Here is a 57,671-nt window from a genome sequence, read left to right as displayed (position 1 = left end):
AATTCTGCGCAGCACGTGGGATCGAAACACAGGCAGGTAAAGTATCCGGTGTTATCACAGAAAAAGGGGTGATCAAAACGCCTCAAGTGGTCATGGCAGGAGGGGCATGGGCGTCCTCTTTTTGCCATCAACTGGGCATTCGCTTCCCACAATCGGCGGTGCGTTCCTCCGCCCTTTCTCTTATGCCGGGTGCCAAAGGCATTCCCAGTGCGTTACATACTTCAGAGATATCGATCACCGGACGTAGTAATGGCGGTTATACCTTAGCCATTTCTGGCTTCGCCAATGTGGATATCACCCCCCAACAATTGCGTTTCGCATCGTATTTCATTCCGATGTTTGCAAAACGTTGGAAAGCACTCTCTCCTGGTGATTTACAAGCTTGGCAAGCCGGCCACGAGACCCGTAAAAAATGGGCACTAGATAAACCCACACCGATGGAAAAAAACCGTATATTAGATCCCTCTCCCTCCAGAAAAATGATCGAACTGACCCTCGCTCGCGCACGCAAAATGCTACCGGAATTGACGAATATTCCCGTGCAAAATGCCTGGGCAGGCTACATAGACAGCACCCCAGATGGGGTGCCAGTGATCGATCAGGCGAGCAACTTATCTGGCTTTTTAATCGCGGCTGGTTTTTCAGGACATGGCTTTGGCATTGGACCTGGTGCCGGGCTGCTCATTGCACAAATGATCACGGGCAAAAACACCTTTGTAGAAAATAAGCAATATCAGCTTAGCCGATTTAATAAAAGTTCGTGGGGCAAAGTCTCTGAGTTTTAGTCTCAGTTATCCACTTAATACCACATCATTTAATCTGCATACAATAAAGCCTCTTCGGTTTTCCCTAAGAGGCTTTATTGTATGCTAAACAACCAAGTTCTTTAGACGGGTTTACAAAATTGCTCGCGATACTGGCTCGGTGTCACGCCACAAAGACGTTTAAAATGTTTCGCCAAATGGCTTTGGTCAAAAAAGCCGACGGCACTGGCAATGTCGGTTGGCCGCTCCCCTTGCTTCATTAAAGACTGGGCATTTTTAATACGCACCAAGCAAACGTATTGATAGGGAGACACGCCTACTTGCTGGCGAAACTGCTTGGCTAAACTATAGCGCGTCAAGCCAACCAAGGCCCCCAAGGTATCCAGATTAATCGACTCCCTGTAATTTTCCTCAATATACCGTTTAACCAGTGTAATTGCCTGAGATATGACATGCCCCACCTGCCATACTGAAGATGAAGACAGTACAGCCGGAACTTGATTCACCCTTACGCTTCCTTCGCCCATAACACTCTCCAGACTCTTTAAAACCATTTCCCATCACACGCTTTGTAACTGTGAGATAGGTTGTTTCTCCACTTCAATCTCTTGAGCTTTGTTTGAAAATGAATGATGGCAAAATATTTGATTGCCTTTTTCCAGTTTTTTTCGAGCTGGAATAACCTGATTGCATTTACCCTCAATACGAACAGAACAACGATCCAAAAACGGACACAGCACCACATCCGCTTTCTCTGGCGCGATCTTGGGCAAGGCTTCGTGATTGGCCCCCGTCGATTCCAGCCAGCCTTGTTTCATTTCAGGGACAGAATCAATCAGCAACTGGGTATAGGGGTGGAACGGTGGCCGTTTAAAGGATTCTCCAGCCCCTTGCTCCACTTTGAAACCAGAATATAAAACCACTACCTCGTCACAAATGGCTTGCACCATACTAATGTCATGACTGATAAATAAATAAGACACGTTAAGCTTTTTCCTTAAGTCCGCCATTAACTCAAGAATGGCCGCCCCAACCACCGTATCCAATGCTGATGTCACTTCATCACATAGTATGATGTCCGGTTCTGCCGCTAAGGCCCGCGCTAAATTGATCCGCTGTTTTTGTCCACCAGACAATTCTGTTGGACGACGTTTTGCAATGCTGTCTGGTAAGTGCACAAGAGACAACAGTTCGGCGACGCGATCACGTCGTTTCTGCCCTTTCATACCGTGATAAAAGCTCAATGGACGAGCCAGAATATCTTCAACCGTATGCAGAGGGTTTAACGCGGTATCAGCATTTTGGAATACATACTGAACACGGCGCAATTGTTCTCGGGTGCGACCCGATGCAGACACATTGAGCTCTTCACCATCCAGATATATGTTACCGAGACTGGGCTCGACAAGACCCACAATACTTCTTGCCAAGGTTGTTTTGCCTGAACCAGACTCGCCAATCACCCCGACGGTCGAACCGCGACGAATCTTCAGGTCGATGTCTTGCAGTACGCGCTTATCTTTTTCAAAACACACTTCGAGATTACGCACTTCTAGTAATGGCGTACTTGTTTCTAAATCCATTATGGTTTGCGTGGCGGTATCCTGACGAGATTCAGGTTTCATTGCCGATAACAAACTTTTCGTATACTCGTGCTTTGGCTCAATTAACAGGTCTTTGGTCAGACTGTTTTCTTGAATTTCACCGTTTTTAAGCACCACAATACGGTCTGCCATCTGCGCCACAACCGCTAAGTCGTGGGAGACATAAACCGCTGTGGTATTACGCTCACGCACCACTTTCTTGAATGCCCTCAACACCTCGATTTGCGTGGTAACATCCAATGCAGTGGTTGGCTCATCCAGAATCACCAAAATAGGATCGGTAATCAGCGCCATTGCCGCCATTAAACGCTGTAACTGCCCCCCAGACACTTGGTGTGGATAACGCTCACCAATATGTTCAGGGTCAGGTAATGCCAATTCACGGAACAAACCAATGGCCTTTTTCTCAGCCTCTCTACGACTACAAGTTTTATGAATCATGGCACTTTCAATAACCTGATTCATGATGGTGATGGCAGGGTTAAAAGCCGCCGCGGCGCTTTGTGCAATATAAGACACCGTACGACCACGTACTTTTGCTAACTTAGAAGGAGACAACGTCAATAGATCGGTCCCATCAACCTGCACTGAACCATCGACAATATGACAGCCACTACGAGCGTACCCCATTAACGATAAGGCAATGGTTGTCTTACCAGAACCTGACTCACCAATTAGCGCCAACACTTCGCCTTTATGCAAACTGAAATCGGCACCATGCACGATAGGAACATCCACGCCAGCTCCCGTTCGCACGGCCACTTGTAAACCACATACTTTTACTAACTCAGTCATAACGACTCCCCTCAATGTTGTACCGATTTACTGCCAATACTGTCGATGAGCAAATTAACGCCAATCGTCAACGTGGCAATGGCAATCGCTGGCATAATGACTGCTGGAGCCCCACTACTTAGACCACCTATGTTTTCTCGCACCAATGACCCCCAATCCGCTTCAGGTGGCTGAATACCCAGACCTAAGAAACTCATGGCGCTTAGCAACAAAACAATGAAAACAAAGCGCAACCCAAAATCGGTCAGCACAGGACGAAACATATTCGGCAACACTTCTTTAAAAATGATATAGGGCATGGACTCTCCGCGAAGGCGCGCCACTTGTACATAATCCAACGTCATCACATTGACCGCTAGAGAACGCGCAATACGAAAGCTGCCTGGCATATAAGCAATGGCGGCGGTTAAAATAAGAATTGGTACAGAAGAGCCAAATGATGCCACCATAATCAAAGCAAACATTTTACTGGGTATGGAAATCAACGCATCTTGGGTTCGGCTAATCGTCATATCAACCCAACTGGTGGCAGCGGCTGCCACCAGTCCTGAAATCACCCCAGCCAAACAGGCCGCGACGGTAGCCGCTAAAGCAACACCTATAGTATAGGGGGTACCCGCTAAAACCCGACTAAACATATCCCGTCCCAAATAATCTGTCCCAAAAAAGTGCTTCATACTCATCGGGCCAAACACCGTATTACTAACAAAATCATTAGGGGGATAAGGCGAAAGCATCGGACCAATAACCGAAATCACTAACCAGAACCCGACTAAGGTTAGGCCGATCAAACCACTGATCGAACGAACATGAAAACGTGAGGAAAAAGAGGCTTTCTGTGTCGGTTCAGCGGCCGTAACAGAAGAAGTATGTGTATTCATTTTCGTAACCTCGGATTGGAGACAATTTCGCTAATATCCGCTATTAGCACCATGACCAGATAACCAAAACAGAACAACATGGCACAGGCTTGAATCAATGGCATATCCCTTGAACTCACAGCATTGAGCATCAGAGTGGCAATACCAGGGTAATTAAAAATGGACTCAACAATGATAACGCCACCTAAAAGATAAGACAGACTCAAAGCGATAGCATTTGCAATGGGCCCAATGGCATTAGGCAAGGCATGCCGTAGTACCATGCGAATGGGACTCGCCCCCTTTAACAATGCCATTTCCACATATGACGAACTTAACTGATCAATCACTGCCGCACGGGTCATACGTGCCATCTGAGCAACCAAGACACTGCACAGAGTCAACACAGGCATGGCAAAGACTTTCAGCATTTCACCAAAGGTATGCGCATTCTCTATATGAGACAAAGCCGATAACCAGCCAAGCTTTACCGCAAAAATAAGCACCGCGATGGTCGCAATTAAAAACTCGGGGACAGAGACAGCACACACCGCAAGAATATTGATATAACGATCAAACCACGAACCGCGATACATGGCAGAAACAATACCAATGAACATGGCGACAGGCACAGAGACCAAGGTTACAAAGGCCGCTAAAAGAAGCGTATTGGGTAAACGAGACCAAATTAACTGCGAGATAGGAATACCGTTGACCATTGATGTCCCCGCATCCCCTACCAGCATCCCACCTAACCAGTGAAAATAACGCACGTAAAGGGGGAGATCTAACCCCAATTTGGCCCTTAAAGCATCCAGAGTCTGTACTGTCGATGCTTGACCTAATAGCTCTTGGGCAGCATCACCGGGTAATAAATTGGTAATAAAAAAGACCACTAATGAGACGATCCATAAGGTTAATATCCCCAATCCAATTCGATTAATGATAAGCCTTAAAACGGTTTTATTCATGGTTCACCTTTTGAGCAGAGCGTTGCGGCCTATTGCCGCAACGCTAGTGTGGTTAAGAAGGAATCGAAACTTACGCTTCCAGCCAAACATGCTCGGCAAACATGTACGCCATCAAGCCACCCAAAGGATGAGGTTTATAACCGCCTATCTTGCGGCTAGCCGCATCATTAATGCTGCTAAAGATTGGGATACCAATACCACTCTGATCATGGATGAGTGTCTCCATCTCACCGTACATTTGCTTACGCTTAGCATCATCAGTTTCACCACGCGCAGCCACCAGCAACTTATCAAAGTGCGCATTTTTCCAACCCGATTCGTTCCAAGCGGCATTCGATTGAAAAAACAAAGTAAACATTAAATCTGCCGTTGGCCGAGGGTTAATATTCCCAAAGCCTAAGGTGTCTTTCATCCAGTGATTTGACCAATAGCCATCTGCGGGCACACGTTTCACTTGCAAATTAAGTCCCACGTCTTGCGCTGTTAATTGGATCAACTGAGCCATCTCAACCGAGTTATCGGCGGCAGAAGAGGCCACCATGGGAATACTGCTTCCCAGCACACCCGCCTTTTTGAAGTGATATTTGGCTTTATCTGGATCGTAAGTCGTCTGTGGCAGCGCGCTATCATAATAACGTTGTCCTTTGGGAATGGGCTGATCGTTGCCTATTCGGCCAAAACCACGACAAGCTACATTGAGAATTTGCTCACGGTTCATGATGTATTTCATGCCCTTCACAAAATCAGGATTTTTCATTGGACCAAGCTGATCGCGCATAATCAAGTCCGTATAACCCCCAGAATCAGCGTGGTAAACCTTCACTAATGGACTGGCATTCAATGTGTCAATGGCACGCGGATTCACCGAATTAATAAGCTGCACATCACCGGCTAACAAGGCATTCACACGAGCGGATTGATCTGGAATCGAAAAGAGTTCCACTGTGTCCAAATACGGAAGACCTTTTTTCCAATAATTTGGATTGCGCGTAGCGATGGAATGAACGCCAGGTTGAAATACGGTACATAGGAAAGGTCCTGTCCCATTCCCTTTATCAAAATTTGTCGTGCCATCACGTACGATAAGAAAATGAACCACCCCCAAAATAGCAGGCAAATCCGCATTTTTCTCGGCTAAGGTAATATGTACTTCATGGGGACCTTTGGCGGTAATCTCGACCATTTGTTTGGCGACAGCCGCCACTTTAGAGCTGGTTTTTGGGTCTTTATGACGATTCAACGTGAACACAACATCAGCAGACGTAAAAGGCTTTCCATCATGAAACAGGACATCTTTACGGAGCTTTATTACCCAATATTTAGCATCTTTTGTCTCAAACGACTCTGCCAGTTCCATTTGCGGAGTAAGCGTTCTATCCAAAACGGTTAGACCGTTATAGAACATATATTGACGGGTATAATCCGACGACCCTGAGCCATGGGCAGGATCTAAGGTATCAGAAGTGGAACCAGATTGAGTGGCCACTTTAATATTGCCACCATATCTAGGCTCATCGGTATTTGCAAATGCCAAAGAAGAGCCTGGTGTCAACAGGCCAGATCCTGCGGCAACGACCCCCGAGGTCACCATACCTCGCAGCACCTGACGCCGTGAAACCCCCTGCGTTAATATATTTGAACTCTGTTGATCCACTAACGAACGCTTTTTTTCATCTTTCATTTTATGGTTCCTTTTGTGAGTTGTTCTGTCTTGGTAGTTTGCTCTTCTTGTTTTATAGGTTTGTATTACTTTTCTTTTATTGTCATTTGAGTGTCTTTTAACAGTATTTAAGACTCTCTTTGCGATACATTCATATCGGCTTTTCTCAATCCTTACGTTTGATAATTCTTTCCATGTTCCTTTGATCCCTAGCTCTTAAAAAGCATCAGTGGATCAAATCTTGAAAACGGTAATAGGCGCCTACGAAGGGTAAAAACCAAGGTTTACCGAAGTGACCCGGCACTGGCGCCCAATCCAGATCACGCCATGGATTGACGATCTCATTACCCATCATCACTTGAGCCATTACCTTCCCCATATGCGTTGACATCTGAACCCCATGTCCACTGTAGCCAAGTGAGTAATACATGCCCTTGTGTTGACCCGCTCTTGGTAAGCGGTCGGCCGTCATGTCCACCAAACCACCCCAGCAGTAGTCGATACGCACCTTGCTAAGCGCCGGAAATACCTGAGCCATTGACGCCTGTAAAATATGGCCACTTTTTTCATCTGAACGTGGATTAGACATTGCAAAACGAGCACGTCCACCAAAGAGCAAGCGATTATCGGGAGTGATTCGAAAGTAGTTACCGATGTTTTTCGAGGTCACATAACCACGTCGCTTGACTAAGAGAGGCGCCAACAGTTCTGGGTCTAATGGTTCTGTCACAACAATAAAACTGCCCACGGAAACCAAGCGTCGACGAAAATAACGAAAAGGCCCTTTAGCTGAACTTCCCGTCGCCAGTAATACTTTATCAGCAATGACTGTGCCACGACTGGAAGTCACTTGATAACGGTCAGCAGAAATGTGCTCAATCCCCGTTACAGCAGCGGATTCATAAAGTTTCGCACCGTATTTCACTGCGGTATCGGCTAACCCTAGACCAAATTTTCCGATGTGCATTTGTGCACTGGTTGTTTGCAACAGACCACCATAAAACCGTTCAGAGCCGACTTCATCACGCACCTGACTTGCACTCAGTAAAACAACATTAGGGTCAACCTCGTTTGCTAATCGTTCATGAGCCCGAACCAGCTTGTCATAATGTGCAGGTTTCGCCGCTAATTTCAGTCGACCATGGCGCGTAAAATCACAGTCAATCTCTTCCTCTTCCACCATCTCCGCAACCGTGTCCACCGCCTCCATATAGGAGAGATAGAAAGCACGCGCTTTCTCCACACCAATACGCTGCGCCAGTGAGCCATAATCATGCGCTAAACCTGCATTACACTGGCCACCGTTACGACCCGATGCTTCACCAACAACACGATCCGCTTCAAGCAACACCACTGAAAGCCCTTGCTTAGAAAGGGCAATGGCCGCCGACAAACCAGTAAAGCCACCGCCAACGATCGCCACATCGTACTGACCTGATGCGCGGCCCTGCTCCCCTTTCGTAAAAGCGGATACAGTGTCTAGCCAATAGGACTCTAGCTTCATGATGATTCCTTCTAGTGAATGAAAAACTAAACGCCTAACAGATCCGCTAAGCCCGCCAAATCCTTGACTTCATGATATTCATAGAAAGGTGTAGAAGGTTCATGTCCACGGTTAATGAACACTTTATTTTTAATGCCCATATCGTGAGCGGACATCAGGTCATAACGCAGACTTGAGGAAACATGCAGAATGTCCTCTGGGCCACACCCCAGCTTATCCAACATATACTCAAAGCCTTTGAGACGAGGCTTATAGGCCTGAATTTCTTCTGCGGTGTAGACCGCATGAAAAGGCGCGCCTAATCTCTCAATGTTATGGGGAATTTGCTCATTCATGGCATTGGTCAACCCCACTAACTTAAATTTTGTTGCCAAACGCGCCAACGCCTCTGGTACATCAGGATGAGGTCCCCAAGTCGGCACCGCGTTATAAAAAATCATGCCTTCATTATCGCGGTACTCAATGCCCCAGCGTTTACACGTACGTTTCACGGCGTTACACAAGACTTGATCATAAGGCTTCCAGTCACCAAGCACTTCATCAAAACGGTAGGCGGAAAAGTCGGCAATAAACTGATCCATGTCTTCTTCTGAGATACGGTCCTTAAATACACGACGCGCAGTTGGCGCCATTTCGAAATAAACTAAAGTGCCGTAGCAATCAAACGTAATGTACTTTGGATTCAGGGTAGTCATATTGGTTTTCTCCATTTAGCGATACGGTGCTTCATTTTTTATTTCAATAAAACAGCGGTTCTTTGTGCAAAAACTATTCAATAGATTTATTACAACACTAAAGCGAAGCCTATTTGGCCCGATTTTGTTTTGCTGTAACGAATTTTCAACGGAATTGCCCCCTCACCTCGGCACGATCTACCGAACGAAAATAGAATGTCGTTAATGGGCAAATTTTTATTCCTCCAGCGCAATTAGGCTCCGTCATTGGAAAAATCGATTAACACGCTTTTCACTTTTTGATTGGCTTCATAGGCATAGCGTCCCAGATCCTTACCGATACCAGAACCTTTGAAGCCTCCTGTGGGTATAGCAAAATCCCAACTACGGCCATAACGATTCACCCACACAGTGCCTGCTTCAAGCTCATTCACCATACGCATGGCACGATTTAAATCTGCGGTATGCACACCGGCGGATAGTCCATAAGAAGGGTGACCGGCTAACTGCAAAGCATCATCGTCTGTTGCAAAGGTTTCCACGCACAGGACAGGACCAAAAATTTCGTCTCGTACTGCTTCCATGTCCATATTGACCTTGGTTAAAATCGTCGGTTGATAGAAAGCGCTCTGATCTCGTTCAGGTAAGCGACAACCGCCCACTAAAATTTCACCGCCTTGCTGAACGGTACGCTGTACCACACCGTCAATGCGTTCCAATTCTCGCGTTGAAATAATCGGGGATAATGTGGTGCTATCTTGCCAGGTTGGCCCCGAAACCATCTCAGAAAAGAGCTCGGAAATGCGCGTCACTAACTGATCCGCAATCCCTTTTTGCACTAAGAGACGAGAACCTGCGACGCAGACCTGACCAGCGTTAGTGGTGATGGCTCCGGCAATGCGGCGAGCCACTTTATCGATGTTTTTTATATCGTCGAATACCAACTGTGGGCTTTTACCCCCTAATTCTAGCGTGACAGGTTTCGTACCGGATTGTGCACAAGCCGTCATAATGAGCGCACCGGTTTTGGTGGAGCCAGTAAAGGTCACTTTCGAAATCCGAGGATGTCGACAAATAGCATCCCCCACACGACCATCCCCTTGAACGATATTAAAAATACCTGGAGGAATACCCGCTTCTATGGCTAATTCAGCCAAACGCACCACACTAAACGGCGTCATTTCCGACGGTTTTAATACCACAGCATTGCCAGCGGCCATTGCTGGCGCAATTTTCCACGACGCCATAACCAACGGGAAATTCCAGGGTGCAATGGCACCAATCACTCCGTATGGCTCAGTAATCGTCATACCTAAACTGCCATTTGCCGTTGGGATCACCTCCCCACCACACTTATCGGCATACTCGGCAAAAAAACGGATACCTTCAGCACAGAAGGGAATATCCCACTGCGCAGCGGCGGCAATCGGACGGGTCGACCCGATGGCTTCTAAGGGCGCTAAGGTATTCACATCGGCTTCGATCAAAGCTGCCCAACGTCTCATCGCCTTGGCTCTATCACGAGGAGACCGAGAGGCCCAATCACTTTGTTTGAACGCTTGCCATGCATTTTCTACAGCCTGATCAACCAAATCAGAATCCGCTATGGAAAGAGAGGCATATGCCTGACCGTCTGATGGCCGCAAAACATCGATTGTCTCGTGACTGTTAATGGCTTTCCCACCAATAAAATGACTATTAGTAATCCTCACATCCTCTGGATTAAACGAGGCCATACATTTATCTCCCAGTGTCTTCGTACCCAATTAAGGAACTGACCTTGCAACAATACAGGTCTTCGTTAGCAGAAAATTGGCTGCTTTTTCTATTCTAAGCGTGAGGAGAAAGCGTTTTATGCTGATAAAAGAGTGGTGACGATATAAAGCGAGCTTTATGGCAAGAGGATTTGGTGATTGATGCCGAATCGACTGTTCACACCTTTTCCTCCATAGCGATTAGGCAAGAACGTCCTAGTATTTAATGGGATGCAATGACAAACTAATACGAGTATTGATAATCTGCATTTTGTAGAAAAATAGAGGTGGCAGACGTGCCGAGCGAAACATCAAAGCGATTAAAAACCTATGAACTAACCATTAGAACCATGACGCTTGATGACATAGACAAGCTTCATGAACTTTCTATTACCGTGCTCTGGCCCCATCGCCCTTCCGATTGGCGCATGTTACTAACATTAGGTAAAGGCGTTGTTGGCTGTGACCCCATTGGTCGAGTGGTTGCTTCTGGTATGTGGTTCCCCATGGGGGAGCATTACGCCACCATCGGCATGGTGATCACCTCGCCTCGACTGCAAGCATTAGGCGGTGGACGCTGGATCATGAAGCATATTATGGCGCAATGTGAAAATCGCGACATTTTGCTCACCTCCACCAGAGCGGGATATCGCCTCTATCAATCATTAGATTTTCAAATGGTTGCCCCAGTTTTTCAACATCAAGGCATTGCCGCTGCCGTTGATCAGTCCAAGCTTTCGGTCACCGAAGGTATTAGAGAGCTCGACGCCAGTGATTGGCAAAGTGTTCTGCAACTGGATAAAAGTGCGTTTGGTATTGATAGACATCCCGTCATCGAAACCGTATTAGAAAAATCCCAAGGTTCGGTATTGGTTCGTGACAATCGCATCGTTGGCTTTGCCCTGTGTAGAAAGTTTGGTCGTGGCCACGTCATTGGCCCAGTCGTTGCCCAAAACCGTGACGATGCCATGGCTCTGATCGCCCCTCATATCAATCAACATACAGGGCATTTCTTACGCATCGATACGGCGGAGCAAGACAGCATCTTTAAAGCCTTTTTAATCGAAGCTGGCATGCCTGAATTTGATACGGTCACCTCCATGAGAAGGCCATCGTTCAAAAAAGAAGACAGCGAGTTTCATAGCTTTGCTTTAGTCAGCCATACCCTTGCTTAGTCCGTCATATTGCTTGGTTAGAGTGATGCAAACACAGTTTTGAATGGAATTATGTTTGCCACTCGCCACGCTTGACGGTTGTCCATTTCGGTCTGCTGTCATCTAATGCCGTCGTATTCGCCCCATTTTTTTGATTTGTGGCTGTTCGCTACATCGCCCCATCACAATATTATGCTGTTATAAAATAGGCTTTCAGCAGATTTATCACCCTGATAAAGCATTATTAGCGCTTGCTGCCGTATTTAGATCAATTCTCATTTAACGGCAAGAATGTCCTAGTAATTACGCCTATCTCTCCCCAAAATATAGCCATTATTTTGAGGAGAACATGATGACTTTAACAAAAGAGACCCTTCAGATTTGTTATCGCCCCATGACGGAAGATGACCTAACAGCCGCTTATTCATTATCTCAATTAGTCAAATGGCCACATCGTATTGACGACTGGAAACTGGTTCACCATCTCGGCACAGGGTTTATTGCCGAATATAACCAAGAATCCATTGGAACGGTTTTATGTTGGAATCATGGTGATCATTACGCCTCTCTTGGCATGGTGATTGTGTCACCAGAAAAACAAGGCAACGGCATTGGTAGAAAGCTAATGGAGCGGGTCTTGGCGAAAATTGGCGATCAGAAAAATGTGCTTTTATACGCCACACCATCGGGTCAACCTTTATATGAAAGCTTCGGCTTTCATGCCGCCAGCAAAGTCTATCAACATCAAGCCATCGTTGAAGCAAGCAACAGTGTTGATGCTAATCTCACAAAAATGCAACGTCAGATAGTCCAAGCGGATCATGCGAAAATTGTTGAGCTCGCAGAAACATCATGCGGTCTAGCAAGGGAAGCCGCCCTCAATGAAATACTGAAATCAGCGACAGGCACCGTAACGGAAAACCAAGGTGAGATCACAGGTTTTGCCATCATACGTAAATTTGGCCGTGGTTACGCCATTGGCCCTGTCATCGCCTCTTCGCAAGAACAAGCGAAAGCCATGATCCAATCCTTGATCAATGAACATGTCAATGAGTTTGTACGGATCGATGTGCCACAAAGCAGTCAGCTCAGCACTTGGCTAGAGGAAATAGGCTTGCCTCAAGTGGATACGGTGGTCGAAATGATACGTGGTGACATGCCACAAAGAGACAATACACTACGTCAATACGCTTTAATCAACCAAGCACTTGGTTAGATAAGCAAAAGAGGTCCATGAATAAGTCTCGAGCAAAGGTCCCTAAGAATAACGATAGAAGAGGAGAAAGGCATGCAAAAAGTCAAAATCGCCGTCATTGCAGGTGATGGTATTGGAACAGAAGTCATTCCCGAAGGCATTCGTGCCTTAGAAGCTGCAGGACGACAGTGCCACCTAGAATACGAATGGACGCATTTTGATTGGTCATGCGAAACCTACCACAAAACAGGACGCATGATGCCAGAAGATGGCCTAGAGCAACTTAAAGCATTCGACGCGATTTATCTCGGTGCCGTTGGCTTTCCTGGGGTACCTGACCACATTTCGTTATGGGGATTATTGTTACCTATACGCCGCGCGTTTGATCAATATGTTAATCTGCGTCCTGTGCGTCTGTTTGATGGCGTCCCTTGCCCACTAGCAAACAAACAACCCGGCGACATTGACTTTTATGTGGTACGTGAAAACGTCGAAGGGGAATATTCCTCCATTGGCGGTATTCAATACGAAGGCACAGAACGAGAGATTGTTTCCCAACAAAGCATCTTCACCCGTCATGGGACGGATCGTATCTTAAAATACGCGTTTGAGCTGGCCCAAAGTCGAGAGAAAAAACACCTTAGTTCCGCAACAAAATCCAACGGTATTTATCACTCTATGCCCTACTGGGACAAGCGTGTCGCCCTAATGGCGCAACAATACCCCGAGATCAAAGTAGATCAATACCATATTGACATTCTCACGGCGAATTTTGTCCAGATGCCAGAGCATTTCGACGTGGTGGTTGGCTCCAACTTGTTTGGTGACATTCTTTCCGACCTTGGCCCAGCCTGTACTGGCACCATTGCCATTGCACCATCGGCCAACATCAACCCTGAAAAAACCTTTCCTTCCATGTTCGAGCCCGTTCATGGTTCAGCCCCCGATATTGCTGGGAAAAATATTGCCAATCCGCTGGGGACCATCTGGGCAGGCGCGATGATGATGCAACACCTTGGCTACCCAGAGATTCATGATACTCTGCTCAATGCAATGGAAAGTATATTACGCAATAAAAACAGTCTAACCCGTGACATGGGAGGGACAGCAAGCACTCAAGAACTGGGATCGGCCATTGTCGAACAAATAAACTCAATGGCACAGTGATAACCTAATAGTGTTCCCTTATTATGCCTTCTTCAGGTCATACTGGTAGAAGGCATTTTTTTATTTCCTCGATTGGGCTTTCTATCCGATAGACGAGCATTTGCTTAATAAGATGATGAGATGAGAGGTTTGCTCACCCATCGAACTAAGCGCCTGGGTGAGTCTTCTAAACAGCGAATAAGTGGTAAGTTAAGAAGTAAGTTAGTCGACTTATTTGTAAATCTCGGCAAGATCACTTAAGTCCCAATTCCCGCCCGTCAGTACCGCACACACCTTTTCATCCGGCTTAACCTTGACTGCGCCAGAGAGCAAGGCACCAATACCAATGGAAGCTGCGGGTTCAGCAATTAATTTGGCATCTTTAGCAAGGCTACGCATCCCAGCGATAATATACTCATCCTCTACCAAAATAATTTCATCAACATATTTTTCAATAATCGGATAGGGATTTTGCCCTGGCACACTGATTCTTAGTCCATCAGCAATGGTATTTTTCAGCGGCAGCGACGTCCGTTGTTTGTTGATTCTACTATGATAGTATTTCGGTGTTAACGCAGGCTCAGCACCGATAACCCGTACCGATGGTTTGATTTCTTTGAGCGCCGTCGCGATCCCTGAAATAAGGCCACCGCCTCCCATAGGGATAATAACAGTGTCCACATCCTCTAAATCCTGCAGTATTTCACAGCCTATGGTTCCCTGACCCGCCATCACCAGAGGGTCTTCAAAGGCATGAACGGGGACATATTGGTTTTCTTCGGCAATTTCATACACTCTTTTCCATCTGGCCGCCGTATCCCCATCAAAAAGAACCACCTCAGCGCCGAGTGCTTTGGTATTCTCGATTTTAATTTTGGGCGTGGTAACAGGAAGCACCAATATTGCTTTTACTCCCAGCATTCTGGCAGCGTATGCCAGCCCTTGAGCATGATTTCCAGAAGAGGTTGCGATGATACCATTAGCAATGTCTTCTTTCGGCAACGAGAGCGTCTTGTTGAGTGCGCCTCGAATTTTAAATGCCCCCGTGATTTGCAAGTTTTCCGGCTTTAAATAAAGCTGGCACCCAAGGCCTAGCTCTATTTTTTCAGCACGTAACAAGGGGGTATGTTTGATATGAGGCTGCAGGCGTTTTTGGGCCTCTCGAATGTCCTCAATCGTTGGGTAATTGCGCATAGTGCTGATCTCCTTTGAACGTCTGACCCTAAATTCTTTAAAACAGTAAAATAAAGCTATACCCATGGTTAATATTTAGGCCAATGTCCTATGCGTGAAGGCATATACATGCTAAAACAAGAGGACTTGTTCACCCCTTTTTTAACCCGCTTTTTTAACTAAGTATCACTTAAAAAAACTCAAAACTTGTGCCAATATTTTGCTCTATTGCATTACGATAAATTTTGCTTGCTGACGTATTGTCTTGTATTGCCATTCCGGTGGAGTCGAAAATAGTAATTTCGTGATCATTTTCTCTTCCTGTTTTGTTACCCAGCAATATCTCGCCTATTTCTGCGTGAATGTCCGCTTTGGTAATAATATTCTGATTCAGCGGATGCCATGTTTCACCTTTTTCGGTGCACTGCTCCATGGAGTCATTCACTATTTTGGCATGCCTAAAGATTTCTGGGTCTAGCTCTTGTTTCCCCTGCTGATCACTGCCAATAGCGATAATATGCGTGCCAGGTTTTACCCAATCCGCTTCTACCAGAGAACCGGTACCCCGAGTGGTCGTAATTAAAATATCGGCTTGTTCAACCGCTTCTTTTTTAGAGTTCGCAATGATAACCGGAATACCGAATTCACGTTCGATATCGGCTTTATATTGACGAAGAGTCTCAGGTGTTCTGCTCCAAGCATGAATTTCTTCAATTTTCATAACTTCATTGATTGCTCGGATTTGCATTCTCGCTTGGTTGCCTGTGCCGATGGAGGTCACCTTTTGGGCATTATTTCTTGCCAGAGCTTTCACCGATACCGCACCAGATGCGCCCGTTCTAAGGCCTGTCAGTAAACTACCGTCCATAACGCATATCAGTGCACACGTTTGTGCATCAAATAAAAGAATACTCCCCATATTCTTAGGAAGTTTATGGTCGGTAGGATTATTCATAAAGCCACCCGAAGAGGCTTTCATCGAGATCATTTCATCAGGCTCAAAATAGCTAAGTTTAAAGTCAATCTCACCACGAGGGGAAGGCAAATGAATTCCTATATAATCCGGTTGAACGACTTGATGACGGTTAAAAGCCTTATATGCCTCTTCCACGCATACTATGACTTCCGGCATCGATATTAACGTGCTTACCTGCTCTTTGTTGAGCAACAGTGTTTTCATTTACCTTCCCTCTCTATTGTTGGCATTCAGGGCAAAACTGTGCTCGCTATCAAGCCGATTGATAGGCGACTTTTGTCTATCTAAAACCACCAAACATTTCCTATTAAGACATACTTTTTAATAAAGGATGCTTCAGGAAACGTTCTGAAGACACTTGAAATCCTCTTGCTAAGCTTGCCGAATTTTGTGCAATGGTTTTAAGTAACAACAAGGTGTACAGCTTCTTTATCATGGTTCAAACAGTAAAAATAAGGGCCAAGGCCATTATGGTAAGCTAACCATTATAAAAGACTCGGCAAGGTACGTTACCTTGAACCCTCACCACGATTTAGCACAAAATGCTGTAATCTCTTAGACAACTTACTTAAAACGCTATGCATTTGATTGAAGCCTATCCAAGTTAACAGGCACTCGCTCAACACTGTTCACCATGGTATAAGACGTGCTCGCGAACTAAATACATTAAGGGAAACTATTGTTGAATACAGGCAATAAGTCAGAGCAACAGGGTACAGGAAAGGGACAAAACGAGGCGATTCCCGCTATGCTATCTGGTAACAAAACGCACTTCGGCGCAGGCTTAAAAACCTTTCTAGCATTTTTACGTCCTTATCGCCTTCAGGTTATTTTTGCGCTTATCGCTTTAGTGATTACCGCTGGCGCCATGTTGAGTCTCGGTAAAGGTATACAGTTTTTAATTGATCGAGGCTTGGCCTCTGGTTCAGAAGCGGATTTGACCAAAGCCCTAGTGGTTTTTCTGAGTTTGGTACTGCTATTAGGCGTTGGCAGTTTCTGCCGATTCTTCCTTGTGTCATGGATTGGAGAACGCGTGGTTGCGGATATACGTAAAGCCGTCTTTGCTCATTTATTGACCCTATCCCCTTCTTTTTTCGAAGATAACTCACCAAGCGAAATTCAATCACGCATTACCTCAGATACCACTCTCTTACAGAGTGTCATTGGCTCTTCTTTATCCATTGCCTTGCGCAGCAGCTTAATGCTGCTCGGCGGTATTATTTTTCTGTTGGTGATGCATTTTAAGTTAACCCTGATTTTACTCGTCTGTGTGCCATTTGTCGTAGCGCCCGTGTTGTATTTTGGTCGTCGAGTACGTCGATTATCTCGCAATAGCCAAGATGAAATCGCCAATGTAGGGCGCTATTTGTCACAGGCGTTACGCCATATCAAAGTGGTTCAAGCATATACTCATGAAAACCACGATGAACAACGCTTTGCTGGGGCAGTAGAACAAGCCTTCCGTGTCAGTGTAAAACGTATTTTACAGCGCTCTTGGCTCGCCTTGATGGCTATTTTACTTTCCATGGGCGGCATTGGTGTCATGCTTTGGTTTGGTGGCAAAGACGTTATTTCTGGCGCAATAAGCGCTGGCGACTTAGCCAGTTTCTTGTTCTACGCCATTATTGTTGCTGGCTCCATTACGGCATTATCTGAAGTCATGGGAGAATTGCAACGGGCCTCAGGAGCCGCCGAGCGCATTATGGAATTACTCAACGAAAAGAGCGATATAATCAGTGGCAAACAACCTATTCCACCATTTGTTGAGCAGAGCACTAGGCTTCAACATACCTCAGACCAACAGCAGGCTGCCATAAACAACACTTTATTAGCCTTAAAAGACATTACTTTTTGCTACCCAACTCGTCCAACAACGCCTGTCCTAAAACATCTTAGTTTTACCATTAAGCAAGGTGAAACCATTGCCCTCGTTGGCCCATCTGGCGCGGGGAAATCGACCATTTTTGAACTCTTACTAAGGTTTTATGACCCTCAACAGGGACAAATATGTTTTGCAGATCACAATATCAAAGACTATGACTTGAGTGCTTGGCGCCACCAACTGGCCTTGGTGCCCCAAGAAACGGCCCTGTTTGATCAAAGCGTCGCGGATAACCTAGGTTATGCCAATCGCAATGCTACTGAACAAGCCATTCAAGAGGCCGCAAAAAAAGCCAATGCCGATGAGTTTATTCAGCACTTAGACAAAGCTTATGAGACTCGACTCGGGGAAGATGGTGTGCGCCTATCCGGCGGTCAACGACAACGAATTGCCATAGCTCGAGCCATTTTAAAAGACGCGCCAATATTACTACTCGACGAAGCTACCAGTGCCCTTGATGCACAAAGTGAAAACAAGGTACAAGCGGCACTCTCATTATTGATGGCAGATAGAACCACCCTTGTCATCGCCCACCGGCTCGCCACTGTATTAAACGCAGACCGCATTATCGTCATGGATCAAGGGGAAATAATCGCCCAAGGCACCCACCCTGAACTACTAAAAAGCTGTACTTTATATAAGCGCTTGGCAGACTTACAATTTGGTGAACAGTAACCTTTCTATCGTGTAATTACTTAATAAAAAGATAGGTTACTTAAGGTTGTTCTGGTCTGTGTTAGAGATTAGTGCATTAGGTCCCAAATGTTCCGTTATTATTTGCCAGCACCCGTTTTCATTGATAAGTACAGTGGTACCTCTGCCACTTCCTGAGCAGTGCTCTCCCTCAATAATTCCTTTCCAGCTGAAACAATACAGACACACGGCTTCTGTTTCAGAAATGTGAGCCCAGTGTGCCTTTGATATTGAATACTGCTCGTCTTTTATAGAGGAAAAGTTTTCTTCAAAAACCGTCCGAACCTCTTCAATGCCTTTAAAAGTCCCGTTTGAAAATGTCACACAAACATTCTTATGCATTAAAGGTTCCACCAAACGCCAATCTTGGCTAGCCAAAGCTAACTCATAGTTCTTCAATACTTGCTGTGGTTTCATTTCATTTACCTGAGAACATTTATAGAAGTAAAACTGACTTTAAATGACTAATATCATCTTATCCATCTGCATGTCACGGTATTATTGGAAGTTAGCCAGATATTTGCGTTAGTTACTTTTGAGTGACTTTGACAAGCGGCGAAGATAGGTAACGATCACACTTAACGCTTTCAAGCATGGCTGTTATCGTTGAAATCAAAGCAAAAATCACAGATTCAGTGTCGTGAAAAAAAACGAACCAAGGATGACTCACCTTCTATTTTAGATTGACCTCCTAATGACATAGTTACACACTAGAGAAAAACAATAAGGAAGCATGAAGCATGATATTGTATTTACAGTTAGGGAGCGTATTGGGGCTTATAGCGATCTGCGTTATTAACTATTTACAAGACATTATGCCTTTACCCTATGCTCTTGTCGGTATACTACTTTGCTGTTTTCTTGTCTTATCAAAATTTTTATCGACACCCCATAAGCATAAGAAAAATCCCAATCAGCCCTCTCTTGTGAAAGAGGACTTAGGCTCCTCTCAAGTCAGTAAAACCGTGACCAGTGCCACATCAAAAATGGCCATGGGTGCTGCGGAAGTATCCCATTTCGTTGACACTCTCAGCAAAGACATCCACATTACCCGTGATGATAGTGAGCAGATTACTCAAGCGGTAGAAAGTCTCTCAGATACGGGCTTAACGCTTTCTAACAACCTGACTCAATTGTCTCACACCATGAGTGATACCGCTGAATCAAGCCGTATCGCTCAGCAGATGCTTACGCAAAGTTCCGAGCAAATAAATGAGTTAACGCAAAAGGTACAAGCGGCCAGTGATCAATTAGCATTGTTAATTAAAAGTGCCGACGACATCGATACCATTACCACTGTCATCAAAGGGGTTTCTGAGCAGACCAATTTATTAGCTTTAAATGCCGCGATAGAAGCCGCACGTGCGGGGGAGCAAGGTCGAGGTTTTGCGGTGGTGGCTGATGAAGTCCGTGCGCTTGCTGCAAAAAGCGCGACGGCATCCGAGCAAATTTCTGGCTTACTGACAGACGTGCGCCGTAACAGTGAGGCAACAAATCGCGAAATGTCCTCGCTAAAAGAGCTATCCGAAACCCTCTCTACTGCGCTCTTGGGGGAAACTCAGCGCTTTGTTTCTTTAACCAAAGAAGTACAAAACGCCTCCGTTGTTCTTTCTCAGGTGGAGAGTGCAGGGGAAGTATTAGGTTCCACCAGCAGTCAAATTAGCGGCTCTATTTCTCGCATTGGCATGTCATTAAACGATATATCCCAACGAAGTGACCGCTTAGCCCAAGAAGCGTCTGGCTTAAGTAATGGTGCTGAAGTGGTTTTTAGGGAGTTAGATAAAGTCGATAAATCCCTGTTTTTCTCAGATTTACTCAACACAGCACACACTTCGGCACAGGCCATTACTAAGGTCTTTGAAGAGGCCATTGAAAAAGGTGAGCTCACCCAAGAAGCGGTTTTTTCTAGAGATTATCGACCCATTCCAGGAAGTAATCCGGAGAAATTTAACACGGCCTACGATTCATTTAGTGATCGGGCTTTTCCGCCTATTCAAGAAGCCGTGTTAGAAAAACATAGCGAAGTCATGTTTGCTGGCGCGGTAGATATCAATGGTTATTTCCCGACCCATAACAAAAAGTTCAGTCAGCCCTTAAGCGGTGACTATGAAAAAGACCTGATCAATAATCGCACCAAACGCATTTTTAACGATCCAACAGGACGTCGCTGTGGCGCACATACCGATACTTTTTTATTGCAAACCTATAAACGAGACACTGGTGAGATCTTACATGATCTCTCCGTGCCGATTTTTGTAAAGGGCAAGCACTGGGGTGGTTTCCGTATGGGCTTCCAATCAAACGCTTAGTTTTAGTTTTTTCGTCATCTCTTTTAAGCCGTCCAGTCACTCGCACTAAACCGTAAGGTTTAGTGCGAGTGACCTTCAAACCTAGCGCTGAGGCACACGCCACCATCCACAAGCAGTATGAATCAAGACAATCAAAGAAGCCTAATAAGTCGAATTCGGCGCAATATCGGCATTCACTTCGCCATCCACTTCATCAGGGTCGATACCGTGAATAAGAAGAGCTTCCCTTACTGTTTCCACATGATTGAGCACCAACTGATATCGCTCACCGTATTCGTACTTGTTCACTTCTATCGCTTTTGGCATATAAGTGAACGCAATTTTTAACGCCTCTAATGCAGTTTGTTTGTCTTCCTCCGTCATAGGAATCCCCTCAATAAAACTAACTTATAAAAATACCACTTGGCTATTGCTACCAAATTGCGAGAAAAACGCTTTAACGATACCAACACCATTATTCACCATCTGTTAAGAGGTTAGCTTAGGCATAAAACGCGCTACAATCTTGGCCATATCAATGCCACTGTCTAAACAACCATATTGGTGAAAACCATGGTCACTGAAGCGTGCGATTACAAAAGCATCCGCGATATCCTTGTCGCCGTAGATCAGTAAGCTGGCGGCCTGCCAAAGCTGTGCTAAGGTCTCGATCACTCGTCTTGCCTGAATCTCTAAATGAGCTTTGTCTTCTAACAAGCGATAGGCTGAATCGAGTTTTTTTGCATACAAAGGGTTTGCCTGACGGGCAAGCTCAAGCTCTTCTAAAAAGACCTTCAATGTGTCAGGTTCTCGGTTGAAGACTCGTAACAAGTCGAGGCATTGCACATTACCAGAACCTTCCCATATTGCATTGACCGGCGCTTCTTTATATAAACGGCTTAAGACATTATCCTGTACATACCCCACACCGCCAACACACTCCATCGCTTCATAAGTATGCTGAACGGCACGTTTACAGATCCAATATTTACCGATCGCCGTGGCGCTGCGCACTAATGCGGCCTGCTTCTCATCGGCCATATTATCCAGGGCATGGGCAATACGCATCGAAATAGCAAGCGCCGCTTCTGCTTCAAGAGCAAGATCAGCAAGCACATTCAGCATCAATGGTTGTTGATGGAGATTTTTACCGAAAACACTCCGTCCTGATGTATGCCAAATGGCTTCTTTAGCCGCTTGCATCATCAACGCCGATGATCCCAACATACAGTCATAACGAGTCAGCGCCACCATTTGAATAATGGTCGCAATGCCTCGGCCAGATTCCCCTAGTAACCAACCTTGAGCCCCCCTAAATTCAATTTCAGAGCTAGCGTTTGATTGATTTCCTAATTTATCTTTTAAACGTTGAAGGTAAATAGCATTTTTTTGGCCATCCTCACACCAACGAGGCACTAAAAAACAAGACAACTGAGTATCATCCGTCTTTGCCAGTACCAGAAAGGCATCGCTCATGGGGGCCGAGCAAAACCATTTATGCCCTACTAACGAATACAGTTCACCTGGCCCACTTGCCTTGAGTGGTGTTGCTGTGGTGGTATTTGCCCGTACATCAGAACCACCCTGCTTTTCTGTCATCGCCATGCCTATGGTCACCCCTTGTTTTTCAAACCAAGGTTTATTATCACCATCGTAATGATTGGCGAAAATTTTCGGCAACCAGAGTTTGGCGACACTTGGTTGAACAGAAATCGCAGGCACACTGGCAAATGTCATAGTAAGTGGGCAACCCGATCCAGGATCAGCATGGGTATGCAACACTGCCAAGGTGGCACGCACTACATGACTCCCAGCCTGCGGTTTTTGCCAAGGCAAAGAACAGTGCCCATGTTCGATAGCATGCTGCATTAATTGATGATAGCTTGGATGGTACTCAACCTGATCAATGCGCTCACCAAAACGATTGTGGGTATGCAGTTCCGGCAAATATTTATTGGCAAGAAAACCCGCTTGTTGCAAGTCACCGCCGACTCTAGCACCAAAATCTGTCAAAAGCTCAGTTCCCCAACCGCCATCAAAGCGCTGCTGCCAGTACTGCAGCACCCTATCAGCAAGGTAAGCGTTATAGTGTTCAAGCGCTTTGGGTTGATTAAAAACCTGATGTGTTTCACCGTTCATGAATGTCATTTTCACACCCTATTCTTGTTTTTTCCCACTATAACAGCTCAAGTCTATTTGTCTAATACCTACCACACTTAGCATTTAGTAAGACTTTCCTCCTATTTGATAGGGTAATCTCTGTACATTGCATCCAAAAAGATATAAACAATTAGTCGAATAACGATTTTCAAGCTTTCACAAAGCAACAGGATAAAAATTATTTTAATATAAGCTAAACACAATCGACATAGTATTCAGCTAACGATTTAACAGGAGTAATCAAATGCAAACGCAAGAAGTCGAAGTTTTTAATTTTAATTTCGGAGAGTCTGTTCATAATCATGTACCAGAAAATGGCAACTACTATAAGATGCCAGAATATATCGATTTTATGAAATCGATTGAAGAAGACAATTCATCAGTGGACACTGACACCAACCTGATGTTAACCAAATTTCGAAAAATTTATTACGACTCATTTGGTTGGAATAAACTCCTCATCCCCGAAACAGCAAACATCACGCCTTTCCCTGCCAGTGATTACACTCAAAAAATGCAACATAGTCATGAGGTTGTGCTGTCTAATAACGATCTATACGATGTCGCACATATCTTTGCCATTTTAGACGCTAACAATCATAATGGCCCACTCACCCCCGTACCAGAAAGCATTATTGAAAAGCCAGAAATCTGGGATAAGATAAAAGATATAGTGCCTGTTGTTGAAGACCGATTGATGGCTTCTGGATGGCTTGGTGATTTATCAGAAATCACTGGGGAGTTTTTACTACAACATAAAATAACGGATCATCTTCTATCAAAAGCCAAACAACATGAGAAAAAACAAGGCATCATTGATCAATTTGGTGCGTATTATAAAAACTTAGCCAATGTCGATGGTATGATCTTGGCAGGTAATGCCAGCAGCAATAAATATAATGGCCAGACTGTCTCTGACATATTTGAAAGTTTTTATGGTAATGGCACTCAACCTGGAGAGCGAGAACAACTAAAATCGTCAATTTATTTACGTTTTGGTGAATCGATTGGCCTAGATGGTTGGGATGGTAGCACATTCAAGAACAGTGAAGATTGGCTGAATAAACAAACAAAGAACCTACAAACCTGTACCGCTTTCTATTTTATAAAAATGAAAGGGTTGAGTTTAGACATTCCTGCCATTACTCAAGAAAAACTGAAATCCGATCTAGAAAATTTTGTGAAAAATTTAGAAGAAGACGATATCAGACAAGATTTCGCCACCTATGGTTTGAATATACTAAAAGACGAAAGTAAGTCTTTAGATCAAGATTTAAAAACGTTAATTACTTGCTTTTTAATCTGGAATGGCTGGTATAAAAACATATTATCCATAGATGCTGCACTTACCTCTTATCTAAATGGACTCTCTCAGGCTATTATTAAAACACAAACAAATTAGCCTAGTAACTTTGAGAAATGTTAATGGGTTTTATAAAGACATATCGTCTTTAGTAAAGCCCAAAATTTCCTTTTAGATAAAAGCATGCTGATAAACCTGCCAAATATCTATCTTTTTGGCAGGAATAGATTGATATAACTGATCGAAATTTGTCTTAGTAGAATCGATTTCAATATCAGCTAATGTGATTTTCTTGAGAAGAGCACATTTTGCAAGGTGCGATAATAAAATAGTTTGCAAACAATCATTCACCTTATCATCTGAATACAACCACCAGATGTTTAATATCGAAGAAGTAACACAGCTGGTAATACAAGACCTAATTGCTTTACCATCGTGGATAACAAAACTAAAGTTCGGATCAAATTGTGATAGTTGTTGTGCCCATAACGCACTATCGTTTGACACAGGTGTCGACCAATAATGATCACGAGTATAAGCGTTAATTAAAAACGCATTGGTATCGAACGATAATTCTAATGCTTTTTCAAAATCACAAAGATAAAAACCATTTTCTTCAAGCACTGAATAATCTGGTTGCTGCATTTGATCACAATCAAACACCATAGAATAACAATCAAGCCGTCTTTTAAAACCAACTGACTCGATAAAAGCTCTTAATCCAGTATTTTGCACATCGGCACCAAATTGAAAACCGAGCACATTGTTAGGCAATGGCTCTACAAGAAGTCGACGATAAAGCATTGAGCCAGCACCTTTTCGACGCTGGGCGTCAGCTACATAAACAAAAGGACGAGCCCAATGGGGATGAAAATTGTTAAAACCAACAAATGCAAGCCCAATAGCAACACCATCACAGCAAGCATAAAAAACCGTTTGCTCAAGTTCGAAAGCCTGCCTTATCTTTTTCTCCACAGACTCACACTGTAACAACCGCTCAACCTGAGCAATATCCTTAGCCACTTCAATTTGGCACATAAGATTCTGCATATGAACACTTTATCCCTCTTGTTCCATCGTTAGACAGTAATCATAAAAGCCAACTGAGCGCCAAAAGCTTAGCCCTTTCAGGTTATTTATTAAAACATCTAAACGTAGTTTTTCTTGGTCCCAATAGCGCTTTTTCGCTAGCTCAAAGGCCTTTTTTCCGTTCCCTTTATCTCGAAATGTTTGTGCAATAAAAAACTGTCTAATATAAATAAAGTCAGTGTCTTTGCGCCACAGTGTATAACCAATGACCTTATCGTTGAGCTCGAAAAGTACTGCTGAATACTCCGATACAAGCCAGCAAGCCATTCGAGCTTTTAACTCTTTGACCGACATTGGATTGCTGTGTCCTTCGTCTTTTATAAGCTGGCAATTTAGTTCTGCCAGAATGTCTAAATCCTCTTCTTTTGATATACGAACCTTCATTTTTTGTCCTATTTACAATGTCTTTTATGAGGGATGTTATAGACTTGATGCTAGCGTGAAAACCAAAATAATTTATAATGAACAAGAGATCAGCAAAATGCTAATCAACGATACCCGCTCCCGACGTCACACCTTATAAACATTAGGCAAATGCCTATCGCTTCATGTTCTGGCCCCCTTTTTGGATTACTTGATAATTGTCAGTAAAAAGCAAGGTTTTCACCATGAAGTTGACTTCGCTAGGTGTTCTGAGTAGCTTGATTTAGTAGAGACTTTTGCACGACTGTGGTGCGTGCAAAAGCCTTTACTCATCTCTATTAGTCCAATAAAAGGAAAGCAAAATGAAAGCTGCTCGTTTTTATGACAGAGGGGATATTCGCATTGAAGATATTCCTGAACCTAGTGTTGAGCCAGGTACAGTGGGCATTGATGTTGCGTGGTGTGGCATCTGCGGTACCGATTTACATGAATTTATGGAAGGGCCGATTTTTATTCCACCTTGCGGCCATCCACACCCTATTTCAGGAGAATCCGCCCCTGTTACCATGGGACATGAGTTTTCGGGTGTGGTTTACGCAGTGGGAGAAGGTGTTGACGATATTCAAGTCGGTCAACACGTCGTCGTTGAGCCTTATATTATTGCCGATGAGGTACCAACTGGGCCAGGTGAAAATTATCACCTATCGAAGAATATGAACTTTATTGGTCTTGGTGGATGCGGTGGAGGGTTATCCGAAAAAATCGCCGTAAAACGCCGTTGGGTTCATCCTATTTCAAATGACATTCCTTTGGATCAAGCCGCCTTAGTTGAACCCTTAGCCGTCGGTTATCATGCATTTGTTCGCAGCGCGGCAAAAGCGGGTGATGTGGCGTTAGTCGGTGGCGGTGGCCCTATCGGCTTGTTATTGTCTGCTGTTTTAAAAGCTAAGGGCATCACGGTTATCCTGACTGAGCTAAGCGCTAAACGTAAAGAAAAGGCTCATGATACTGGCGTCGCAGATTATATCTTAGATCCAACCGAGGTCAACGTCACAGAAGAGGTGATGAAGATTACGGAAGACCGAGGTGTGGATGTAGCTTTCGAGTGCACCAGCAATAACAAGGTATTAGACACTTTAGTTGAAAGCACAAAAGCAAAAGGGGCAATCGTTATTGTCTCCATTTGGAGCCATCCGGCAACTGTGAACGTTCACAGTGTCGTCATGAAGGAATTGGACGTTCGCGGCACCATTGCTTATGTTAACAATCATAAAGAAACCATTAAACTCGTGGAGGAAGGCAAGGTTAATTTAGAACCCTTTATCACCCAGCGAATCGAATTAGTCGTCCCTGAATAATGGCGTTTCAAGCAAGAAACGCCATGCAATTTTTGGGTCTTTCCAGTAGAAAAGTTATTTTCAGCCATAATCGCCTTAAAAATTGCCCAAAATATGGGGCACAATAAAGCCACTTCAGTAGCTTACGTAGGTTCTGACCACAGGCACTTAAGATCACGTTAATCGCATCGCCTAGTACGCCTTTTAAGAAGCATCGTCTGAGTTTTCCATCTGATTTGAGGTGTCCTATGATGGGTTCTACGCTATTTCGTCTTCCCATCCATGGCTTCTCTTTCTTTGGTACACCACGTTTTTGACCTGCAACCAACACCTTAATATCGTCTACGCCCGATCCTTTATACCCTCTATCAACAAAACAGGTTTCCGGTTTTTTTCCTGTTAGGGTTTCAACTTGTTGAAGTTGATCTTTCAAGGTATGGCCATCATAAGGATTACCTGGATAGCTTCTGGCTCCCACAATGAAGGATTCTTTTGCTGTTACGGCTATGCTCGCTTTTACACCAAATTCGTAGCGTTTATGCGCTTTGCCTTTGGATATGCAGTCCACATTAGGTTCATGCAAGCTATACAGTTTGTTTTTGCTCTGGCGAGTTTGTTTTAGTAATCGATAGGCTTGGTTGAGTGTGTCTTCTTGCTTTTGAGTGAGCGTTAATCCTTGTCGTTTTACTTGCCGATCAACATCTCGCAGGACTCGCCCTAAAAAGCCTTTGACTTGCTTAATCGCTTTTCTCATCCGCTTATATTGTTTGGCGTGGCCATAGCGTCCAATTTTTGGCATTAACTCATGACAGGCTTTGTCGTAGGTTTGTCTTAACGTGATGTTTTGTTCTTTGGCGACCTGAGTGAGCTGCTCTCTAGCCTTGTTGTAGAGCTTGGCATCGGTTGGGAAGGTGATGTTTTTTTCTTGTACCGTGGTGTCTACCACGACTCGTTTTAGGCTCGCTGGTTTGATGACTTTTAGTTTCAATCCTGCTTGTATCGTCTGGGTAAGCAGCCATTCACAGCCTTCTTCTCCTAACCGTTTTCGCCATTTAACAAGACTGGTTGGATGGCACGGGAAGTCGTGCTGGAAAAAGGTTTCGCCGCAAAAGTATTGGTAATAAGGCGATTCAAGCCATTGCTCTAGCACCAGCTCATCAGACAAATTATGCAAGTGCTGCAAATACAGCAATCCCGCCATAAGACGCGTTGGCAACGCGGCCGCACCAACGCTTGAAAAATGGGCACTAAGCGTTGAGTCCAATTGCTTCCAATCAATGATCTTAGCCAGTCGAACTAAAGGATGATTGGGGTTAATGATGTCAACGAGCTGAGGTTGGAATAAATCCTTTTGCGGTATGGTCTGTGTCTGACGAGGCTTCATAAAACTCACCTGTTCTGCAACTTTTTGGGCCTTATGGCGTATTTATAGCAAGATTTAGATATTAACTATCTTATAAAAACACATTAGATTCAATAGGTTGAGAGTTTTTCAGGGGCGACGAATTAGATGACCTGATTTCCCAAGGCTTTGATACATTAATTCACAATAATGAATCGGCGGTAAAAATTATTGTTCGTCCATCAAAAGCATAAATAACATCACTATAAAAAAGCCGGCAAGGGTTCAACAAGGTTGATCCTTACTGGCTTTTTTTATCAAAAAAACAACCTAAATAAAGTCTAGAATACAGCGTCTAATTTAAAAAATGCATCTATACATTTGATTAATATGAATTTTCTATAAAGCGTTCTCAAATTTCACTTCACAAAACACAACATCAGAATGTAAACAGTGTGTAATGTTCTGGCTTTTTATGACACGAACATTTTACCTATGCTAAATTTGCTTTACATCTCTCCCAATATCAATGACTAGAGCTCACAATCCTATTCGTTAGGAAAATAAAATGATTGGACAGAGTTTTATTATCTGGCCTTTCAGCTTATGTTTGAGATAAACTTTTATCATAGAGACACTTAATATTTAACAGTACGATCTAATGAATAATAAAACTAGAGTTTTTGCAGCCGTATCTCTCTCTTTTATCATGGTATACATAGATATATCGGGGATATCTGTAGCCTTACCGACATTAGAGAATGTATTTAACACCACGCCCTCCACTATTATGTGGGTAGTTAATATTTATATATTAACTCGATCTGCCCTTATTTTTGCTTCGGGAAAAATTAGTGACATATTTTCACACAAAAGATGCTTTTTATTTGGGTTGGCTTTATTCTGTATTGCTTCACTAATATGTGGTTCATCACCAAATAGCATTACACTTATTACTTTTAGATTATTCCAAGCTATTGGAGCAACATTTCTTTTCACTTCTGGAATGAGTATGGTGACATTAGCCTACTCGAAAGAGCAACGTGGAAAAATGATTGGCTTGTTATTAAGTACCTCCTTGATTAGCATGGCCTTCGCTCCCATTGTAGGCGGCCTATTTATAAAGTACTTAAGCTGGCGCTGGATTTTTTACATTAATCTCATTGTTGGCTTTATTGTTTACTTATTGTTAGCCCGATCGACTAATATAGAAGCATCAGGAATTTCAAAAAAAGGCTTTGATTGGCAAGGATTTTTATCGATTTCGCTATCGACAACCTTATTGAGTTTAGTTTTTATCAATAGTTCAATATGGGGTTGGAAATCATGGAATTTTATTTTCTGTATCGTCCTTTCGACAGTCTTCTTGTTTTTATTTATTTACTATGAAAAACGCTCTCTTCACCCAATCATTGATCTTAGTATTTTTAAACTTACAAATTTTATTTCTGGATCATTAATTTCTACCATTAACCAAATCACTACTTGGCTTATATTTTTCACGACTATTTTTCTACAAAAAGCCTTCCATTACTCCCCATTAACAACAGGACTCTTATTAACTCCATTATTTTTCTTTGGTATCATATCAGCAAACTTAGGTGGTTTTTTAGTTGATAGATTTAATGTTAAGCTCCCATTAACCCTTGGTACTGGGGCAAGCCTTTTGGGTGTTATGATAACGTTAGTTTTATATCCTCATATCACCTATCTTAAAATGATCCCCATGTTAATATTAACAGGAATTGGTATGTTTATGATCAATGGTCCTGTTAGAACGTCGATACTCAATCAGATTACAAAGGATAAGTATGGAATGGTTAACTCAACACTAAATGGGTTACGTGCCATTGGAGGAACTGTCGGCTTTACCTTCTTAACGGCAGTTTTGATGAACACGGAGCTGTCTTCGGTAAAGTCGAAATTGGTTCAGATAATCCCTTCTATTTCTAGTGATGACATCCATAAATTAATTGGTCTACTTTCCAACACCCCTGAAAGCTTAAATATAGTAAGTAAATATGATTCAACGGCACAGCATACAATATATAATGCAGTTTCCTCTAGTTACTTGCATGGCTTCTATTGGATGTTAGTAGTGATACTGATACTCATGCTTATTAACTTTATTTTATCAATCTCTTTTATAAAATCTTCCTCAAAATAGAAGGACAATTCAAATATAAAAACTCATTGATACAATCAAATTCCCTAAAAAAGCGTCCCTTTTAATATGAACGGCATGACGGCTAACGTCGTTCTCAGATAGAGCAAGCCCAATAGAGGGCCTAACATTTGAATGCAGGCCCTCAAATCATATAATTAAGCTTTATCCAATGCTTGCGAAACGTCAGCAATAATATCGTCGATATGCTCAATACCCACCGAGATGCGCACTAGATCAGCACTCACGCCAGCTTTTTTAAGCTCTTCGTCATTCAATTGACGGTGCGTAGTAGAAGCCGGATGACATGCCAATGATTTTGCATCGCCAATATTGACCAAACGTAAAATCATATCAAGCGAATCAATAAACTTAGCACAGGCATCAATCCCCCCAGTGATACCAAAACTCAAAATACCAGAAGCTTTGCCCTTAGTAATTTTTTGGCAGGTTTCATAATACGGACTATCCGGTAAGGCCGCGTAGTTCACCCACTCTACTTTCGGGTGTTGCTGTAAATATTCAGCAAGGCGCTGGGCGTTTTCACAATGGCGATCCATCCGCAAACCCAATGTCTCCAGACCTTGTAAAATTTGAAACGCATTCATCGGCGAAATGGCAGAACCTGTATTACGCAGTGGCACGACTCGACAACGCCCTATATACGCAGCGGCACCTAAGGCTTCCGTGTAAACTACGCCGTGGTAGGAAGGGTCTGGTTCGTTAAGAATCGGAAAGCGTTTTTTGTTGGCAACCCAATCAAACTTGCCAGAATCGACAATAATACCGCCAATTGTTGTACCGTGGCCGCCGATATATTTAGTGAGTGAATGCACAACAATATCGGCCCCCAGCTCAAACGGGCGACACAGATAAGGCGTAGCGACCGTGTTATCCACAATCAAAGGAACACCATGCTTGTGCGCTATCTCCGCCAGACGCGCAATGTCGACAATATTACCGGCTGGATTACCAATAGACTCGCAAAATAACGCTTTGGTATTTTCGTCAATCGCGTTTTCAAACCCATCAAAATCATCATGCGACACCATACAAACGTCCACACCTTGGCGCGGCAGTGAGTGCGCAAACAAATTATACGAACCGCCATACAACTGGCTGGTACTGACAATATTGTCACCCACTTGCGTAATACACTGAATCGCATAGGTAATAGCCGCCATACCAGACGCCACCGCCAGCGCCGCAATACCACCTTCCATCGCAGCCACCCGTTTTTCCAACACATCAGTGGTTGGGTTCATAATGCGGGTGTAAATATTACCTTCTACGGCTAAATTAAACAGATCAGCACCGTGCTGAGTATCATCAAAGGTATATGATGTAGTTTGATAAATAGGAACAGCGGCCGCTTTGGTGGTTGCTTCGGACTTATAGCCTTCATGAAGTGCAATAGATTCGAGTTTCATAGTGTGTCTCGTTTAAAATTATTGTGGTTATATGACTAAATAACAGCGGTATGTGTGATTAAAAACAACCGCCAAGATCGACAGAGTCTAGTGTAAACCTATCATAACAAGCATAAAGGCGTTAAGCCAAAAACGAACCTAATAAGTTTTTCAACATGTGCGGTTTGGAATGAAGACGTCACCGCAATACCGCCGCAGTGGCTGGCCTTGTGAAGGTTGATGTCCATAGGCTGCTAAGCCAGACCAAGCAGTTCACTGACTTCACCTTTTTTGTTAACTGCTACCATTCCTTGATCTCAAGGTTCGGCCACCTCTGTTTAAAGCTACGATTCATTGTGTCGTAGTTTTCTTTACTCATCGCCGTTTTATTTGGTCGAATTATCATGTTGGCTTGGTCTTCTAAACCAAAGGGAGCAAAGACATCAAAAACATCATCGACTAAACGAATACCAACGGCAAAACAAGGAAGCCACATGCGTATTCCATCTTCCGACTCTTTCAGTGGCTCTATGTTATTTCCAAACTTTGCACCATACCATTGATGGACGTTAGCTTGGTTTTTTACATCAACAGGCATCAAGTAAGTTTTTCGAGAGTCGATTTCCGCTTCATACTCCTTCTCAGATCTCGACATTTTTTGATCAAAGTAAACCACATCAAAGTCTTTCACTTTATAAAGGGGATCATTCCCCAACTTTCGATTCCAGACGGCCTGTGTTACCGAGCCTCCTGCTAAATAATGATTTGGCAGCTTGATTTCATTTAGTATTTTTAACAATTCCATCATTTCTGGAATATTAGAAATGGTATCGACTAAGTACTTCTCTCTCATAGCCATTCCGTATTTTGTCTTTGTAAATTAATTTATTAGGCATTTGACTTTAAAAAGTCGCCATCAATGATCAACAAGTGAACACCATTCTCTGTTACCGAACGATGGGAGCTTAAATCATCTGACACAATATACGACATGCCTTTACGTAAAGTTGATCGGCTTCCATCTTGAAGCTCATTTACCACTTCACCTTCAAGACAGTACACTATGTGACCTTTTTCACACCAATGGTCTGCTTTATAATTTTTTGAATATTCTACGTATCTGACGCGTAAACCGTCGAATTGCATAGTTTGCCAATACGCAATTCCAGTTTCTCCCTTATGCTCTGTTCGAGGAACGTTTTTCCAGTCTATCGTTTGAAAAGGAATGTTTGAATTTTCCATTATTACTCCGGTTTAAGGCTGCCTACAGCTTGTGGCATTGGAGAGGAACGAGCCTTGTATCCACAACTGTTTTATGCATTATCTCGTTGATTTGTTTGTAAAAGCCTAATAGGCTCGACCTGTTACTTTACTAAGCTTTCCTTACCGCTAGTTTCACGATCAATGACGAAGATTATTACCTCTGCCGATATTCTTATCTATTGATACTAAAAAGCGGATCATATGCCGGGGCTGAAACCGCTTAAACGCTTGGTATGCCTTGCCACTCGGTTGAAAGAACTGACATTAAAACCTTGTCAACGAACTCGCCGTTACGAAAGCCAGATTGACGCATTACACCTTCATGTTGGTAGCCAGCTTTCTCATACGCTTTTACCGCGCCAATATTTTGAGCGCTTGCTGTCAGCTGCACTCGATGTAAACCTAGCGTCCGAATAGCATAATCAGTCACGACTTTTGTCACTAACGTTCCGATACCTTTTCCCCAATACTCTTTTTCGCCGATAAGAATGAAGAATTCACCACTTCGGTTTAAGGAGCTTATGGCGGATATTCCTGCGTAACCAATGAGCTGATCACTCTTTTTGCTACATAAACCAAATGAGACATTTTTAGCCGACGAATTAACGGTTGAAAGCCATTTTTCTATGTCTAATTTTGACTGTGGATACGCATAAGAAGAGAGGCTATATAACGTCACTTCACGGTCACAGGACCATTTATAAAAAAACTCGCTGTCAGTGGGTTCAAGTGAACGTAAGTAATAATGTTCTAATTCTAACTTCATGATTTATCTTATAAGTTTCGACCAACATATAACACCCAGCACACAGATAGCCTTTACAGAGAAGCGCCGTAAAGGCTATCTGTGTGCCGAAAGTTCAATATACTACCTAGGTATATTGAACCTTTTGCTTAATGATCCGCAATAGCAACTATCGTTTTTTTCATTTTCGTCTTGGTCAAGACTCGGCACATTTTAGGTTTTGCTCTATGTTATGACACATTTTTAACCTCAATAAGGTTAGCGTCTTTCTTGGCAGCAGCATCATCAATTAATCCGTCAATTTTTCTCATATTTTCGAGCTGGGCCTGGAGTTGCAATGAAAGCTCACTCAGTTCAGTGGCAGAGAGGGAAGTCTCTTCCGCAGACGCGGCCGTCGAGTGAATCACATCATCAATTTCTGACATCCCCTGATTGACCTGGCTCAATCCCATCGCCTGACTTTGCGATGCCTTATCTATTTCTTCGATGGTGTTGGAGATAGTTGACACGTGCTTAACAATCTCGCTCAATGCACTCACACATTTTTGTGATATGGCATTTCCCTTTTCGACATTTTCTACTGATGACTGAATATACTGCGCCGACTCGCTAGCCGCGGTTGTACTACGCTCAGCAAGTTTTCTTACCTCATCCGCTACCACAGCAAAACCACGTCCCATTTCACCAGCTCGAGCAGCCTCAATGGAAGCATTAAGTGCCAGTAAATTCGTCTGAGAGGCAATATCATCAATGACATTAATAATGTCACTAATGGCTTCGCTTGAGCGATTAATTTCCTGCATCGCTTGCTCAAGCTCTCTTATTTCATCGGAGGCCGTGGTCGCAGCCTGCTGCGCTTCAGACGAAATGGCGCTGGCCTTTGAGGCACGCTCGGCATTGTCATTGGCCTGACTAAGAATCTCATTGAGCGAACTACCAATTTGAGTAATTGACGCCGCTTGCTGAGTCGACCCGACTGTCAGAGCATGACTGGCAACATTAAGGTCATTTGCTCCTGTTGTAAGGTTTTCACTGATGGCATCCACATCTTTGTACACGGCTTTTAGCGCAACCTTTTCTGATACTTCCTGTACATATTCAACATGGCCTATCTTGTTGCCATCTAATCCATTGATATAAAAAGTGTCGACACGAAAATATTTCCCCCACTGGTGAAAGGAAGTGACCGGCTTGTCTTTTCTTAAACAGTTCACCCCACAGTCTTCAGTGTTACAGATGTTTGCTCCCCAATTTGAACAGTGTTGTCCGAGTACGTCCTCACGTTTTACTCCCAGTGGATCGGTAGCCGCTCGATTGACAAACGTCCACTTCATATCCAGGTCAGTGACTGAGAGTGGATTTGGTATCGTATCGAGAATCTGTTCATAATAGTTGAATCGTTCTTTTGCCAAACGCTCCATTTTTATCAAACATCCTAACAAAACCACCATTGGTACAACCACAATCAGCAGGTTTGTGTTTTCTATCGCAAATAGTAAGGCAACAACTATAGATACAATGTTAATACCTAGGGCTAGACGGTAATACTTGCTCATATATTTTCCTCTATTGACGGGTCTTATAATATTTACAGACCTATCTAATAGTAGGCTACATTTACAAGATTAATGAGTAATGATGAGTAATAATTAGTAATGGCTAGGTGAAAGGCTGCAATGCAATAGCGATTTAGCGAAGAATTTAAGATGCCACTATGGACACTCCCTCGGATTGAGTCGTTGGAAGTAGCAGTCAAAATAGCCTTAACATAGTCGTTACTTCGTCTTCTCAGAGAGTTTGGAGACACATAAATAATCACGTTATTTTGATCTGTCCAAAATGCTCTTTAAGGTATCAATCGATTCATTTCTACAGCTTCGAATGGTGAACTGCTAGATAGCTCAACTTTTTCCCTGCCAACTTCCTCGAATCCAAATTTTTATAAAAAGGCAGGATATCTACACTAGGCTTTCCAATTAAAAAGGCCACAATCTGTGGCCTTTGCAAAATTCAAAAACTTATTTTAAAAGTTTTTCTAAAGCAGCGGTCAACGCTGCCATCTCTGCGTCAGTGCCAATGGTAATCCTCAAGTGGTTACCAATTCTTGGCTTCTTACCAAAATAACGCACCAAAATCCCCTGCTCTTTTAATGATAGGTAAATCTCTTCTGCGTCTTTGTTTGGGTGAGTGGCAAACACAAAGTTGGTAGACGATGGCACAATTTCAAAGCCAAGGGCTTCTAGGTCTTTTACCGATTGCTCACGGGTCGTGATGGTTTTCGCGCAAATATCTTGCATATAGGCTCCGTCTTCCACCGAGGCGGTGGCACCAGCCAAGGCAATACGGTCAATGGGATAGGAGTTGAAGGAGTTCTTCAAACGTTCTAGCCCTTCGATCAAGTCAGGATGGCCCAGTGCATAACCCACTCGGATACCCGCCAAAGCACGGGATTTCGACAAGGTTTGCACGACTAACAGATTAGGATATTGATTGATTAAGGTGGTCGCGCTTTGTGCCCCAAAGTCCACATAGGCCTCATCCACCAATACCACCACGTCTGGATTGGCTTTTAGAATATATTCAATATCCGATAGCGGCAGAGCTTTACCCGTTGGTGCATTGGGGTTGGTGACCACCACACCAGACACATCTAGATTGTCGTAATCCGCTGGGACAATATCAAATGTTTCGCTTAGGGGAATCAGTTTAGGTTCGATGCCGTATAAGCCCGCGTATACTTTGTAAAAGCTGTAAGTAATATCCGCAAACGCCAAAGGTTTACCGTCTGCAAAGTAACCCATAAAGGCCAAGGCCAAGACCTCATCCGAACCGTTCCCAACAAACACTTGATTGGTATCAAGTTGGTAGTTTTTTGCTAAGGCATTTTTCAATGTCATGCAATTTGGGTCGGGGTATAGACGTAAACGCTCACTGACTTCTATTGCCATGGCATCTAAGGCTTTTGGCGAGGGAGGGTATGGGCTCTCGTTGGTGTTTAGCTTGATATACTTTTTGTCTTGCGGTTGTTCGCCTGGCACGTAAGGGTCAAGAGAAGCAATTTTATCTGTCCAAAAACGACTCATATCAATAACTCTCCACTTCTTCTCATAAAGGGGTCAGAGCCCTTTAAAAGTAGATATTAGATAAAGCAAATTTGGTTATCAGTTAAAGGGCTCTGACCCCTTTAACCTCCTCTCTTTATTGCATAAAAGAAGGCCTCGATTGAGGCCTTCTTATTGCTTACTTTTCTGTCAGATCACTATCCGGCCTCGGATTAGTCCTGAGGCTTCATATGTGGGAACAACAATACATCACGGATAGAAGGTGCGTCCGTGAACAACATGACTAAACGGTCGATGCCAATCCCTTCACCAGCGGTGGGTGGTAAACCGTATTCTAGTGCGTTGATGTAGTCCGCATCGTAATGCATGGCTTCGTCATCACCGGCGTCTTTTTCCGCCACCTGACGCTTGAAACGTTCTGCCTGATCTTCTGCATCATTCAGCTCCGAGAAGCCGTTGGCGATTTCACGACCACCAACGAAGAATTCAAAACGGTCAGTAATAAACTCGTTATCATCGTTACGACGCGCCAGTGGAGAGACTTCCGCTGGGTATTCCGTGATGAAAGTCGGTTGATCCAATTTGTGTTCAGCGGTTTCTTCGAAGATTTCCGTCCAAAGTTTGCCTAAGCCCCAAATAGGTTTCACATCGATTTTCAGTTTCTTCGCCACTTCTGTCGCTTTTTCAACGGTTTCCAGATCCGCCGCTGTTAGTTCTGGGTTGTAGTGAAGGATGGACTCAAGCATGGTCATACGAACAAATGGGGCTCCAAAGTCGTACTCAGCCCCCTGATAGGTCACTTTTGTTGTACCCAACACTTTCTCTGCCACGGTACGCAGCATGTCTTCCGTCAGATCCATAAGATCTTTGTAGTCAGCGTACGCTTGATAGAATTCGATCATAGTGAATTCTGGGTTATGGCGAGTCGACGTGCCTTCGTTACGGAAGTTACGGTTGATCTCAAACACGCGTTCAAAGCCACCCACAACCAAACGTTTCAAATAAAGCTCTGGGGCAATACGCAAGTACATGCTCATGTCCATCGCATTATGATGGGTAATAAATGGACGAGCCGTTGCTCCACCTGGAATGGTTTGCAGCATGGGCGTTTCCACTTCCATAAAACGACGATCTTCCAAGAAGCGACGAATGGTAGAAATGATTTTTGAACGCACTTGGAAAGTCTCACGGGACTCTTCGTTAACAATCAAATCCACATAACGCTGACGGTAGCGCATTTCCATATCAGACAAGCCATGATGCTTGTCTGGTAGTGGTCGTAGGGATTTGGTGAGTAATTGCGCTTCTTGCATATCGATGTACAAGTCGCCTTTACCTGATTTATGCACTGGGCCTGACACACCAATGATGTCACCCAAGTCCCACGTTTTTTGCTCCGCTAATAACTCTGGGCTGAGCGCTTTACGATTCACGTAGGCTTGGATTTGCCCCGTCATGTCTTGCAGCAACATAAAGGCACCACGGTTACGAACGATACGACCCGCGATGCTAACCTTATGATCCTTTTCTTCTAGATCTGCTTTTTCAAACTCGCCAAACTCTGCCTGAAGGTCCGCTGCGTAAGCATCGCGACGGAAAGAGTTAGGGAAAGCATTACGCTGTTCACGGATAGCCGCCAACTTAGCACGACGCTCCGCCACTAAACGGTTATCATCGGATGGTGCGGTAGGTTCTGTTGTCTTTTCGTTAGCCATGGTTTGATATTGCTCTTTATAAATGTTTAAAAATAGATAAGTGCTGGCGCTTTACAGGCCTTGTTTTAAGCTTGCAACGATAAATTGATCTAGATTGCCATCCAAAACGGCACCTGTATTAGAGGTTTCCACTCCGGTACGTAAATCCTTGATGCGCGACGCATCCAGTACGTAAGAGCGAATCTGACTGCCCCAACCGATATCAGACTTACTGTCTTCTAGTGCTTGCGCCGCTTCGCTTCGCTTCATCATTTCCAACTCGTATAACTTTGCGCGTAATTGTTTCATCGCGAAGTCACGGTTAGCGTGTTGGGAGCGCTGGTTTTGACACTGTACGACGATACCTGTTGGCTCGTGGGTAATACGAACCGCAGAATCGGTGGTATTAACGTGCTGTCCACCCGCACCGGATGAACGGTAGGTATCGGTACGCAAGTCGGCTGGATTGATATCGATATCTACGTTATCGTCAATTTCAGGAGAGACGAATACAGACGCAAAGGACGTATGGCGACGGTTACCCGAGTCAAAGGGTGATTTGCGCACCAGACGATGCACCCCCGTTTCAGTTCGCAACCAGCCAAAAGCGTATTCGCCTTCAAAACGAATTGTCGCGGATTTAATACCCGCCACATCGCCTGCGGAGACTTCCATTAACTCCACTTTGAAGCCTTTATCTTCGCCCCAGCGAAGGTACATACGCAACAGCATGTTTGCCCAATCTTGGGCCTCTGTACCGCCAGAACCGGCTTGAATGTCCAAAAAGGCACTGCTTTCATCCATTTCTTTGGAGAACATGCGGCGAAATTCCAATTTAGCCAGTAAAGCTTCTAGGTCAGCCAGTTCAGATTGCACCGCGTCAACAGACTCGCTGTCGTCTTCTTCCACGGCGAGATCCAGAAGCTCTTTGGAATCGTCGATGCCGCTTTCCATGTTGTCGATGGTTTCGACGACGGTTTCAAGGGCGGCACGCTCTTTACCGAGCTTTTGGGCATAATCTGGATCGTTCCAAACATTTGGATCTTCCAGTTCGCGGTTTACTTCTTCTAGTCGTTCTTTCTTTGACTCGTAGTCAAAGATACCCCCGAAGGGTTAAAGTACGTTCAGAAAGGTCTTTTATCTTAGAAAGTATCGGGTTGATTTCCATATTTGCGTCAATTTGCTATAAACAGAGTGGATAAATGTGATTCGCAATTGTAACGAATTTAACCGCAGCATAAAATGCCATTCGCTACCCAATGATGGAAAAACAGACCATTTTATGGTGGGCCTTGCTATCAAATGGAGTCAATATGGATAAACCAACGGTTTCAGTCAATATACTTGGGCAAACTTACAACATAAATTGCCCAAAAGGACACGAAGCGGATCTGAAAGAAGCCGCTGAGTATCTCAATATGCAAATGCGCGAAATCAAAGCCAGTGGAAAAATCATTGGCCTTGAAAAAATCGCGGTACTTGCTGCATTGAATATTACTCACGACATGCTTTCGGGCCGAAAATACGCACGCTCCAATGAGCAACAGCTGCGAGAACTGACGTCACAGCTTGATGCTGCGCTTACGCATCAAACGAAAGCGGGTTAAAGCGGCTTACTCTTTAATCAACTTTGCTTCATGCAAGAGCGAGAACACGAATTTTCCTCATACAGCCGAGGCAACTAGTGTGAGCATGGGATGATTTTCCTTATCGCTTACTCTATACTGCACTTGTTTCCTGGGTTGTTCGAGGCGGCTTAACGCCCTTGAGCCTATGAGTAATACCCCGGACGGAGACTGTGGGTTCGGTGAGCATGTCCGTGCGTCGGAAAGCCTAAAGAGCCTCAGATCCATCCACCTTGAACCACTGGGTTCAAGGCCAATAGTCGAAACGGCAACTTGGGAAACTCTTTTATGCCTTCAGCAGTAGATTTTAGACAAACGCTACGTCGTCAACTTCGTCAAGCACGAAGACGTTTAAGTATAACTGAGCAGTCACTGGCCGCAGAGGCTTTAGTGAAGGCTTATCAAGAGCTTTCCTCTGTTCTTAACATCAGCGGTGACAAACACATTGCTTTGTACTTGACCAATGATGGTGAAATATCCCCCCATTTACTGTGCGAATATCTTTGGTCCCTCGGCCATAGTGTCTATTTGCCCGTTGTCGAAGGACAATCCTTAGATTTCGCTCACTACACCCAGCAACATTTAAATGACGACACCCTGTGGCGTGAAAACCGTTTTGGTATTAAAGAGCCAGTTGACGTTTCTCCAAAATCTGGCTTTGAAATGGATTTGGTGTTTTTACCTCTGGTTGGCTTTGATGACCAAGGGGGCCGTTTGGGTATGGGCGGTGGGTTTTACGATCGCACATTCGCCAATAAGTCGGAGCAAGCAAAGCCCTTGTTAATAGGCCTCGCTCACGATTGTCAGCAAGTGGCGAGCTTGCCAATGGAAAGCTGGGATGTACCTTTAGATATGATTGTCACGCCCTCTTCTCTAATAAAACTGTCCTAACTTCTCCACTCTTTACAAAATAAAAGGGCCGAGGACCGAACAATCGGCCTTTTTATTTTTCACTTAGTATCATTCATTACTTGAACGCGAGTCCCCAACCAACGGATATAGCAACACTTCTCGGCTTAGAATTACCATCAGAGTCATGCACTTTCTGTAGACCATAAGCGACATCAATATTTAAACGTCTGAATAAAGTCAAACCAGCGGTTGCATAACTTAGTTTGGTTCCCACAATGTTTTTCCGGTAACCAACGCGAACGCCCAATAACCATGCCGTATCACTGTAATATGAAAGAGAAGCTACCTTCCACTGATATTGATCACCGACAGGATCTTTCACCGCATTCACATCATAGGACCCCGAAAGCATCCATTGTCTATCTCGCGAAGTAATGGCACCATCAATCGTGCCCTGCGCTTCCATTGTGTAGGTTTCATTTAAGTCCAACTTGCCTTTGCCACTTAAACTGTTCGCTGCATTACAGCGAGCTAAAGCGGAACCAGACCGTCCAGCACAATCCCCTAACGAACTGTATTTAAACGTTGGTTCATTTATATTAGCTAGAGTCGCTCCCAGCTGATAATGATTGCTAACCCAAATAGCCCCTAGGTCAATGCCAACTCCTGAAGACGATTTTTTATCGCTGGTGAGCGCTTTGATAACATCGTCCTTGGTATTCGAGTTTGTATCAGTCAGTAAGGACAGTGAACGTCCTAATGAAATTCGATGAAAGTTGGCCTGGATACCACCAACTAGATCTCCCGAAGTCAAATGTGCAATACGCTGGCTATACCCTAAGCCCACACGAAAATCGGTTGCCGCCTTGATATACAAAGACGAGTTTGACTTAATGTCCACACCTGAAGGAGAGTTGACGGTATAAATATCATCACTTAATACATCGGCGCGAGACAAAGCAGAAATACTCGCATCGACACTAAACGCCCCTCGGGTATCCGTTTTATAGATAATTGGCATGAACGGCACTTGCGCTGAAGCGGAAACCTTCAAGTAAGCCGTATCGCCAATATCTCTTAAAATACCATTTGCTTTGTTGATGGCCGCTTGCGCCTCTGCAGTGGTTGAGTACTGAGCCCCAAGCAGACCTTCTAAACTATCAACCTGATTAGAAAGATTACTCACATCTCCCATCTCATAACCCAGTCCGACAGGGCCAATAAAGCCCACACGGAAGTTTTGATTAAGGAAGGTATTCCCCATTAAATAAGGGGCTGCGGGGTTCGCCATGGACGTCATTAACGCTCGGGGATTAATCGTTCCACCGAGAGTATAAGCTGCGCCTGTAGGCTGATAGACAGGTAACGCGGCCGAAGCCAAGCCACTAAACAATGCGCAGTAGCCTGCAACTGCTAAATACTTCGCCATAAATTCACCACTAATCCACATTCCATTTAATCTTAATGTGCACACATTATAGATTAAAAGAACACAAAAAAATGATAATACTTACGTTTTTCAAAGGAAAATAATGAGAAACGTCACACTTAAAAGTCTGAATCTCCCATTATTCTTATCCCGTCATTCGCCAGTAATTTAGAAGGCCGAATCATATCCCAATGAGATATAAGCACTTCTTGGCAAGCTTTTACCGTCTTGGTCTTTTACTGTCTGCAGGCCATAAGCTAAATCTAGATTTAAACGCTTCAACAGAGTAAACCCTGCTGTGACATAACTTAGCTCAGTGCCAGACATATTTTTCTTGTAGCCGATTCGGGCCCCAGGAATCCAATGAGAATCACCATAATAAGATAGCGCTGTTGTGGCCCATTGATATTCATCACCAACTGGGTCTTTCACTGAGTTCACATCATAAGAAGACGAAAATGTCCAACGACGACTTTTTGACGAAACGGCCGCCTCGAGAGTAGATTGAGCCTCCATAGTGTACGTTTCAGACAAATTCAGCTTATTTTTAGCCGCTAAACTCTTAGCAGTATTACAGCGGTTTAATGCTTTACCAGACAAACCATCACAACGCCCTAAATCTCCATAGTCAAATTCTGGTTCATTAAGGTTAGCAAGGGTTACACCCAACTGATAATAATCCGCTGCCCAAACTAGTCCCAAATCCAAGCCAACACCCGAAGATGAATGCAAATCATCACGGAAAGCATCAGAAACAGCGTCACTGGCATCTTCACTATCGTCAGTGAGTACCGCCAATTGACGACCAAAAGAAATACGATGGAAATTGGCTTTTACCCCAGCTATGAGTTGCCCGCTTTTAGGGGTCCACACTGGACGACTATAGCCCACCCCCACAGCAAGATCTCGCGCCGCTTTCACATAAAAGGAAGTATCAGAGACCAATTCATTCCCAGACACAACAATGTCATCAGAAATCACTGTCGCTTTACCAACTACAGAGAAACTAGCATCCAAAATAAATGCCCCGGAGCCTTTAGTCTTGTAGATAACGGGCATTAATGGCACCTGTGTACTGCCAGAGACTTTTAAATAAGCCCTTTGACCAATGTCATTAATAATCTTATTAGCGGAGACTCTTGCCTCTTCCGCTTGAAGCGGCGTGCTGTATTGTTTATCAAGCAAGCCTTCAAGGTCATCAACACGGTCATTTAAATCGCTCACATCACCCGCTTCATACCCCACTCCAATAGGTCCTAGAACCCCAAAACGAAAACTGTCTTTTTCATCTGAGTTGACCATTAAAAAAGGGGCTGCTGGGTTAGAAAGCGATGTTGATAATGACCGTTGATTAGCAGCCGTCCCTAAAGTAAAGCTAGAACCGATGGGTTGATAAACAGGCATAGCTGCCATAGCCATGCTTGTTCCGAACACACCACTTAATAACACAAGATATTTTTTCATCCGTTTCCCTCTGAATTGCTATTTGGAGAATTGCTGCAAACAAACCACATCTTAAATTTTGCACATTTTTGACAAAATTCAAGCAATCAGAGGAAACAATTAAAAAGCCATCGAGCAAAAGGCTGATGGCTTTAATAAAAAACAGAGAATAAGTAATAAAAACTAGAGCGTTTTTATATGTTCTCTCAATGCATCGAGATCATCTTGCGTATCCACACCATGGGGCGGTAAGCCAGACGCTTGTGCCACTTGCACCTTGATCCCTTGATGAAGAAAACGCAGTTGTTCAAGCTTTTCCCATTTTTCCAAAGGCGACATGGGTAAGGTAGCGTACTTTGCCAATAAGCTGGCACGATAAACATACAAGCCGATATGACGCATAGCAGGAAAGTCTTCCGCTAGCGAGCTTTCATTAGTAGCGTTATCCATAAAGCCATTACGATCCCATGGCATAGGCGCGCGGCTGAAATACAAGGCTCGGCCTTGCTCATCACACACAACCTTTACCACATTGGGATTGAAGAAGTCTTCCGCATCATGAATTTTACATGCAATGGTGGCCATTTCAGACGCTGTGTCTTGTGCCAACGCGGCAACAGTCGAATGAATTAGCTCAACGGGTAATAAGGGCTCATCCCCTTGCACATTTACGATGATTTCATCTTGCTGCCAGCCCATTTTTTCCGCCACTTCCGCAAGGCGTTCGGTACCATTTTCATGATCATCTCGCGTCATGACAACAGGCGCGCCAAAGGACTGAGCGGCTTGATAAATCACCTCATGATCGGTGGCGATGGTGACGGTTTTTGCACCAGCACTCAGGGCGAGCTCATATCCCCATTGTAAAACGGGCTTCCCCCCTAAATCCGCCATTAACTTTTTAGGAAACCGCTGAGACGCGTAACGGGCTGGAATCACGATATGAAATTCAGGTAACTCAGCGTGGCTCATTTTTTCTCAAACTCCGGTTGTTGCGCCCATTCATAGGCACTTTCTAACGACATTCGCGTAGCCAAAATCACGTCTGCTACTTCTCGTGCCACACCTTGGCCAGCCGCTTTTGTCAATACAAAGTGACTATGACGCTGAACAAGCACATGGGCATCCGCTGGACAAAACGCCACTCCCACTTTGGGCATGACTTGCAGATCGATTACATCATCCCCCACATAAGCCGCTTGCTCTGGTGCCACACCAAGAGCTGAGGCAATCTCATCAAATGCCTCCGCCTTATTGTGGCAACCGGGGTAAAAGTGCATCACACCAAGGTCGCTCATCCGCTTACGTAGGGGGGCCGAATCTTTCGCGGTAATCACCGCCACATCGATCCCCCATTTAGGTAGCAGCTTCATGGCCACACCATCTTTGACATTAAAGCGTTTTACCTGCTCTCCAGCGTCTGCGTACCATAAGCCGCCATCGGTGAGAACCCCGTCCACATCAAACACGACCAACTTCAGCCCTTGCAGCATACTCACAAGGGACTTGGCGTCTTGTAACGATGGATAACCTGCGAGAAAGTTCTCATCCATGATTAAGCGCTCGTGTCTAACGTTTCAAAGGTTTTCACCAGTTCATCAAGCTGCTTCATCTGCTTTAAGAAGGGGGCTAATTTACCTAATGGCAAAGCACAAGGGCCGTCGCATTTTGCCTGATCTGGTGTAGGGTGAGTTTCTAGAAACAAGCTTGAAAGACCAAGCGACATACCCGCACGAGCCAGCTCGGTTACTTGAGCACGGCGACCATCAGCAGAATCTTCACGACCTCCAGGGCGCTGCAAAGCATGGGTCACATCGAACATCACGGGGTATTCGAATTTTTTCATCTCCCCAAAGCCCAACATATCCACAACTAGGTTGTTGTAACCCATCATAGTACCGCGTTCGCACAACATTAAATGACTGTTGCCCGCCTCTTCACATTTCTTCAGAATGTGCTTCATTTCATGAGGTGCCAGAAATTGCGCTTTCTTGATATTAATCACCGCGCCTGTTTGCGCCATGGCAACCACAAGGTCTGTTTGACGAGATAAGAAAGCGGGCAGTTGAATGACATCCGCCACTTCCGCCACAGGCGCACACTGGAAGGTCTCATGCACATCGGTAATCACAGGCACACCAAAGGTTTCTTTGATTTCTTGAAGAATTTTTAACCCTTCTTCCATACCTGGGCCACGGTAGGAATTGATGGAAGAACGGTTTGCCTTATCAAACGAGCCTTTGAACACATAAGGAATGCCCAAAGCCTCCGTCACTTTGACATGCTCTTCCGCAACACGCATGGCCATATCGCGAGATTCCAGTACATTCATACCACTGAACAATACAAAAGGAAGATGGTTTGCGACTTCAATGTTGTCGCCGATTTTAATGATCTTGTTACCGTGAGACATGGTCATTTTCCTATACATTCAATATGGACGTTCACATAAAACCGCTGTAAACATCAAACATTCATCGACAGCCACAAGGCTTATCGGTCGTAGATTTCCAGCAAACCAGTCAAATTGCCCTGATCGTTGACAACCACCAGCAAGGTGATTTTGTCACGCAGCATTTGTTCTTCTGCTTGGACAATCATGACGTTCTCATTAATGGTTTTCGGTTTTGCTGTCATCAATTCAGACATCGGCTTGTGTATCATCCCTTCACTTTCTTTGAGCATAGCACGACGTAAATCCCCATCAGTGAAGATACCGAGTAAATGGCCTTTGTCTTGAATAATCACCACCCCCATACGACCATGAGTCATCACTGAGATGGCTTCTTTTAACCTGGTCTCTGGCGCACAAACTGGCAAATTGTCTTTATGCATTAAGTCTTTTACACGGGTCAGTAATTTACGTCCTAAGCTGCCGCCTGGATGAAAACGCGCAAAGTCTTGCGGCTGGAAGTTGCGACATTCCATCAAAGCCACCGCCAATGCATCCCCCATAGCGGTGGTCATGGTCGTCGACGTAGTGGGGGCAAGATTATTAGGGCAGGTTTCTCTGTCCACGGAAATATCCAGTACACAGTCACAATGTTTTGCCAACGTTGAGTCGAGATTACCCACCATCGCAATACATGGGTTACCAAAGTCTTTTAGGGAAGGCAGCAAGCGTATCAGTTCCTCAGTCTCCCCAGAAAAGCTAATCAAGAGTAAGACGTCTTGTGGCTGAATCATCCCTAAATCACCATGAAACGCCTCACTAGGATGAAGAAAAAAACTTGGGGTGCCTGTAGAAGCTAGGGTTGCCGCAATTTTTTTACCGATGTGACCGGATTTTCCCATACCACAAATGATGGCGCGCCCTTCGCTCGCAAGAATCATGCGAACGGCTTTGGCAAACTCCTCGGTCACTTGATTGGCAAGGTTCTGCAAGGATTGAGCTTGAGTCGATAAAGTGTGTCGAGCACTCTCGATGAGAGCGTCAGAGTGAATACTCTTAATAGAGGACGTATTGCTCATATGACTTCTCTGAATAATTAAGTGCATTGATTATACAGAGGTCCGCGTGAGTCGCCTACCATCGCAGACACTTTTACTCCAAGCACTGCGATAGCAGACCAAGTTTACAGGGCGGCATCAAGAAATTCGTCTATTCATCGCCCCCCAAGCCTCTTTATTTAAGACAACTTGAGAACTGATGACTCAGTGATTTTAAGAAATCAAAATAGGCATTTTGGCTTAATTTAATATCTGAACCCAGCGGATCCAACACGGCCGTATTAACCTTAGTACCACTTAGCAAGGTCTTCACGATAGCGGGGCTAAATTGTGGTTCACTGAACACACATTTCACATTATGCTCGGTGATTTCTTCACGCAACTCCGCCACTTTTTTCGCGCCAGGCTGACGTTCAGGGCTAACCGTAATGGCGCCAGCATGATTCAATCCATAATGATGCTCAAAATACCCATAGCCATCGTGGAAAACGATGTAAGGCACACCATGAACGGCTTGCATGGCTTTTTTAATTTGTGCGTCCGTCGCCGCCAACTTGGTTTCAAAGGTTTGTAAATTAGCCTGATAATAACTGGCATTAGCAGCATCCAACTTGGACAAACGTTTGGTCACGGCTTCTGCTAACACTTTGGCATTATTAGGCAACATCCAGACATGTGGATTCACCCCTTCATGGTGATGACCGTCATCGTGATGATGTTCTTCGTGGTCTTCATCATGATGGTCGTCCTCATGGTGATCAACCTCTTCCATATGTCCATGATCCTCTTCGTCACCATGATGATGGTCATGATCATGCCCTTTGGCAAAGTTCTCGAGTGTCATGCCATTCAAGGTTAACCACTCAATAGAGGATTTTTCTTTACCCGCATTTTCCAACGGTTTCTCCAGAAAACGCTCTAGAGACTCACCGACCCAAACCACCACATCCGCTTGGCCTATTTTACGCAAGTCAGAGGGGCGCATGGCAAAATCGTGAGGAGATGCCGTACTAGAGACAATTTGTTCAATATTCGCACGGTCTCCAGCAATGGCTTCCACGACCATAGACACAGGTTTAATACTGGTTACGATCGTTGGTTTCGCCAACACAATAGGCGATAACACCGATGCACTAAGCGCCATCAATAGCTTATTCATTACTTACCTCAATCCTATTAGATATAAATTACGTTATAACGTAACAGTATAGTAAAGAATAATGATTTTCAAGTCACATCCCTGTGCTATGACCTACTCCATCAAAATCACAAAAATAGTATTAGGAGGTTAGTTCAAACGCTAAAGAATTAATGGCAATAGGACGCACCACCAAGCCAGCTCGTTGACCGATCGGCACCTTCGCATTCGGAAACACAATGGCATCGCCTGTTTTCGCAATGCGATATCCACCAGCTGAAGAAGTCGCCAGCTCATAGCCTTCTTCAAAATCAGTGAAGTTTTCCTCATCTTCTGCAATGGTCAGCTGATAATCATCGCCATTTTTTACCAAGGCATCTTGAACGGCAAAGACTTCAATCGACGATAAATCACCCTGTGCTAACGTCGCGTCTTCTAACAAGGTGATTAGCGCTTTTTGTATCTGCTTAAAACTCGATAAGTCATTTTCACCAAAAGGGTGCACTTTACCTAATTCAATCGTAAAGCTATTGGCGCGGTGAACCGCATAGGAATAATAAGAAAAGGTGGTGGTTGGCTGGTGCGACAAAAGAACAGCTTCAATCCCCGAGGCGGCTAAAAAACCAAACTGGGCATGTTGATAAACGGGCTCTTCCATAAAAGGATGCACCGCAAATTTTTCGTATTTAGAACCACGGATAGCAGTATGTAGATCATAGTGTAATCGTAACGTGCCATGGGAGTCTTGCGCATAAAAATCGCTCACGGCCTTCTCCAGTTGTTCTGCTCGTCGAGCTTCACTGCTTCCAAGACCCTCTTCATTCGCTAAATAAGTTTGCCAAGCCCCATTAAACAGACGGTTTAAATTCACTTCACAAAATCGGGTGGCTTGATTAGCTGACACCGGGTTACCAATCAGCACCAGTAAGCGTATCCCTAAAGACAGCTTACCCGATAGAACGTCTTTTACCAGCTGGTTCACCAGCTCTATCGGCCCTGTTTCATTGCCATGAATCCCTACCGACAAAACCAAACTGACTGGATCATTAGATAACCGAGTAGACATCGGTTCAAAACGAAAAATCCCTGTGTCCACGACAGAACCAACCCCACCCGGAAAAGTAAATTCAAACGGATCAAGATGCGTTGGGTTAGACAGCGTCAGGGCTAAAATATCGTTATCAGAAATCTGCACAGTATCATGTCCCATAATGATTAAATGTTTCTAAGCACAATGCTTACACCGCTATGATAAGGCTTTCTTAATTCATGACTCAACCATTACGCAATCTATTCGCCCTTTCCCTCGAAAAGGCACGCATTTTCCCAACTTGAGATGATTATCCCTTTTCATCCCGGTACTTTTTTTGCAAATGCTTTTCTTTCACAGCAAATGCCGATACCCTTTAATGGGTGCGCTTTTTAATAGCCAATTCACTTTATTACCTGAGAACCTTATGTCTGCCACCGATGAAATCATTACACTTGTTGATAAAAACAACACAGTTATTGGCGAAGTTGCACGCCGCTTAATGAAGTTTGGTGAAGATTACCACCGTGTTACCTATATCCTTGTCTTTAATACCAGAGGCAACTTACTCGTTCAAAAACGCACAGATAATAAGGCCTTTTGTCCCGGTTTTTATGGTGTCGCGACAGGCGGTGTAGTTGAAACTGGGGAATCCTATATAGAGTCTGCTCATCGCGAACTAAAAGAAGAAATGGGCTTTGATGCAGACCTTATTTCCCATGGCGTTTTTTATACAGAAGGCACAGGGTTCAAAATCTGGGGTAAAATCTATAGCTGTTGCTATGATGAAAGTATTCACGGTCCGTTGGTATTACAAGCTAAAGAAGTGGCTTCCGTACACGAAATGGGGATCGATGAAATATTGAACAATCATAAGCAATTGCCCTTTACACCGGATTCATTGGACGCCTTATATCATTATGCCCATAAACTCACCGCTCCGTCGCCTAGTGACCCAGAATAAATTCCTCATAGGAAAAACACTCGTTAAACATGCTTATTTGAGTGTCTTCTTCACCTTTTTTTGCCTACCCGCATTCGCCCAAGAACGCTGGCAAAATGATGCCTATATTACGAAAAGTTTTATTAAGATTGCCCTTGAGCGAGAGTACAAAGAAACCAAACACCCTAGATTGGTACGTTGGGAAAAGCCGATTGCTGTTTACTTCGAAAGTGATACCGGTGACGCAAAGCTACAACTTGACCTACTCACGGTTCAAATGCGCCACCTTGCCTATATTTCAGGCATGCCCATCCATTTTACCAAACAAGCAAAGAAAGCAGGCATTCTTGTCATTTTTACGCGGTACAAAAATGTTGAAAACAAAGTTCGTCAATACATTGGCAACCCAGATAAAATACGCAAAGCGCTTAACGAAGCCGTTTGCTTGGGTAATTTCCGTATCAATAAGCGCCATGAGATCACCAGTGGTATCATTATTATTCCCGTGGATTACGCACGAGAGAAAGCACGCTTATTAGACTGTGTGGTGGAAGAAATCACCCAATTACTTGGCCTACCTAATGATTCCGATGAGGTTTTTCCTTCCGTATTTAACGATCACAGCATTGATACCTACCTAAGCCCATTAGATTACATTCTGTTAAAAGCTCTTTACTCCCCTCACTTAAAACCTGGCATGACGGTAAAACAAGTCAAAGCCGCGTTTCCCAGCGTACTCAAGGACCTACATAAATCAGGTGATATTGAACACGCTCTACAGCGAGTGCAAATTCACAGCTTGAGACGTTATGTGGGCGACTAATGCATGCGATAAATCAATGCAATTGGTCTTTATCTCACTATTTGGCATAAATTAGGTTTATTGAATCTGCTTTTCTAAATCAACTTAGGTAAAATGACACAACTTACAATTTCCAGTGGAGAGTCTGAATGTTTCCTGAGCTCAAAAATGATCGCTTTTTACGCGCCCTACTCAAACAGCCAGTCGATACCACCCCCGTCTGGATGATGCGCCAAGCTGGCCGCTATCTCCCAGAATACCGTGCAAGCAGGGCCACAGCAGGCGACTTTTTAAGTCTGTGCAAAAATGACGCTTTTGCTTGTGAAGTGACACTGCAGCCCTTGGAACGCTACGACCTAGATGCGGCGATTTTGTTTTCAGACATTTTGACCATTCCTGACGCCATGGGGTTAGGGCTGTATTTTGAAACAGGTGAAGGCCCAAAATTCAAGCATACTATTCGCTCCCAAGCGGATATGGAAGCGCTTCCTGTTACTTCAGCGAATGACCTAGATTATGTCATGAAAGCCGTCACCACCATTCGTCATGCCTTGAATGGCCATGTGCCGCTGATTGGCTTCTCTGGAAGCCCATGGACACTGGCAACCTATATGGTAGAAGGCGGTTCCAGCAAAGACTTTCGCCACATCAAAGGCATGATGTACCAAAACCCTGAGGTGTTACATGGCTTGCTAGACAAACTCGCACAATCCGTTACCGCTTATTTGAATGGACAGATCAAAGCGGGTGCCCAAGCGGTACAAATTTTTGATACCTGGGGGGGCGCTCTAAGTGGTCCAATGTATCAACAGTTCTCTTTGCTTTACATGAAACAAATTCTAGACGGGCTAATTCGTGAGCACGAAGGTAGACGCATTCCTGTCATCATGTTCACTAAAAATGGCGGACAATGGTTAGAAAACATGGCAGCAACTGGACCCGATGCGCTGGGTTTGGACTGGACAACCGACATTGCCGAAGCCCGCGCACGAGTAGGCGATAAAGTAGCACTACAAGGCAATATTGACCCTTGTGTTTTATACGCTGATAAGGACGTCATCGAACGGGAGGTGGAATTAGTACTGTCCGGCTACGGTCACGGCACAGGTCATGTATTTAACCTCGGCCATGGTATTCATCAGTTTGTTAACCCTGATCACCCTAAGTATCTGATTGATGCGGTCCATGAATTAGGCAGAAAATATCACGAGCCACTGTCTGAAGACTTGGACGCTCTGAATAATTTGGACTAACTTAGGCGTTTTAACAAGTAAACGCCACCTATAAAAAAATAGCCATCGTAGTGAGCAACACAATGGCTATTTTATCCTATCGAATTTCACTCAACTTCTCCTCGATTCAGCAAATGTCCGTTGAGTAATCAGGCAGCAAGCAGATCCAGTAAGCGACGCGCGCACAATTCATCTACCTTACGCTTTTGCTCACTCCATTTACCGTTACGTTTACGCACAACACAATGAAACGATTCATTCACATAGCAACAGACATGGTCATAACCATATTGGTCCAACCAAGATAAACGCCCTAGAGATTGATCATGATCTACCGCTAAAACAACAAAACGCAGCTGTAATGGACACTTTTCTTGTTGCAAAAAAAGCGTGACGAGACTTTGCGGTGTCACATGCTGAGACAATCGAACATTCGCCCGCTCAAAAAGAACGGAGCGAATATGCTTGATAAAGCCATCTATCCCCCGTTCAAACGCCATAATTCCCTCTAATTCACTCATACCTCCTCCCCTCTGATTCCCATTCAGCAGAATTAATATAGCGCATAATTCACGATCAAGTGGCGACTTTTACAAGAGAGTGTTACTTTTAGCCTATAGAACCTGTTTTGTATGGAGAGAAAGATGAAGTTAATTACAGCGATTATTAAACCCTTCAAGCTAGATGAAGTCCGTGAAGCCCTGTCTGAAATAGGTATTAGCGGCATAACGGTAACAGAAGTAAAAGGGTTTGGCCGCCAAAGAGGTCATACAGAACTATACCGTGGCGCAGAATACGTCGTCGACTTTCTACCAAAGGTAAAACTGGAATTAGCCGTTGATGATGGTGAGTTAGACAAAGCCATTGAAGCCATTAAAAACAGCGCCAACTCCGGTAAAATTGGGGATGGTAAAATATTTGTGTCTGAGCTTGAACAAGTCATTCGGATTCGCACGGGTGAAACGGGTGCAGATGCGATTTAAGAGTAACCAATGTTAAGTAATGCATTATTCCTTAATGTACGGCGATTAAGAGTTGGCGTGCATTAAGGCAATCCGTTATAGAATATACTAGATCTACTTAATACCCCCAAAGCTCAGTGGTAGCAAGTCCTCTAGCAGCGTTACACTTTAAAACTAGGTAAATTTCTTCATGGTTTTGAGATTAACGTTAAAACTACAGAAGTCTAGGTACTGATTAAATTCTTCCACCAAGAGCTAACGTCAAAGAGTTATTAATATGTTGCTCAAGTTTCGTGCGACATAGATCTAAGTCTCCAGCTGCGAGGGGACGAAGAAAAGATAAGTGCTCATTTATCACTCGATGACCATTGAATGGCGTGACTTGAATTCGGGACTGTACAGCCATACGTATTTTAATTGCGGTAATACGGTAAACGTTATCAACAAGCGCATTCATTCCTGCCCCTACTATTTGTGAATGCATATCCCAGTCAAGTTCTTGTATAACTTTAAAGGTGGTCTCATCATCCGGCATATCACTAATGCGCTCAAGAAGCTCTTCGTGTTTTCGTATCCAACCTTCCACCTTTGATTTCTGTATTGCTGCTGCGAACCTTTCCAGAGTTCCAACCTCAATTAACCTGCGTAATTCATAGGCATTACGAACAAAAGTTATGTCTAAACTCGGAACCATTAGTCCACGTTTAGGCAAAGTTTGAAGTAGACCTTCTGCTTCTAATCGAGAGACCGCTTCTCGGACGGAACCTAATGTCGAGTCGGTCAACTCAACGAGTTCTCGTTGAGATACAACCTGTCCAGGAGTCAATGCGCCAGTATTAAAAAGTGCCTCAATACGTTCGTAAGCCGTTCTTCGTAAAAGCGGGCTATCTAACGTTTTAAAGCCTGTCGTATGTTTGTCATTGGTATCACTTTTCATAAGCATAGTATTCCTCAAAGATAGGAAAGTAGCAAACATTAAATTGACATGTTAGATATATGTTAGTACGTTTACTACTCAAAAATAATAAACTAAGAGGATGAGACATGTTTTTAAATATATCTTGCAGAAAGGCTCTTATTACCTTGGCTATGATGACAGCTGTGATAGGAAGTGCTCAGGCTATTACGCTGCGATTCGCTACAACTCTACCAGAGGCTGATAATCCTGAAACACACGCCATGAATGCCTTCAAAAAATATGTAGAATTCCACTCAAATGGAGATATTGACGTGCAACTGCTGCACGGTGGTGTCGGCGGGGACCGGGAATTACTGGAAAATGTTAAGAATAATATTTTTCAAATGACAGCAACTACGGATGGAGCATTAGCCTCTTTTTATCCAAAGGTTCAGGTGTTCTCTATACCCTACCTTTTCAGTTCTGTACGTTCAGCAATGACGTTCATGAATCAATCTAAAGTAATGAAGAGCTTTGTTTCTGATGTTGCAAAAACCACAGGCTTACAGATCGTGGGATTTGCTGCAGATGGTTTTCGAAATTTTGTTAATAACAAACATCCGATTCGTACACCAGCAGATGTTAAAGGCCTGAAATTACGATCAATGGAAAGCCCTGTAATGATTTCTCTTATGAAAAGTCTGGGCGCAGCGCCAACACCGATTCCTTTTCCTGAAAGCGCTATGGCAATTCGCCAAGGCGTAGTTGATGGGGGAGAAAACCCACCCTCAACTATTATCAATGGTGGATGGGCTGATGTTATTAAATATATGTCTCTTGATGAGCATACTTTCTCTGCCGTGTTTGTTTATGCAAATGAAAGCTTTCTAAACGGGCTAAGTGATCAAGACCGGCGCGCAATTCTCGATGGAGTACAACTTTATACTTCGATCATGTTAGCGGGTAAAGGTGAAGGCTATCTAAACGATACCCAGCGTATTCGCGATAAGGGCGTTAAAGTTTACATCAATACAGCTGCTGAAAAAGCAGAGTTTCGCCAACAAACACAAAAGCCTGTTTTAGAATTTTTGTCTAAACAACTAGGTGCTAAATATGTAGATAATTTCGTTAAAGCAGTGCAAAAAACTGAAAGCACACTTTATAAGACTAACTAATTATTTGATTCAATAAATGCCCCAGCCAAAAGACATTGACTAGGGCAGAATTATTTAATAGGAATTTACCATGATGACGAAAAAAAAACAGTCTAATACAGTGACTAATTTCTTGCATTTTAGCACCTTACTAGCACGTGTTAGTGATGTGATATCTGCTAGTATTTTAGCGATGATTATTATCATTAATTTTTTATCCATTATTGCCCGTTATGCATTTAACTCGCCTATTGGCTGGAGCGAAGAATTTATGCGGTATGGAATAATATGGGGTGTCTATATCGCAGCTGGAACTACATTTCGTTATAGCGAACAAATGGCAATTGATCTTATTGACTTGGTCCCTAATATTACTATCCGCAGGCTCGCTGCTACATGCTCTTTAATCGCAACACTAGCTCTTTCAGCCGTTATCGTATCAGTTGGTTTTGTATTTATTTTGAATACGGGACAAGTATCACCTTCAATGCGTATTCCCATGTGGATTCCATATAGCGCAGTGGTTATAGGTTATTTGTTAATTGCTCTACAAGCCGTAGCGGCTTTTGTGGAATCGATTATTAAACCTTCTAATCAAATAAGAGAGTCATTATGAGCCCTATGCTTGTTTTCATCAGTTTTTTCTTTCTAGTTCTGATCGGGGCCCCTATTGCCATTGCTTTGGGATTGACTGGTGCATTGTCTACTTGGTTTTCCGGTATTCCAATGGTGCTTATTCCAACTCGCTTCTTTAGTTCGCTTGATAATTTTTCATTACTAGCCGCACCATTTTATATTTTTGCGGGTGAGTTGATGAACAGAGGAGGAATAACAGAAACGTTGATTACTGCGGCAGCAAAAGTTACTCGTACTATTCGAGGTGGAGCAGCTTATGCCAACATACTTGCTTCAGTCTTTTTTGCAGGTATATCAGGGACAGCGATTGCCGATACAGCCGCTTTGGGGAAAATATTCATTAACGGAATGCCGAAACAAGGCTACAGCCGTGAGTTTTCAGCAGCAGTTACTGTAGCAAGTTCAATGATTGGGCCTATCATCCCTCCTTCAGTGATCATGATCGTATACGCTTCAGTTGCTCAAGTTTCAATAATCAAATTATTTATTGCAGGTATTGTACCCGGACTTTTGCTTGGTCTTGCTTGTGCTGTAGTGGTCTTTATAACGGGTATTACAAAAGGTCTGCCAAAGGGTGAGATTAAAGCTGTCGAAAAGACTGGCAGTAAATTGGCATTTGAAAGCTCACTTGTTTTTTCTATCCCATTATTCATCGTTTTTGGCACACTTTCTGGAGCCTTCACTGCAACTGAGGCAGGAGGTGTCGCCTGTGTATACGCAATGTTACTTGGTATCTTTCTTTTAAAAACGCTTAATAGTAAATCGATTTTTGAATCACTTAAGCATTCAATGCGCACAACATCGATACTCTATTTGGTGATAGCAGGCGCTTCAGTTCTATCTTATATACTCACAATTACAGGGGCTATTGGGGAAATACGTGGGCTAACATCATTTTTTTCTAACGATCCGACTATTTTTTTGCTGTTTATTCTCGTCGTGCTCTTGATTGCAGGTTTTTTTCTTGAACCCGGTGTTCAAGTTCTATTGCTTGCCCCCATATTTTTGCCAATTTCTAGGGCATTAGGAATAGATGAAATGCAATTCGCAATG

General features: G+C 43.9%; 52 protein-coding genes and 1 other RNA gene (2 of these 53 only partly in view). 19 read left to right on the top strand and 34 right to left on the bottom strand.

The annotated features are described in order from the left end of the window. On the top strand, positions 1-785 hold the 3' portion of the coding sequence (locus AC0VYG_RS04935; protein WP_475431226.1) for an NAD(P)/FAD-dependent oxidoreductase. 541 nt of this gene lie to the left of the window's left edge; the window shows 785 of its 1,326 coding nt (coding positions 542-1,326); the start codon falls outside the window, past its left edge; it ends in the stop codon at positions 783-785. Between the two features lie 101 nt (positions 786-886). Here AC0VYG_RS04935 and AC0VYG_RS04930 read toward each other — a convergent pair whose 3' ends face one another. The 8 genes from AC0VYG_RS04930 to AC0VYG_RS04895 form a co-directional block, all read right to left on the bottom strand. Next, positions 887-1,291, bottom strand: coding sequence for a helix-turn-helix domain-containing protein (locus AC0VYG_RS04930; RefSeq protein ID WP_475431225.1), 405 nt, complete (start codon positions 1,289-1,291; stop codon positions 887-889). Between the two features lie 33 nt (positions 1,292-1,324). Then, the gene (locus AC0VYG_RS04925; RefSeq protein WP_475431224.1) at positions 1,325-3,163 is read right to left on the bottom strand and encodes an ABC transporter ATP-binding protein; all 1,839 of its coding nucleotides are present in this window, start codon (positions 3,161-3,163) and stop codon (positions 1,325-1,327) included. A gap of 11 nt (positions 3,164-3,174) precedes the next feature. Beyond that, positions 3,175-4,044 carry an ABC transporter permease gene (locus tag AC0VYG_RS04920; protein WP_475431223.1) on the bottom strand — a complete coding sequence of 290 codons (870 nt, stop codon included), beginning with the start codon at positions 4,042-4,044 and terminating at the stop codon, positions 3,175-3,177. Continuing rightward, complete coding sequence (locus AC0VYG_RS04915) at positions 4,041-4,994, bottom strand: ABC transporter permease (RefSeq protein ID WP_475431222.1); 954 nt, start codon at positions 4,992-4,994, stop codon at positions 4,041-4,043. Before AC0VYG_RS04915 ends, AC0VYG_RS04920 begins: the two co-directional genes overlap by 4 nt. A 70-nt stretch (positions 4,995-5,064) precedes the next feature. Next, entirely contained in the window at positions 5,065-6,675 is a 1,611-nt protein-coding gene (locus AC0VYG_RS04910) for an ABC transporter substrate-binding protein (protein ID WP_475431221.1), read from the bottom strand. 205 nt (positions 6,676-6,880) lie between these two features. Then, on the bottom strand, positions 6,881-8,158 hold the full coding sequence (locus tag AC0VYG_RS04905; protein ID WP_475431220.1) for an NAD(P)/FAD-dependent oxidoreductase: 1,278 nt from the start codon (positions 8,156-8,158) through the stop codon (positions 6,881-6,883). A 26-nt stretch (positions 8,159-8,184) separates the two neighbouring features. Next, positions 8,185-8,853: a haloacid dehalogenase type II gene (locus AC0VYG_RS04900; protein ID WP_475431219.1), complete on the bottom strand. Its 669-nt coding sequence runs from the start codon at positions 8,851-8,853 to the stop codon at positions 8,185-8,187. Positions 8,854-9,086: 233 nt separating this feature from the next. Continuing rightward, the gene (locus AC0VYG_RS04895) at positions 9,087-10,568 is read right to left on the bottom strand and encodes an aldehyde dehydrogenase family protein (RefSeq protein ID WP_475431218.1); all 1,482 of its coding nucleotides are present in this window, start codon (positions 10,566-10,568) and stop codon (positions 9,087-9,089) included. Between the two features lie 314 nt (positions 10,569-10,882). Between AC0VYG_RS04895 and AC0VYG_RS04890 the strand changes: the two genes are divergently transcribed. The 3 genes from AC0VYG_RS04890 to AC0VYG_RS04880 all read left to right on the top strand — a co-directional run bounded on the left by AC0VYG_RS04890 (position 10,883) and on the right by AC0VYG_RS04880 (position 14,102). Next, entirely contained in the window at positions 10,883-11,761 is an 879-nt protein-coding gene (locus AC0VYG_RS04890) for a GNAT family N-acetyltransferase (RefSeq protein ID WP_475431217.1), read from the top strand. 328 nt (positions 11,762-12,089) lie between these two features. Continuing rightward, a complete protein-coding gene (locus tag AC0VYG_RS04885; RefSeq protein WP_475431216.1) occupies positions 12,090-12,956 on the top strand; it encodes a GNAT family N-acetyltransferase in 867 nt (288 codons plus the stop codon). A 72-nt stretch (positions 12,957-13,028) separates the two neighbouring features. Further along, positions 13,029-14,102: a tartrate dehydrogenase gene (locus tag AC0VYG_RS04880; RefSeq protein WP_475431215.1), complete on the top strand. Its 1,074-nt coding sequence runs from the start codon at positions 13,029-13,031 to the stop codon at positions 14,100-14,102. Positions 14,103-14,312: 210 nt separating this feature from the next. On the opposite strand, the gene AC0VYG_RS04875 is transcribed toward AC0VYG_RS04880, so the two are convergent. Together AC0VYG_RS04875 and AC0VYG_RS04870 are read right to left on the bottom strand one after the other, a co-directional pair. Beyond that, entirely contained in the window at positions 14,313-15,275 is a 963-nt protein-coding gene (locus AC0VYG_RS04875) for a threonine ammonia-lyase (protein WP_475431214.1), read from the bottom strand. 169 nt (positions 15,276-15,444) lie between these two features. Continuing rightward, entirely contained in the window at positions 15,445-16,434 is a 990-nt protein-coding gene (locus AC0VYG_RS04870) for an ornithine cyclodeaminase family protein (RefSeq protein ID WP_475431213.1), read from the bottom strand. Positions 16,435-16,978: 544 nt separating this feature from the next. Between AC0VYG_RS04870 and AC0VYG_RS04865 the strand changes: the two genes are divergently transcribed. Next, positions 16,979-18,787, top strand: coding sequence for an ABC transporter transmembrane domain-containing protein (locus AC0VYG_RS04865; protein WP_475432523.1), 1,809 nt, complete (start codon positions 16,979-16,981; stop codon positions 18,785-18,787). Between the two features lie 36 nt (positions 18,788-18,823). On the opposite strand, the gene AC0VYG_RS04860 is transcribed toward AC0VYG_RS04865, so the two are convergent. Beyond that, positions 18,824-19,222 (bottom strand): nuclear transport factor 2 family protein, encoded by a 399-nt coding sequence (locus tag AC0VYG_RS04860; RefSeq protein ID WP_475431212.1) that lies wholly within the window; start codon positions 19,220-19,222, stop codon positions 18,824-18,826. A 323-nt stretch (positions 19,223-19,545) separates the two neighbouring features. On the opposite strand from AC0VYG_RS04860, the gene AC0VYG_RS04855 reads away from it, so the two are divergent. Then, positions 19,546-21,114: a methyl-accepting chemotaxis protein gene (locus AC0VYG_RS04855; RefSeq protein ID WP_475431211.1), complete on the top strand. Its 1,569-nt coding sequence runs from the start codon at positions 19,546-19,548 to the stop codon at positions 21,112-21,114. Positions 21,115-21,255: 141 nt separating this feature from the next. Here AC0VYG_RS04855 and AC0VYG_RS04850 read toward each other — a convergent pair whose 3' ends face one another. Both AC0VYG_RS04850 and AC0VYG_RS04845 read right to left on the bottom strand, forming a co-directional pair. Continuing rightward, positions 21,256-21,477 (bottom strand): hypothetical protein, encoded by a 222-nt coding sequence (locus AC0VYG_RS04850; RefSeq protein WP_199477820.1) that lies wholly within the window; start codon positions 21,475-21,477, stop codon positions 21,256-21,258. Between the two features lie 105 nt (positions 21,478-21,582). Beyond that, positions 21,583-23,241 (bottom strand): acyl-CoA dehydrogenase family protein, encoded by a 1,659-nt coding sequence (locus AC0VYG_RS04845; RefSeq protein ID WP_475431210.1) that lies wholly within the window; start codon positions 23,239-23,241, stop codon positions 21,583-21,585. A gap of 256 nt (positions 23,242-23,497) precedes the next feature. On the opposite strand from AC0VYG_RS04845, the gene AC0VYG_RS04840 reads away from it, so the two are divergent. Beyond that, positions 23,498-24,655, top strand: a complete 1,158-nt coding sequence (locus AC0VYG_RS04840; RefSeq protein ID WP_475431209.1) for a hypothetical protein — start codon at positions 23,498-23,500, stop codon at positions 24,653-24,655. 72 nt (positions 24,656-24,727) lie between these two features. On the opposite strand, the gene AC0VYG_RS04835 is transcribed toward AC0VYG_RS04840, so the two are convergent. Together AC0VYG_RS04835 and AC0VYG_RS04830 are read right to left on the bottom strand one after the other, a co-directional pair. After that, positions 24,728-25,606 (bottom strand): N-acetyltransferase family protein, encoded by an 879-nt coding sequence (locus AC0VYG_RS04835; RefSeq protein ID WP_475449898.1) that lies wholly within the window; start codon positions 25,604-25,606, stop codon positions 24,728-24,730. A gap of 9 nt (positions 25,607-25,615) precedes the next feature. Then, positions 25,616-26,029 (bottom strand): N-acetyltransferase family protein, encoded by a 414-nt coding sequence (locus AC0VYG_RS04830; protein ID WP_475431207.1) that lies wholly within the window; start codon positions 26,027-26,029, stop codon positions 25,616-25,618. 341 nt (positions 26,030-26,370) lie between these two features. Here AC0VYG_RS04830 and AC0VYG_RS04825 point away from each other — a divergent pair, with 341 nt between their 5' ends. Continuing rightward, positions 26,371-27,366 carry a 2,3-butanediol dehydrogenase gene (locus tag AC0VYG_RS04825; protein WP_475431206.1) on the top strand — a complete coding sequence of 332 codons (996 nt, stop codon included), beginning with the start codon at positions 26,371-26,373 and terminating at the stop codon, positions 27,364-27,366. A gap of 7 nt (positions 27,367-27,373) precedes the next feature. Here the strand turns inward: AC0VYG_RS04825 and AC0VYG_RS04820 are convergent, their stop codons facing one another. Then, positions 27,374-28,729 carry an IS5 family transposase gene (locus AC0VYG_RS04820; RefSeq protein ID WP_475428916.1) on the bottom strand — a complete coding sequence of 452 codons (1,356 nt, stop codon included), beginning with the start codon at positions 28,727-28,729 and terminating at the stop codon, positions 27,374-27,376. Between the two features lie 619 nt (positions 28,730-29,348). On the opposite strand from AC0VYG_RS04820, the gene AC0VYG_RS04815 reads away from it, so the two are divergent. Then, positions 29,349-30,854, top strand: coding sequence for an MFS transporter (locus tag AC0VYG_RS04815; RefSeq protein WP_475431205.1), 1,506 nt, complete (start codon positions 29,349-29,351; stop codon positions 30,852-30,854). A gap of 155 nt (positions 30,855-31,009) precedes the next feature. Here the strand turns inward: AC0VYG_RS04815 and AC0VYG_RS04810 are convergent, their stop codons facing one another. The 8 genes from AC0VYG_RS04810 to prfB all read right to left on the bottom strand — a co-directional run bounded on the left by AC0VYG_RS04810 (position 31,010) and on the right by prfB (position 40,192). Continuing rightward, the gene (locus tag AC0VYG_RS04810; protein ID WP_475431204.1) at positions 31,010-32,281 is read right to left on the bottom strand and encodes an O-acetylhomoserine aminocarboxypropyltransferase/cysteine synthase family protein; all 1,272 of its coding nucleotides are present in this window, start codon (positions 32,279-32,281) and stop codon (positions 31,010-31,012) included. Positions 32,282-32,561: 280 nt separating this feature from the next. Continuing rightward, positions 32,562-33,113, bottom strand: coding sequence for a nucleotidyltransferase family protein (locus AC0VYG_RS04805; RefSeq protein WP_475431203.1), 552 nt, complete (start codon positions 33,111-33,113; stop codon positions 32,562-32,564). A gap of 35 nt (positions 33,114-33,148) precedes the next feature. Then, on the bottom strand, positions 33,149-33,502 hold the full coding sequence (locus AC0VYG_RS04800) for a DHCW motif cupin fold protein (protein ID WP_475431202.1): 354 nt from the start codon (positions 33,500-33,502) through the stop codon (positions 33,149-33,151). Positions 33,503-33,743: 241 nt separating this feature from the next. Beyond that, complete coding sequence (locus AC0VYG_RS04795) at positions 33,744-34,289, bottom strand: GNAT family N-acetyltransferase (protein WP_475431201.1); 546 nt, start codon at positions 34,287-34,289, stop codon at positions 33,744-33,746. A gap of 209 nt (positions 34,290-34,498) precedes the next feature. Then, positions 34,499-35,824, bottom strand: coding sequence for a methyl-accepting chemotaxis protein (locus AC0VYG_RS04790; protein WP_475431200.1), 1,326 nt, complete (start codon positions 35,822-35,824; stop codon positions 34,499-34,501). Between the two features lie 462 nt (positions 35,825-36,286). Continuing rightward, positions 36,287-37,351, bottom strand: coding sequence for a histidinol-phosphate transaminase (hisC, locus tag AC0VYG_RS04785; protein WP_475431199.1), 1,065 nt, complete (start codon positions 37,349-37,351; stop codon positions 36,287-36,289). Between the two features lie 191 nt (positions 37,352-37,542). Continuing rightward, positions 37,543-39,045 carry a lysine--tRNA ligase gene (gene lysS / locus AC0VYG_RS04780; RefSeq protein WP_475431198.1) on the bottom strand — a complete coding sequence of 501 codons (1,503 nt, stop codon included), beginning with the start codon at positions 39,043-39,045 and terminating at the stop codon, positions 37,543-37,545. A 51-nt stretch (positions 39,046-39,096) separates the two neighbouring features. Next, positions 39,097-40,192 (bottom strand): peptide chain release factor 2 gene (gene prfB, locus AC0VYG_RS04775; RefSeq protein WP_475431197.1). Its coding sequence is split into 2 segments (ribosomal slippage): positions 39,097-40,119 and positions 40,121-40,192, totalling 1,095 coding nucleotides; the frame shifts between segments, so codons are not numbered across the junction. 145 nt (positions 40,193-40,337) lie between these two features. Between prfB and AC0VYG_RS04770 the strand changes: the two genes are divergently transcribed. From AC0VYG_RS04770 to AC0VYG_RS04760, 3 genes are all read left to right on the top strand, one after another. After that, entirely contained in the window at positions 40,338-40,631 is a 294-nt protein-coding gene (locus AC0VYG_RS04770; RefSeq protein ID WP_067340916.1) for a cell division protein ZapA, read from the top strand. Positions 40,632-40,755: 124 nt separating this feature from the next. Further along, positions 40,756-40,933, top strand: a non-coding RNA gene (ssrS, locus tag AC0VYG_RS04765) — 6S RNA. A gap of 4 nt (positions 40,934-40,937) precedes the next feature. Next, positions 40,938-41,540 carry a 5-formyltetrahydrofolate cyclo-ligase gene (locus tag AC0VYG_RS04760; RefSeq protein WP_475431196.1) on the top strand — a complete coding sequence of 201 codons (603 nt, stop codon included), beginning with the start codon at positions 40,938-40,940 and terminating at the stop codon, positions 41,538-41,540. A gap of 76 nt (positions 41,541-41,616) precedes the next feature. Here AC0VYG_RS04760 and traF read toward each other — a convergent pair whose 3' ends face one another. The 8 genes from traF to astE form a co-directional block, all read right to left on the bottom strand. After that, positions 41,617-42,930, bottom strand: coding sequence for a conjugal transfer protein TraF (gene traF / locus AC0VYG_RS04755; protein WP_475431195.1), 1,314 nt, complete (start codon positions 42,928-42,930; stop codon positions 41,617-41,619). Positions 42,931-43,098: 168 nt separating this feature from the next. Beyond that, the gene (locus AC0VYG_RS04750; protein WP_475431194.1) at positions 43,099-44,394 is read right to left on the bottom strand and encodes a conjugal transfer protein TraF; all 1,296 of its coding nucleotides are present in this window, start codon (positions 44,392-44,394) and stop codon (positions 43,099-43,101) included. Between the two features lie 162 nt (positions 44,395-44,556). Beyond that, on the bottom strand, positions 44,557-45,345 hold the full coding sequence (gene kdsB, locus AC0VYG_RS04745; RefSeq protein WP_475431193.1) for a 3-deoxy-manno-octulosonate cytidylyltransferase: 789 nt from the start codon (positions 45,343-45,345) through the stop codon (positions 44,557-44,559). Beyond that, positions 45,342-45,926 (bottom strand): KdsC family phosphatase, encoded by a 585-nt coding sequence (locus tag AC0VYG_RS04740; protein WP_475431192.1) that lies wholly within the window; start codon positions 45,924-45,926, stop codon positions 45,342-45,344. The genes kdsB and AC0VYG_RS04740 overlap by 4 nt, the downstream gene beginning before the upstream one ends. 2 nt (positions 45,927-45,928) lie before the next feature. Beyond that, positions 45,929-46,786: a 3-deoxy-8-phosphooctulonate synthase gene (gene kdsA, locus AC0VYG_RS04735; protein ID WP_475431191.1), complete on the bottom strand. Its 858-nt coding sequence runs from the start codon at positions 46,784-46,786 to the stop codon at positions 45,929-45,931. 80 nt (positions 46,787-46,866) lie between these two features. Next, complete coding sequence (locus tag AC0VYG_RS04730; protein ID WP_067016758.1) at positions 46,867-47,844, bottom strand: KpsF/GutQ family sugar-phosphate isomerase; 978 nt, start codon at positions 47,842-47,844, stop codon at positions 46,867-46,869. Positions 47,845-47,998: 154 nt separating this feature from the next. Beyond that, positions 47,999-48,982 carry a zinc ABC transporter substrate-binding protein ZnuA gene (znuA, locus tag AC0VYG_RS04725; protein WP_475431190.1) on the bottom strand — a complete coding sequence of 328 codons (984 nt, stop codon included), beginning with the start codon at positions 48,980-48,982 and terminating at the stop codon, positions 47,999-48,001. 121 nt (positions 48,983-49,103) lie between these two features. Next, entirely contained in the window at positions 49,104-50,156 is a 1,053-nt protein-coding gene (gene astE, locus AC0VYG_RS04720) for a succinylglutamate desuccinylase (protein ID WP_475431189.1), read from the bottom strand. A gap of 262 nt (positions 50,157-50,418) precedes the next feature. Between astE and AC0VYG_RS04715 the strand changes: the two genes are divergently transcribed. From AC0VYG_RS04715 to hemE, 3 genes are all read left to right on the top strand, one after another. After that, entirely contained in the window at positions 50,419-50,955 is a 537-nt protein-coding gene (locus AC0VYG_RS04715; RefSeq protein ID WP_475431188.1) for an NUDIX hydrolase, read from the top strand. Next, on the top strand, positions 50,912-51,757 hold the full coding sequence (locus AC0VYG_RS04710; RefSeq protein WP_475431187.1) for a DUF2927 domain-containing protein: 846 nt from the start codon (positions 50,912-50,914) through the stop codon (positions 51,755-51,757). Before AC0VYG_RS04715 ends, AC0VYG_RS04710 begins: the two co-directional genes overlap by 44 nt. Positions 51,758-51,885: 128 nt before the next feature. Beyond that, positions 51,886-52,989, top strand: a complete 1,104-nt coding sequence (gene hemE / locus AC0VYG_RS04705) for a uroporphyrinogen decarboxylase (RefSeq protein WP_475431186.1) — start codon at positions 51,886-51,888, stop codon at positions 52,987-52,989. A gap of 128 nt (positions 52,990-53,117) precedes the next feature. Here hemE and AC0VYG_RS04700 read toward each other — a convergent pair whose 3' ends face one another. After that, a complete protein-coding gene (locus AC0VYG_RS04700; RefSeq protein ID WP_475431185.1) occupies positions 53,118-53,489 on the bottom strand; it encodes a hypothetical protein in 372 nt (123 codons plus the stop codon). 123 nt (positions 53,490-53,612) lie between these two features. Between AC0VYG_RS04700 and AC0VYG_RS04695 the strand changes: the two genes are divergently transcribed. After that, on the top strand, positions 53,613-53,951 hold the full coding sequence (locus AC0VYG_RS04695) for a P-II family nitrogen regulator (RefSeq protein ID WP_067016747.1): 339 nt from the start codon (positions 53,613-53,615) through the stop codon (positions 53,949-53,951). A 214-nt stretch (positions 53,952-54,165) separates the two neighbouring features. On the opposite strand, the gene AC0VYG_RS04690 is transcribed toward AC0VYG_RS04695, so the two are convergent. Further along, complete coding sequence (locus tag AC0VYG_RS04690; protein ID WP_475431184.1) at positions 54,166-54,873, bottom strand: GntR family transcriptional regulator; 708 nt, start codon at positions 54,871-54,873, stop codon at positions 54,166-54,168. Between the two features lie 101 nt (positions 54,874-54,974). Here AC0VYG_RS04690 and AC0VYG_RS04685 point away from each other — a divergent pair, with 101 nt between their 5' ends. The 3 genes from AC0VYG_RS04685 to AC0VYG_RS04675 all read left to right on the top strand — a co-directional run. Then, a complete protein-coding gene (locus AC0VYG_RS04685; RefSeq protein ID WP_475431183.1) occupies positions 54,975-56,003 on the top strand; it encodes a TRAP transporter substrate-binding protein in 1,029 nt (342 codons plus the stop codon). 70 nt (positions 56,004-56,073) lie between these two features. Further along, positions 56,074-56,598, top strand: a complete 525-nt coding sequence (locus tag AC0VYG_RS04680) for a TRAP transporter small permease (RefSeq protein WP_475431182.1) — start codon at positions 56,074-56,076, stop codon at positions 56,596-56,598. Beyond that, a protein-coding gene (locus tag AC0VYG_RS04675) for a TRAP transporter large permease (RefSeq protein WP_475431181.1) crosses the window boundary here: on the top strand, positions 56,595-57,671 show its 5' portion. Its footprint extends 201 nt past the window's final position; the window shows 1,077 of its 1,278 coding nt (coding positions 1-1,077); it begins with the start codon at positions 56,595-56,597; its stop codon lies beyond the right edge, outside the window. Before AC0VYG_RS04680 ends, AC0VYG_RS04675 begins: the two co-directional genes overlap by 4 nt.

This window comes from Marinomonas sp. 63XJN7_7_ISO-PGPR-S23-202 (assembly GCF_056173505.1).
Note: the sequence above shows the minus strand (reverse complement) of the source record. Positions and strands in the feature narration are given on the sequence as shown.

Bases quoted from the DNA above. Each gene is read 5' to 3' on its own strand.
- AC0VYG_RS04930 (WP_475431225.1), bottom strand. From the start codon at position 1,291: ATGGGCGAAGGAAGCGTAAGGGTGAATCAAGTTCCGGCTGTACTGTCT.
- AC0VYG_RS04790 (WP_475431200.1), bottom strand. From the start codon at position 35,824: ATGAGCAAGTATTACCGTCTAGCCCTAGGTATTAACATTGTATCTATA.
- AC0VYG_RS04690 (WP_475431184.1), bottom strand. From the start codon at position 54,873: ATGCTTATGAAAAGTGATACCAATGACAAACATACGACAGGCTTTAAA.
- AC0VYG_RS04830 (WP_475431207.1), bottom strand. From the start codon at position 26,029: ATGAAGGTTCGTATATCAAAAGAAGAGGATTTAGACATTCTGGCAGAA.
- AC0VYG_RS04920 (WP_475431223.1), bottom strand. From the start codon at position 4,044: ATGAATACACATACTTCTTCTGTTACGGCCGCTGAACCGACACAGAAA.
- lysS (WP_475431198.1), bottom strand. From the start codon at position 39,045: ATGGCTAACGAAAAGACAACAGAACCTACCGCACCATCCGATGATAAC.
- AC0VYG_RS04715 (WP_475431188.1), top strand. From the start codon at position 50,419: ATGTCTGCCACCGATGAAATCATTACACTTGTTGATAAAAACAACACA.
- AC0VYG_RS04885 (WP_475431216.1), top strand. From the start codon at position 12,090: ATGATGACTTTAACAAAAGAGACCCTTCAGATTTGTTATCGCCCCATG.
- AC0VYG_RS04845 (WP_475431210.1), bottom strand. From the start codon at position 23,241: ATGACATTCATGAACGGTGAAACACATCAGGTTTTTAATCAACCCAAA.
- AC0VYG_RS04850 (WP_199477820.1), bottom strand. From the start codon at position 21,477: ATGACGGAGGAAGACAAACAAACTGCATTAGAGGCGTTAAAAATTGCG.
- AC0VYG_RS04880 (WP_475431215.1), top strand. From the start codon at position 13,029: ATGCAAAAAGTCAAAATCGCCGTCATTGCAGGTGATGGTATTGGAACA.
- AC0VYG_RS04900 (WP_475431219.1), bottom strand. From the start codon at position 8,853: ATGACTACCCTGAATCCAAAGTACATTACGTTTGATTGCTACGGCACT.
- AC0VYG_RS04700 (WP_475431185.1), bottom strand. From the start codon at position 53,489: ATGAGTGAATTAGAGGGAATTATGGCGTTTGAACGGGGGATAGATGGC.
- AC0VYG_RS04875 (WP_475431214.1), bottom strand. From the start codon at position 15,275: ATGCGCAATTACCCAACGATTGAGGACATTCGAGAGGCCCAAAAACGC.
- AC0VYG_RS04820 (WP_475428916.1), bottom strand. From the start codon at position 28,729: ATGAAGCCTCGTCAGACACAGACCATACCGCAAAAGGATTTATTCCAA.
- AC0VYG_RS04840 (WP_475431209.1), top strand. From the start codon at position 23,498: ATGCAAACGCAAGAAGTCGAAGTTTTTAATTTTAATTTCGGAGAGTCT.
- AC0VYG_RS04925 (WP_475431224.1), bottom strand. From the start codon at position 3,163: ATGACTGAGTTAGTAAAAGTATGTGGTTTACAAGTGGCCGTGCGAACG.
- AC0VYG_RS04680 (WP_475431182.1), top strand. From the start codon at position 56,074: ATGATGACGAAAAAAAAACAGTCTAATACAGTGACTAATTTCTTGCAT.
- AC0VYG_RS04815 (WP_475431205.1), top strand. From the start codon at position 29,349: ATGAATAATAAAACTAGAGTTTTTGCAGCCGTATCTCTCTCTTTTATC.
- AC0VYG_RS04805 (WP_475431203.1), bottom strand. From the start codon at position 33,113: ATGAGAGAGAAGTACTTAGTCGATACCATTTCTAATATTCCAGAAATG.
- AC0VYG_RS04895 (WP_475431218.1), bottom strand. From the start codon at position 10,568: ATGGCCTCGTTTAATCCAGAGGATGTGAGGATTACTAATAGTCATTTT.
- AC0VYG_RS04795 (WP_475431201.1), bottom strand. From the start codon at position 34,289: ATGAAGTTAGAATTAGAACATTATTACTTACGTTCACTTGAACCCACT.
- AC0VYG_RS04760 (WP_475431196.1), top strand. From the start codon at position 40,938: ATGCCTTCAGCAGTAGATTTTAGACAAACGCTACGTCGTCAACTTCGT.
- AC0VYG_RS04915 (WP_475431222.1), bottom strand. From the start codon at position 4,994: ATGAATAAAACCGTTTTAAGGCTTATCATTAATCGAATTGGATTGGGG.
- AC0VYG_RS04770 (WP_067340916.1), top strand. From the start codon at position 40,338: ATGGATAAACCAACGGTTTCAGTCAATATACTTGGGCAAACTTACAAC.
- AC0VYG_RS04730 (WP_067016758.1), bottom strand. From the start codon at position 47,844: ATGAGCAATACGTCCTCTATTAAGAGTATTCACTCTGACGCTCTCATC.
- AC0VYG_RS04810 (WP_475431204.1), bottom strand. From the start codon at position 32,281: ATGAAACTCGAATCTATTGCACTTCATGAAGGCTATAAGTCCGAAGCA.
- AC0VYG_RS04870 (WP_475431213.1), bottom strand. From the start codon at position 16,434: ATGAAAACACTGTTGCTCAACAAAGAGCAGGTAAGCACGTTAATATCG.
- AC0VYG_RS04750 (WP_475431194.1), bottom strand. From the start codon at position 44,394: ATGAAAAAATATCTTGTGTTATTAAGTGGTGTGTTCGGAACAAGCATG.
- hisC (WP_475431199.1), bottom strand. From the start codon at position 37,351: ATGAGTCGTTTTTGGACAGATAAAATTGCTTCTCTTGACCCTTACGTG.
- AC0VYG_RS04905 (WP_475431220.1), bottom strand. From the start codon at position 8,158: ATGAAGCTAGAGTCCTATTGGCTAGACACTGTATCCGCTTTTACGAAA.
- hemE (WP_475431186.1), top strand. From the start codon at position 51,886: ATGTTTCCTGAGCTCAAAAATGATCGCTTTTTACGCGCCCTACTCAAA.
- AC0VYG_RS04685 (WP_475431183.1), top strand. From the start codon at position 54,975: ATGTTTTTAAATATATCTTGCAGAAAGGCTCTTATTACCTTGGCTATG.
- znuA (WP_475431190.1), bottom strand. From the start codon at position 48,982: ATGAATAAGCTATTGATGGCGCTTAGTGCATCGGTGTTATCGCCTATT.
- kdsB (WP_475431193.1), bottom strand. From the start codon at position 45,345: ATGAGCCACGCTGAGTTACCTGAATTTCATATCGTGATTCCAGCCCGT.
- AC0VYG_RS04860 (WP_475431212.1), bottom strand. From the start codon at position 19,222: ATGAAACCACAGCAAGTATTGAAGAACTATGAGTTAGCTTTGGCTAGC.
- traF (WP_475431195.1), bottom strand. From the start codon at position 42,930: ATGGCGAAGTATTTAGCAGTTGCAGGCTACTGCGCATTGTTTAGTGGC.
- AC0VYG_RS04800 (WP_475431202.1), bottom strand. From the start codon at position 33,502: ATGGAAAATTCAAACATTCCTTTTCAAACGATAGACTGGAAAAACGTT.
- AC0VYG_RS04710 (WP_475431187.1), top strand. From the start codon at position 50,912: ATGCCCATAAACTCACCGCTCCGTCGCCTAGTGACCCAGAATAAATTC.
- AC0VYG_RS04825 (WP_475431206.1), top strand. From the start codon at position 26,371: ATGAAAGCTGCTCGTTTTTATGACAGAGGGGATATTCGCATTGAAGAT.
- AC0VYG_RS04695 (WP_067016747.1), top strand. From the start codon at position 53,613: ATGAAGTTAATTACAGCGATTATTAAACCCTTCAAGCTAGATGAAGTC.
- AC0VYG_RS04910 (WP_475431221.1), bottom strand. From the start codon at position 6,675: ATGAAAGATGAAAAAAAGCGTTCGTTAGTGGATCAACAGAGTTCAAAT.
- kdsA (WP_475431191.1), bottom strand. From the start codon at position 46,786: ATGTCTCACGGTAACAAGATCATTAAAATCGGCGACAACATTGAAGTC.
- AC0VYG_RS04835 (WP_475449898.1), bottom strand. From the start codon at position 25,606: ATGCAGAATCTTATGTGCCAAATTGAAGTGGCTAAGGATATTGCTCAG.
- AC0VYG_RS04865 (WP_475432523.1), top strand. From the start codon at position 16,979: ATGCTATCTGGTAACAAAACGCACTTCGGCGCAGGCTTAAAAACCTTT.
- AC0VYG_RS04855 (WP_475431211.1), top strand. From the start codon at position 19,546: ATGATATTGTATTTACAGTTAGGGAGCGTATTGGGGCTTATAGCGATC.
- AC0VYG_RS04740 (WP_475431192.1), bottom strand. From the start codon at position 45,926: ATGGATGAGAACTTTCTCGCAGGTTATCCATCGTTACAAGACGCCAAG.